Origin of the sequence: Kitasatospora sp. SolWspMP-SS2h, assembly GCF_003259315.1 — a bacterium.
Lineage (GTDB): Bacteria > Actinomycetota > Actinomycetes > Streptomycetales > Streptomycetaceae > Kitasatospora > Kitasatospora fiedleri.
This window is the reverse complement of record NZ_QLLT01000017.1, coordinates 1-55,661: the sequence shown is the minus strand read 5'-3', so window position 1 is coordinate 55,661 and position 55,661 is coordinate 1. Positions and strand designations below refer to the sequence as shown.

Annotated in this window: 54 protein-coding genes, 4 tRNA genes and 6 pseudogenes; 35 read left to right on the top strand and 29 right to left on the bottom strand. The window is 72.9% G+C overall.

Annotation, left to right across the window (positions count from 1 at the left end; translation table 11 throughout):
* Nucleotides 1-77 precede the first annotated feature (77 nt).
* The 3 genes from K353_RS21655 to K353_RS21645 all read left to right on the top strand — a co-directional run bounded on the left by K353_RS21655 (nt 78) and on the right by K353_RS21645 (nt 1,622).
* A complete protein-coding gene (locus K353_RS21655) occupies nt 78-251 on the top strand; it encodes a CsbD family protein (protein WP_111555208.1) in 174 nt (57 codons plus the stop codon).
* 356 nt (nt 252-607) lie between these two features.
* Complete coding sequence (locus K353_RS21650) at nt 608-1,099, top strand: VanZ family protein (protein WP_233533732.1); 492 nt, start codon at nt 608-610, stop codon at nt 1,097-1,099.
* Between the two features lie 100 nt (nt 1,100-1,199).
* Complete coding sequence (locus tag K353_RS21645) at nt 1,200-1,622, top strand: ATP-binding protein (protein WP_111555206.1); 423 nt, start codon at nt 1,200-1,202, stop codon at nt 1,620-1,622.
* A gap of 487 nt (nt 1,623-2,109) precedes the next feature.
* On the opposite strand, the gene K353_RS21640 is transcribed toward K353_RS21645, so the two are convergent.
* From K353_RS21640 to K353_RS21620, 5 genes are all read right to left on the bottom strand, one after another.
* Complete coding sequence (locus K353_RS21640) at nt 2,110-2,553, bottom strand: ATP-binding protein (protein WP_111555205.1); 444 nt, start codon at nt 2,551-2,553, stop codon at nt 2,110-2,112.
* A gap of 119 nt (nt 2,554-2,672) precedes the next feature.
* Nucleotides 2,673-3,068, bottom strand: a complete 396-nt coding sequence (locus tag K353_RS21635) for an STAS domain-containing protein (RefSeq protein WP_111555204.1) — start codon at nt 3,066-3,068, stop codon at nt 2,673-2,675.
* 83 nt (nt 3,069-3,151) lie between these two features.
* Entirely contained in the window at nt 3,152-4,042 is an 891-nt protein-coding gene (locus K353_RS21630) for a SigB/SigF/SigG family RNA polymerase sigma factor (protein ID WP_111555203.1), read from the bottom strand.
* A gap of 322 nt (nt 4,043-4,364) precedes the next feature.
* Nucleotides 4,365-4,718 carry a PRC-barrel domain-containing protein gene (locus tag K353_RS21625; protein ID WP_111555202.1) on the bottom strand — a complete coding sequence of 118 codons (354 nt, stop codon included), beginning with the start codon at nt 4,716-4,718 and terminating at the stop codon, nt 4,365-4,367.
* Nucleotides 4,719-5,071: 353 nt separating this feature from the next.
* Nucleotides 5,072-5,344, bottom strand: coding sequence for a GlsB/YeaQ/YmgE family stress response membrane protein (locus K353_RS21620; protein ID WP_111555201.1), 273 nt, complete (start codon nt 5,342-5,344; stop codon nt 5,072-5,074).
* A 522-nt stretch (nt 5,345-5,866) separates the two neighbouring features.
* Here K353_RS21620 and K353_RS21615 point away from each other — a divergent pair.
* Nucleotides 5,867-7,447 (top strand): aspartate:alanine exchanger family transporter, encoded by a 1,581-nt coding sequence (locus tag K353_RS21615; RefSeq protein ID WP_111555200.1) that lies wholly within the window; start codon nt 5,867-5,869, stop codon nt 7,445-7,447.
* A 150-nt stretch (nt 7,448-7,597) separates the two neighbouring features.
* On the opposite strand, the gene K353_RS21610 is transcribed toward K353_RS21615, so the two are convergent.
* The 4 genes from K353_RS21610 to K353_RS21590 form a co-directional block, all read right to left on the bottom strand.
* A complete protein-coding gene (locus tag K353_RS21610) occupies nt 7,598-8,314 on the bottom strand; it encodes a type II toxin-antitoxin system PemK/MazF family toxin (RefSeq protein WP_111555199.1) in 717 nt (238 codons plus the stop codon).
* A 605-nt stretch (nt 8,315-8,919) separates the two neighbouring features.
* A complete protein-coding gene (locus K353_RS21600) occupies nt 8,920-10,506 on the bottom strand; it encodes an MFS transporter (protein WP_111555197.1) in 1,587 nt (528 codons plus the stop codon).
* Between the two features lie 535 nt (nt 10,507-11,041).
* Nucleotides 11,042-11,884 carry a hypothetical protein gene (locus K353_RS21595; protein WP_111555196.1) on the bottom strand — a complete coding sequence of 281 codons (843 nt, stop codon included), beginning with the start codon at nt 11,882-11,884 and terminating at the stop codon, nt 11,042-11,044.
* A gap of 42 nt (nt 11,885-11,926) precedes the next feature.
* Nucleotides 11,927-12,439 carry a SigE family RNA polymerase sigma factor gene (locus tag K353_RS21590; RefSeq protein ID WP_111555195.1) on the bottom strand — a complete coding sequence of 171 codons (513 nt, stop codon included), beginning with the start codon at nt 12,437-12,439 and terminating at the stop codon, nt 11,927-11,929.
* 370 nt (nt 12,440-12,809) lie between these two features.
* Here K353_RS21590 and K353_RS21585 point away from each other — a divergent pair.
* Nucleotides 12,810-13,681, top strand: a pseudogene (locus tag K353_RS21585) (IS5/IS1182 family transposase).
* A gap of 117 nt (nt 13,682-13,798) precedes the next feature.
* Here K353_RS21585 and K353_RS21580 read toward each other — a convergent pair.
* Nucleotides 13,799-14,059, bottom strand: a pseudogene (locus K353_RS21580) (winged helix-turn-helix domain-containing protein); the annotation flags it as partial.
* 104 nt (nt 14,060-14,163) lie between these two features.
* Nucleotides 14,164-14,745, bottom strand: coding sequence for an Imm21 family immunity protein (locus tag K353_RS21575; protein ID WP_233533731.1), 582 nt, complete (start codon nt 14,743-14,745; stop codon nt 14,164-14,166).
* Nucleotides 14,746-14,772: 27 nt separating this feature from the next.
* Between K353_RS21575 and K353_RS34460 the strand changes: the two genes are divergently transcribed.
* The 8 genes and pseudogenes from K353_RS34460 (at nt 14,773) to K353_RS21530 (ending at nt 19,879) form a co-directional block, all read left to right on the top strand.
* A complete protein-coding gene (locus K353_RS34460) occupies nt 14,773-14,937 on the top strand; it encodes a hypothetical protein (protein ID WP_158585456.1) in 165 nt (54 codons plus the stop codon).
* Nucleotides 14,938-15,029: 92 nt separating this feature from the next.
* Nucleotides 15,030-16,502 (top strand): AlkA N-terminal domain-containing protein, encoded by a 1,473-nt coding sequence (locus tag K353_RS21565; protein WP_111555193.1) that lies wholly within the window; start codon nt 15,030-15,032, stop codon nt 16,500-16,502.
* Nucleotides 16,503-16,582: 80 nt separating this feature from the next.
* Nucleotides 16,583-17,086 (top strand): methylated-DNA--[protein]-cysteine S-methyltransferase, encoded by a 504-nt coding sequence (locus K353_RS21560; protein ID WP_111555192.1) that lies wholly within the window; start codon nt 16,583-16,585, stop codon nt 17,084-17,086.
* Nucleotides 17,087-17,254: 168 nt separating this feature from the next.
* Nucleotides 17,255-17,538, top strand: a pseudogene (locus K353_RS21555) (MGMT family protein).
* 73 nt (nt 17,539-17,611) lie between these two features.
* Entirely contained in the window at nt 17,612-18,343 is a 732-nt protein-coding gene (locus tag K353_RS21545) for a 2OG-Fe(II) oxygenase (RefSeq protein WP_111555189.1), read from the top strand.
* The gene (locus K353_RS21540; RefSeq protein ID WP_111555188.1) at nt 18,340-18,648 is read left to right on the top strand and encodes a metal-binding protein; all 309 of its coding nucleotides are present in this window, start codon (nt 18,340-18,342) and stop codon (nt 18,646-18,648) included. Before K353_RS21545 ends, K353_RS21540 begins: the two co-directional genes overlap by 4 nt.
* Nucleotides 18,645-19,208: an ABC transporter substrate-binding protein gene (locus K353_RS21535; protein WP_111555187.1), complete on the top strand. Its 564-nt coding sequence runs from the start codon at nt 18,645-18,647 to the stop codon at nt 19,206-19,208. The genes K353_RS21540 and K353_RS21535 overlap by 4 nt, the downstream gene beginning before the upstream one ends.
* Nucleotides 19,205-19,879 carry an alpha-ketoglutarate-dependent dioxygenase AlkB gene (locus K353_RS21530; RefSeq protein WP_111555186.1) on the top strand — a complete coding sequence of 225 codons (675 nt, stop codon included), beginning with the start codon at nt 19,205-19,207 and terminating at the stop codon, nt 19,877-19,879. The genes K353_RS21535 and K353_RS21530 overlap by 4 nt, the downstream gene beginning before the upstream one ends.
* A 202-nt stretch (nt 19,880-20,081) precedes the next feature.
* Here K353_RS21530 and K353_RS21525 read toward each other — a convergent pair whose 3' ends face one another.
* The 4 genes from K353_RS21525 to K353_RS21510 all read right to left on the bottom strand — a co-directional run bounded on the left by K353_RS21525 (nt 20,082) and on the right by K353_RS21510 (nt 25,219).
* Nucleotides 20,082-21,296 (bottom strand): glycosyltransferase family 2 protein, encoded by a 1,215-nt coding sequence (locus tag K353_RS21525; RefSeq protein WP_111555185.1) that lies wholly within the window; start codon nt 21,294-21,296, stop codon nt 20,082-20,084.
* A 136-nt stretch (nt 21,297-21,432) separates the two neighbouring features.
* Complete coding sequence (locus K353_RS21520) at nt 21,433-22,080, bottom strand: HAD family phosphatase (protein ID WP_233533730.1); 648 nt, start codon at nt 22,078-22,080, stop codon at nt 21,433-21,435.
* A gap of 29 nt (nt 22,081-22,109) precedes the next feature.
* Nucleotides 22,110-23,621 (bottom strand): MFS transporter, encoded by a 1,512-nt coding sequence (locus K353_RS21515; protein WP_111555183.1) that lies wholly within the window; start codon nt 23,619-23,621, stop codon nt 22,110-22,112.
* A gap of 122 nt (nt 23,622-23,743) precedes the next feature.
* On the bottom strand, nt 23,744-25,219 hold the full coding sequence (locus K353_RS21510) for an amidase (protein WP_111555182.1): 1,476 nt from the start codon (nt 25,217-25,219) through the stop codon (nt 23,744-23,746).
* 290 nt (nt 25,220-25,509) lie between these two features.
* On the opposite strand from K353_RS21510, the gene K353_RS21505 reads away from it, so the two are divergent.
* From K353_RS21505 to K353_RS21480, 6 genes are all read left to right on the top strand, one after another.
* On the top strand, nt 25,510-26,631 hold the full coding sequence (locus tag K353_RS21505) for a transposase (RefSeq protein ID WP_111555181.1): 1,122 nt from the start codon (nt 25,510-25,512) through the stop codon (nt 26,629-26,631).
* Between the two features lie 387 nt (nt 26,632-27,018).
* Complete coding sequence (locus K353_RS21500; RefSeq protein WP_111555180.1) at nt 27,019-28,056, top strand: 50S ribosomal protein L11 methyltransferase; 1,038 nt, start codon at nt 27,019-27,021, stop codon at nt 28,054-28,056.
* Nucleotides 28,057-28,118: 62 nt separating this feature from the next.
* Nucleotides 28,119-29,540 (top strand): iron-containing redox enzyme family protein, encoded by a 1,422-nt coding sequence (locus K353_RS21495; RefSeq protein WP_111555179.1) that lies wholly within the window; start codon nt 28,119-28,121, stop codon nt 29,538-29,540.
* On the top strand, nt 29,528-29,863 hold the full coding sequence (locus tag K353_RS21490) for a Rieske 2Fe-2S domain-containing protein (protein WP_146616534.1): 336 nt from the start codon (nt 29,528-29,530) through the stop codon (nt 29,861-29,863). Before K353_RS21495 ends, K353_RS21490 begins: the two co-directional genes overlap by 13 nt.
* A gap of 54 nt (nt 29,864-29,917) precedes the next feature.
* Nucleotides 29,918-31,195, top strand: coding sequence for an ATP-grasp domain-containing protein (locus K353_RS21485; protein ID WP_111555177.1), 1,278 nt, complete (start codon nt 29,918-29,920; stop codon nt 31,193-31,195).
* The gene (locus K353_RS21480; protein WP_111555176.1) at nt 31,192-31,860 is read left to right on the top strand and encodes a LysE family translocator; all 669 of its coding nucleotides are present in this window, start codon (nt 31,192-31,194) and stop codon (nt 31,858-31,860) included. The genes K353_RS21485 and K353_RS21480 overlap by 4 nt, the downstream gene beginning before the upstream one ends.
* A gap of 23 nt (nt 31,861-31,883) precedes the next feature.
* Here the strand turns inward: K353_RS21480 and K353_RS21475 are convergent, their stop codons facing one another.
* The 4 genes and pseudogenes from K353_RS21475 to K353_RS21460 all read right to left on the bottom strand — a co-directional run bounded on the left by K353_RS21475 (nt 31,884) and on the right by K353_RS21460 (nt 35,068).
* Complete coding sequence (locus K353_RS21475; protein WP_233533729.1) at nt 31,884-32,456, bottom strand: methylated-DNA--[protein]-cysteine S-methyltransferase; 573 nt, start codon at nt 32,454-32,456, stop codon at nt 31,884-31,886.
* Nucleotides 32,453-33,328 (bottom strand): Ada metal-binding domain-containing protein, encoded by an 876-nt coding sequence (locus K353_RS21470; protein WP_233533728.1) that lies wholly within the window; start codon nt 33,326-33,328, stop codon nt 32,453-32,455. The genes K353_RS21475 and K353_RS21470 overlap by 4 nt, the downstream gene beginning before the upstream one ends.
* Entirely contained in the window at nt 33,325-33,900 is a 576-nt protein-coding gene (locus K353_RS21465; protein WP_111555175.1) for an RNA polymerase sigma factor, read from the bottom strand. The genes K353_RS21470 and K353_RS21465 overlap by 4 nt, the downstream gene beginning before the upstream one ends.
* A 271-nt stretch (nt 33,901-34,171) precedes the next feature.
* Nucleotides 34,172-35,068: pseudogene (locus tag K353_RS21460) on the bottom strand (IS982 family transposase).
* 196 nt (nt 35,069-35,264) lie between these two features.
* Between K353_RS21460 and K353_RS21455 the strand changes: the two are divergent.
* The 7 genes and pseudogenes from K353_RS21455 to K353_RS21430 all read left to right on the top strand — a co-directional run.
* Nucleotides 35,265-35,510, top strand: a pseudogene (locus tag K353_RS21455) (leucine zipper domain-containing protein); the annotation flags it as partial.
* Between the two features lie 597 nt (nt 35,511-36,107).
* Nucleotides 36,108-36,180, top strand: a tRNA-Gln gene (locus K353_RS21450).
* Between the two features lie 10 nt (nt 36,181-36,190).
* A tRNA-Ser gene (locus tag K353_RS21445) sits at nt 36,191-36,275 on the top strand.
* 19 nt (nt 36,276-36,294) lie between these two features.
* Nucleotides 36,295-36,389: transfer RNA gene (locus K353_RS34455), tRNA-Ser, on the top strand.
* A gap of 1 nt (nt 36,390) precedes the next feature.
* A tRNA-Tyr gene (locus K353_RS21440) sits at nt 36,391-36,470 on the top strand.
* Nucleotides 36,471-36,940: 470 nt separating this feature from the next.
* Nucleotides 36,941-37,165: a hypothetical protein gene (locus tag K353_RS21435; protein WP_111555174.1), complete on the top strand. Its 225-nt coding sequence runs from the start codon at nt 36,941-36,943 to the stop codon at nt 37,163-37,165.
* 79 nt (nt 37,166-37,244) lie between these two features.
* Nucleotides 37,245-37,904 (top strand): site-specific integrase, encoded by a 660-nt coding sequence (locus K353_RS21430; RefSeq protein ID WP_111555173.1) that lies wholly within the window; start codon nt 37,245-37,247, stop codon nt 37,902-37,904.
* Between the two features lie 33 nt (nt 37,905-37,937).
* Here K353_RS21430 and K353_RS21425 read toward each other — a convergent pair whose 3' ends face one another.
* The 4 genes from K353_RS21425 to K353_RS21410 form a co-directional block, all read right to left on the bottom strand.
* On the bottom strand, nt 37,938-38,585 hold the full coding sequence (locus tag K353_RS21425) for a nucleotidyl transferase AbiEii/AbiGii toxin family protein (RefSeq protein WP_111555172.1): 648 nt from the start codon (nt 38,583-38,585) through the stop codon (nt 37,938-37,940).
* Nucleotides 38,585-38,905 carry a hypothetical protein gene (locus K353_RS21420; protein ID WP_111555171.1) on the bottom strand — a complete coding sequence of 107 codons (321 nt, stop codon included), beginning with the start codon at nt 38,903-38,905 and terminating at the stop codon, nt 38,585-38,587. Before K353_RS21420 ends, K353_RS21425 begins: the two co-directional genes overlap by 1 nt.
* 4 nt (nt 38,906-38,909) lie before the next feature.
* Nucleotides 38,910-39,665 (bottom strand): hypothetical protein, encoded by a 756-nt coding sequence (locus tag K353_RS21415; protein ID WP_146616533.1) that lies wholly within the window; start codon nt 39,663-39,665, stop codon nt 38,910-38,912.
* Nucleotides 39,666-39,842: 177 nt separating this feature from the next.
* A complete protein-coding gene (locus tag K353_RS21410; RefSeq protein WP_111555169.1) occupies nt 39,843-42,152 on the bottom strand; it encodes a PQQ-binding-like beta-propeller repeat protein in 2,310 nt (769 codons plus the stop codon).
* A 272-nt stretch (nt 42,153-42,424) separates the two neighbouring features.
* Between K353_RS21410 and K353_RS21405 the strand changes: the two genes are divergently transcribed.
* Complete coding sequence (locus K353_RS21405; protein WP_111555168.1) at nt 42,425-43,420, top strand: helix-turn-helix domain-containing protein; 996 nt, start codon at nt 42,425-42,427, stop codon at nt 43,418-43,420.
* A 96-nt stretch (nt 43,421-43,516) separates the two neighbouring features.
* Here K353_RS21405 and K353_RS21400 read toward each other — a convergent pair whose 3' ends face one another.
* A complete protein-coding gene (locus tag K353_RS21400) occupies nt 43,517-45,352 on the bottom strand; it encodes a hypothetical protein (protein WP_111555167.1) in 1,836 nt (611 codons plus the stop codon).
* Nucleotides 45,353-46,030: 678 nt separating this feature from the next.
* Between K353_RS21400 and K353_RS21390 the strand changes: the two genes are divergently transcribed.
* The 3 genes from K353_RS21390 (at nt 46,031) to K353_RS21380 (ending at nt 47,020) form a co-directional block, all read left to right on the top strand.
* Complete coding sequence (locus tag K353_RS21390; protein ID WP_111555165.1) at nt 46,031-46,258, top strand: integrase core domain-containing protein; 228 nt, start codon at nt 46,031-46,033, stop codon at nt 46,256-46,258.
* A 139-nt stretch (nt 46,259-46,397) separates the two neighbouring features.
* Nucleotides 46,398-46,784 carry a class I SAM-dependent methyltransferase gene (locus tag K353_RS21385; RefSeq protein WP_158585454.1) on the top strand — a complete coding sequence of 129 codons (387 nt, stop codon included), beginning with the start codon at nt 46,398-46,400 and terminating at the stop codon, nt 46,782-46,784.
* Nucleotides 46,781-47,020, top strand: coding sequence for a hypothetical protein (locus K353_RS21380; RefSeq protein ID WP_111555163.1), 240 nt, complete (start codon nt 46,781-46,783; stop codon nt 47,018-47,020). The genes K353_RS21385 and K353_RS21380 overlap by 4 nt, the downstream gene beginning before the upstream one ends.
* Nucleotides 47,021-47,191: 171 nt before the next feature.
* Here K353_RS21380 and K353_RS35890 read toward each other — a convergent pair whose 3' ends face one another.
* The 4 genes from K353_RS35890 to cas6 form a co-directional block, all read right to left on the bottom strand.
* A complete protein-coding gene (locus tag K353_RS35890) occupies nt 47,192-47,353 on the bottom strand; it encodes a hypothetical protein (protein ID WP_233533727.1) in 162 nt (53 codons plus the stop codon).
* A 528-nt stretch (nt 47,354-47,881) separates the two neighbouring features.
* Nucleotides 47,882-48,424 carry a GNAT family N-acetyltransferase gene (locus K353_RS21375; RefSeq protein ID WP_111555162.1) on the bottom strand — a complete coding sequence of 181 codons (543 nt, stop codon included), beginning with the start codon at nt 48,422-48,424 and terminating at the stop codon, nt 47,882-47,884.
* Between the two features lie 159 nt (nt 48,425-48,583).
* Nucleotides 48,584-50,158, bottom strand: a complete 1,575-nt coding sequence (locus K353_RS21370; RefSeq protein ID WP_199528193.1) for a hypothetical protein — start codon at nt 50,156-50,158, stop codon at nt 48,584-48,586.
* The gene (gene cas6 / locus K353_RS21365; RefSeq protein ID WP_233533743.1) at nt 50,146-50,679 is read right to left on the bottom strand and encodes a CRISPR-associated endoribonuclease Cas6; all 534 of its coding nucleotides are present in this window, start codon (nt 50,677-50,679) and stop codon (nt 50,146-50,148) included. Before cas6 ends, K353_RS21370 begins: the two co-directional genes overlap by 13 nt.
* A gap of 921 nt (nt 50,680-51,600) precedes the next feature.
* Between cas6 and K353_RS21360 the strand changes: the two genes are divergently transcribed.
* Nucleotides 51,601-52,851 carry an IS256 family transposase gene (locus K353_RS21360; protein ID WP_111555161.1) on the top strand — a complete coding sequence of 417 codons (1,251 nt, stop codon included), beginning with the start codon at nt 51,601-51,603 and terminating at the stop codon, nt 52,849-52,851.
* On the top strand, nt 52,848-53,180 hold the full coding sequence (locus tag K353_RS21355; protein WP_111555160.1) for a hypothetical protein: 333 nt from the start codon (nt 52,848-52,850) through the stop codon (nt 53,178-53,180). The genes K353_RS21360 and K353_RS21355 overlap by 4 nt, the downstream gene beginning before the upstream one ends.
* Before the next feature lie 31 nt (nt 53,181-53,211).
* On the opposite strand, the gene K353_RS34450 is transcribed toward K353_RS21355, so the two are convergent.
* Complete coding sequence (locus tag K353_RS34450) at nt 53,212-53,466, bottom strand: hypothetical protein (protein ID WP_158585453.1); 255 nt, start codon at nt 53,464-53,466, stop codon at nt 53,212-53,214.
* Here K353_RS34450 and K353_RS21345 point away from each other — a divergent pair.
* The 3 genes and pseudogenes from K353_RS21345 to K353_RS21335 form a co-directional block, all read left to right on the top strand.
* Nucleotides 53,465-54,457 carry a hypothetical protein gene (locus K353_RS21345; RefSeq protein ID WP_111555308.1) on the top strand — a complete coding sequence of 331 codons (993 nt, stop codon included), beginning with the start codon at nt 53,465-53,467 and terminating at the stop codon, nt 54,455-54,457. The genes K353_RS34450 and K353_RS21345 overlap by 2 nt on opposite strands.
* A gap of 26 nt (nt 54,458-54,483) precedes the next feature.
* Nucleotides 54,484-54,960, top strand: a pseudogene (locus K353_RS21340) (transposase family protein); the annotation flags it as partial.
* A gap of 325 nt (nt 54,961-55,285) precedes the next feature.
* On the top strand, nt 55,286-55,661 hold a 376-nt coding region (locus K353_RS21335; protein WP_146616532.1), incomplete at its 3' end, for a hypothetical protein.

Sequence of the window (55,661 nt, the reverse complement as noted above, 5' to 3'; positions counted from 1 at the left end):
CCGTCCGGGCGGGCATGCGCTGGGTCCGACACCACGGTGGGGGCACCGTGCAAGCCAATAGCGACGAGGAGAATCCGATGAGCGCGGGCGACAAGATCGGCAACATGGCGGACAAGGCCAAGGGCAAGGCCAAGGAGGCCGCCGGCAAGGTGACCGGCAACGAGCGCCTGGAGTCCGAGGGCAAGGTCGACCAGGCCAGGGGCGACCTCAAGCAGGCCGGCGAGCACGTCAAGGACGCGTTCAAGGACTGACCACCCAGCAGGAGGTCGGTGGGGCCCGCCCGGCCACCGGGCGGGCCCCACCGACGCACCCGGAAAGAGCCGCGCACCACTGCGCGGGCAGGTGAGCAAGAGGGGAAGGCGTGGCAGCGAGGATCGTCGGTGCGGACGGGAGGCGACCGCAGGGCGGGTACGTGGGGACGGGCGAGCAGGTGACCGGCCGGAAACGTGACGCGGCGCCGCCGGACAGGGCGCGGCCCCGTACGGGGGGCCGGGCCGTCGGGGACGGTGAGGTCGCGCCTGCGGTCGGCCGCGAGCCGGCCGGGAGGCGGCGGTGGCTCGCGGTCGCGGCCCGGTGGCTCGTCCTGGTCGCCGCCCTCCTGGCGTCGGTGGCCTTCGCGGCCGCGCTGGCCCGGATCACCCTGGTGCCCGAGCCCGGCGCGGTCGGCCACGTCCACGACAACCTGCGGCCCGGCAACTCGCTGCGCCACTACCTGCGGCACGCCACCGTGCCGGACGCCGTCCGGCAGGTGGGCGGGAACGTCCTGCTCGGCGCGCCGTTCGGACTGCTGCTGCCGGTGCTCTGGCCCAAGGCCCGCGGGCTGTTCCGGGTGCTGCTGGCCACCGCGGCGCTGATGCTGCTGGTCGAGCTGGTCCAGGGCGCGCTCCTCACCGGCCGGGCCTTCGACGTCGACGACATCATCCTCAACACCGGCGGCGCCGTCCTCGGCTACCTCCTCCTGGGGCGCCGGCTCGTCCGGGTGGTGCGACGGGGTCGAACACCGGACGCCGCCGTCCCGCAGCAACCGCGACACCCCGCCGACCCCCACGGGCAGCAGGTCCCGCCGGGCGCCGAACCCGTCCTGGCACGGACCGACTGACCCCGTGTCCCGGCCCGGCGCGCCGGGCCGGGAACGGTCAACTCCGCAGCAGGGCCGCGCAGTCGGTCGCGGCTCTCCACCCCTCGAAGGGACGCAGGCCGTGGAAGAACCCGAAGCAGCCGTCAGAGCGGTGGGCTGGGCCCGGACGCTGCCCCTCTCCAGCAGCATCGCGGCCGGCCGCGCCTGGACCCGCCGCCACCTCGGCGAACTCGGCTGGACCGAGCACGCCGCCGAGACCGCCGACGACGTCCTCGTCACCGTCTCCGAACTCCTCACCAACGCCCACCGCCACGCGCACAGCGCCGCGAACCTCGTCCTCACCTGGGACGGTTCCTGCCTGTACGTCAGCGTCCACGACGACTCCCCGCGCCTGCCCCGCCCGCGCGAAGCCGGCCCCGACGCCACCTCCGGCCGCGGTATGGCCCTGGTCGACGCCCTCGCCGACGACTGGAACGCCCGCGCCGACGGGCACGGCAAGACCGTCACCGCCTGCTTCCACCGCCCGGGCCGCCCTCCCCACTGAGATCCGCCCCGGCGGCCGGAGAACACCGGCGCGACAGCGCCGCACGCCCGCAGAGGCGATGCGGTCGACGGCCGGTCGAGCACCGCAGCGGCCCTCGCCCGCACCCGCGCGCCCCGCACCGAGGCATCACCGGGCGGGCCGTAGCGGGGCAGGACGGTGCCCGGTTCGTGCAGGGTGGCCGGGCGGGCGGGTGCCGGGGCCCGGCGGCCGGGCCGGGTGCTGCCTGGTCCTGCTCGGTCGTGGTGGCGGGGCCGCGCCCGGGGCGATGTGCGGCGGGCGAGGCCGGGTCCATCCGATCCGGGCCGGCGCGGCCCGCGCTGCCGCCGATCCCCGGCCCGCGATCAGGCCGGGTGGATGGGCCGGCCGCAGCGGGCACCGAGGTGGGAGCCGTGGACGATCTCGCCGGGGTGGCCCGGCGGGGCGTGGCGGCGGTGGGCGCGCGGCCCGGGGCGGCGCGGCCCCGCCACGGGGTCGGCCGGGTGGCCGGTCAGGAGCGGGGGGCGTCGATCTCGGCCCAGACGACCTTGCCGGAGGGCAGGGGCGCGGTGCCCCACCGGTCGGAGACCGCACGCACGATGCGGAGGCCGTGGCCGCCGGGCGTGCCGGGCCGGTGCGGTTCGCGCGGTGCGGGTGCGGTCCGGGAGGCGTCGGTGACCTCGACGCGCAGACGGGTGTCGGTGGCGTGCAGGACGAGGTCCTGGGGGCCGCCGGCGTGCAGCACGGCGTTGGCGACGAGTTCGGCGACCAGCAGGACGGTGTCGTCGGCGCCGGGCCACGACCAGTCGGCCAGGGCGCCGCGCGCGAACTCCCGCGCGCGGGCGACCGGCTTGCGCTGCCCGTCCATGGCCAGGCGCCGCCGCTGGCCGCCCGGCGGCAGCGTCAGCGCGGTGGCGGACGGGCTGTCGTCGAGGGTCTGCCGGGCAGTGATCATTCGGTCGGCCCTTCGAGTTGGCGGTCCTTGTCGCTTCGCCTGCCCGCTGCACTGCGGCTGATGCGGCCGGGCCGTGTGCTGCACCCGGGCCAGGTGGGACGCGGAAGTCACGGTCACGGTCACGGCAGTTCGGCGATCGCGGCCTGGACGGTGGGGCGGACGTCGAAAGCAGCTGCGGCTCCGGTGATCTCCAGCAGCCGCTTCACGGGGCGCGACACCGCCGCCAGCCGCAGCACGGCACCGGCGGCGAGGGCGTCCGCGCGGGCCGTGAGCAGCAGGTTCAGCCCCGAGGAGTCGCAGAACGCCACTTGGGCCAGGTCGAGGACGACGAGCCGGTTGCCGCGGACCACCTCGGCGAGGGCCTCCTTGACGGGTGCCAGCGATTCGATGTCCAGGTCTCCGGCGATCCGGCAGACGGCGATGCCGTCACCGCCGGACCACAGGTCGACGCCGACACCGTCCTCGAGTTCGACGGCGCCCGCCCGGGCGGACGTGACGTGGTCGTGCGACTGCATTCTCCTACCTTCTCACCGTGCGGAGCGGCGTCCTGCGGGCGGGCGTCGGCTGCCGATCGTCCCGCTCCGTGGGCCGATCTGTCTCAAGCCGCCTCGAGGCCCTGGCGCAGCTTCGCGAGCGCGCGGGAGAGGAGGCGGGAGACGTGCATCTGGGACAGGCCGAGGCGTTCGCCGATCTGGGACTGCGTCAGGTCCTCGGTGAAGCGCATCGACAGGATCAGGCGGTCGCGCTCCGGCAGGGCGGCGATCAGGGGCTGGAGCGAGACCAGGTCCTCGACCATGTCCAGGCGCTCGTCGGTGCTGCCGATCTTGGCGGCGAACGCGCCCGGGCCGTCGCCGTCCGACCCGGCCGGCACGTCGAGGGAGTCGGTGCTGTGCGCGTTCGCGGCCTGGAGCCCCTCGATGACCTCGTCCTGCGCCATCCCCAGGTACTCGGACAGCTCGGCCACCGTCGGCGCCCGGTCGAGGGTCTGCGACAGGGCGTCCTGGGCCCTGGCCAGGGTCAGGCGCAGCTCCTGGAGGCGTCGGGGCACGTGGACGGCCCAGGTGGTGTCACGGAAGTGCCGGCGCAGCTCCCCGAGGATGGTGGGGATGGCGAAGGTGGTGAACTCCAGGCCGCGCTCGGTCTCGAAGCGGTCGATGGCCTTGATCAGTCCGACCGCGCCGACCTGCATCAGGTCCTCGGTGCTCTCCCGGTGCGAGCCGAAGCGACGGAGGGCGAAGCGGACCAGGGAGAGGTTGAGCTCCACCAGGGAGGCCCGCACGTAGGAGTACTCCCGGGTGCCCTCCTCCAGACCGGCCAGGCGCACCAGCAGCACCCGGGTCAGGTCCCGGGCGTCGGCCGGCGCGACCCCCGTCAGGTCGCCGATCTCCGCCAGCTCCGGCGCGACCTCCCGGGGGCTTCGCGGCGGCGCGGTGTGCGCACGCTCGTTCACCGGGCGGGGCGCTGCTATCAGGAGCTGGTCGCTCGTCACGGTCGGTTCCTTCCTACGGCGGCGCGGTCCGCCCCCTTATGCCCCGTCCCCTGGTGTCCATGCCTTCTGATGGTGCGAAGGAATCGGGCGGCCCTGGTGTGCGGGACGGCGGCGTGCCCGCCCCGGCCCTCACGACCCCGCGGGCCGGGCGGTACCGCCCGGCCCCGGCTCCCGCCACGGTGCAGGAGCGGACGCCCGATCGCGGAACGGGAGCCGCGGGCGCGGAGGTCCTCGGCGCGGCCCGCCGACGGCGGTGCGGAACGCGCGGGGGCCCCGCGTCCGGTGCGGACGCGGGGCCCCGAGCGGCCTGGTCAGGGTCGGGTCAGACGGCGGTGCCGTTGCCGTAGTAGCCGCCGACCTGCTGGCGGTAGGCCGGGTCGTCGGCGTGCTTGTCCTTGTCGTACTCGGGCGAGTTCTTGACCTCGTCCTGGGTGCGGTTGACCCACACCGTCTTCTCCTGGTCGTCGACCCGGGTGACGGTGCCCGCCGGGAGCAGCACCTCGCGGCCGAAGATCCACGGGCCGGTGTCGACCACGATGTAGCCGGCGCCGACGTCCACGGTGTGCTTGTCGACCTTGCCGATGTGGCCGTCCGTCGCCTCGACCCGGTAACCGGTCAGGTCCGCACCCGCCGCGTAGCCCTCGGCACCCTCGTAACCCCACATAGCCTCGGTCATCCGTTGCCTCCTCGCGTCGAGCTTTCCCGTTCTCCGTACGGGAAGCCGCCTGCCCCGGTACCGCCAGGCCATGCCACCGTTCACGGAAAACGGGAGTTCTTCCGCAGAATCCGGCGTCGCGGTCGGGAACGCGCTCGAACTCCACCCGGCCTGGCCGAACGGGCGGCCGGGAACGGGAGCGCGGGTTCTCCGCTTTCGCACGGATTCCGCCTGGAGCGGGAAGCCCTGGACGGCGCGTCCCGCCTTGGCGGTCGACCTGATCGCGCGCGTCCGCGGCCGGCGGACCCGGCCGGACGCACGACGTGAGGCCGGCCCCCGGTGTCGGGGCCGGCCTCACGGGTGCGCGGGATCGTTCAGGCGCGGCTGTGCCGGTTGCCGGTGACGAGGCGGTAGATGACCAGGAGGATGATCGAGCCGACGATGGCGGCGACCCAGGTGGAGATGTCGAAGAAGCCGTCGATCGAGTCGACGCCGAAGATGACCTTGCCGAGCCAACCGCCGAGCAGGCCGCCCGCGATGCCGATGAGCATCGTGATGATGATGCCGCCCGGGTCCTTGCCCGGCATCAGGGCCTTCGCGATGGCACCGGCGATCAGACCGATCAGTATCCAGGCGATGATGCCCATCATTTTCTCCTACTTCTGCGAGCGTGGTCGGTGTCGACATCCGTCTTCACTGATATGGAAAAACTAAACACCCGAGATTCTGTCTCGCCGTCAGGAACCCCGTCCGTCCCGGGACATCGCCGCCGCACGTCCGGTACCCGCAGGTGGGGCGCGGGGTCGGTGGACGTGCACGGGGCGCGCGGCACGGCCGTCGGCAGCGGGCCGCCGCAGGCCACCGCCCGCCGGACGGAGCAGGGGTACGCACGCACCTCGGGTTGCCGCCACGACGGAGGACGGCGGTCCGCGGCGGCCCGGCACTGGACGTGGACGGGTGGCGCCGGCACCGTCCGGGCGGCAGCCGGGAGCCGGCGGCGGCCCCGGAGCCCCGGGGTGCGCGGGGCGGGCACGCGCCGCCGGTCGGCGTCCGCCCGACCCCGTCCGTCCCGCTCCGGCCGACCTGATGCCCCGTCAGGGTGGGGGGAATTGCGCCGAATGCCCCAAAGGGCTTGGAGCGGAGCGCACCGGCATGGCTGAGTGGGTGCCATGTGGCAGTTCTTCGCCGATCACCCCTGGGTGACGGTCTTCTCGGTGATCGCGGCGGGTTCCCTGCTCGGCCTGGCCCGGCTCGGTCCGATCCGGCTGGGCGCCGCCGGTGTGCTGTTCGTCGGCCTGCTGGTCGGAGCGCTGGACCCGGACATCGGTCCCGCCGTGCCCGCCGGGGTGTCCGTCCTCGGCCTCGCCCTGTACGTCTACACCGTGGGGCTGGAGTCCGGCCCCGCGTTCTTCCGCGAGCTGAAACCCGAACTGGCCGTCATGGCCGGGGCGGTGGTCGCCCTGGTGATCACCGCCGTGGTGGTCGGCCTGCTGGGGAACCGGGTCCTCGGGATCAGCGGACCGTACCTGGCGGGCGGCTTCGCCGGGATCGGCACCACCACCCCGGGGCTGGCGGCGGCGCAGGCGGCCTCCGACGACCCCGCGCAGCCGGCCGTCGGGTACGCCATCGGCTACCCGCTGGCGGTGGTGATCACCATCCTGTTCGTCGCCGGGGTCGCCGCCGTCCGCTCCTGGCCGGGGCGGCACGATCCGGGCGAGGACCTGCCGCACCGCCTGGAGACCGTGACGGTGGCCGTCCGCACCACCGTCGACTGGGCCCGGGTGCCCGGCGTGGCACGGGGCCGGGTGCTGGCCAGCGTCGTCCAACGGGCGGGCGGGCAGCCGGAGGTCGCGCACGGCGCGGGCCGGCTGGCACCCGGCGACCGGGTGGTCGTGGTGGGCGGCCCCGAGCAGGTGCGGGCCGCCGTCGCCGCCCTCGGCGACCCGGCCGACGAGCACCTGCTGGACCGCCGCGACCACATCGACTACCGCCGGGTGCTGCTCACCAACCCCGACCTGGCCGGACGCACGGTGGCCGACCTCGCCCTGGCCGACCGCTTCGGCGCGCTGGTCTCACGGGTCCGGCGCGGCGACCGGGAACTGCTGGCCCAGGACGACCTGCGCCTCCAACTCGACGACCGCCTGCGGGTGGTGATGCCGCGCGAACGCTCCGACGAGGTCAGCCGGTACCTGGGCGACACCGAGGCCAAGGTCAGCGAGGTCAGCGCCATCAGCCTCGGCATCGGCCTCGCCCTGGGCTTCCTCATCGGCATCCCCAGCCTGACCCTCGGCTCGACCACCCTCTCCCTCGGCACCGCGGCCGGCCCCCTGCTGATGGCGATGCTCCTGGGCTGGCTGCGCCGCACCGGCCCCCTGGTGTGGACGCTGCCCACCCGGGCGAACCTGACCCTGCGCCAGATCGGCCTGCTGCTCTTCCTGGCGTGCGTCGGCCTGACCTCGGGCTACGCCTTCCGGCAGAACGCGTTCTCGCTGTTCGGCCTGAAACTGCTGGTGGTCCTGCTGATCAGCGCGCTGCTGAGCTACGCGCTGATGGCCCTGGCGGCCCGCCTGCTGGGCCAGAGCCGCCCCCGGACGATGGGCCTGCTGGCCGGCTACGTGGGCAATCCGGCGATCACCGCGTACGCCAACACCCGCTCCTCGGACGCCCGGGTGAACACCGGCTACTCGACGCTGTTCGCCCTGGCGATCCTGGTGAAGATCGTCTGCATCCAGCTGATCGTGGGCCTGTGACGAGGGCGGTCGAACCCGCGCTCGCCCCGCGACGACGCCCGCGGACGGCACCGGTCCCCCGCCGGAGCGCGCAGCGCCGGTCCCGGATCCCCTTTCGTGTTCCGGCGGTCCGGGCGGCCCGACCGGCGGGCCGCCCGGACCGGGCCCGGGTCAGCGGGCCGCCGACAGGTCGAGGCGGTCGGTGACCTCACGCCACAGGTCGGCCGGGCAGAGCCCCAGCGGACGGCGGAACCCGTCGTAGGGCACGCGCAGCGGCGTGTGGTTCTGGAGCCAACTGCTCTCGTGCCCCGAACGGTTCCACCCCGTGTTGTCGATCGGCCAGTAGTGCTCGGGGAAGTCGCCCTTGTCCTGGCTGGTGATCTTCAGGACGGTCGCCCCCGTCGGTCCCGCGCCGACGACCAGGCAGGGCCGGTCCTTGCCCCCGTCCCCCTCTTCGTAGGGGACGTACGCGTACCAGACCTGGCCGGGCTGCGGACGCTGCCCCGCCCGGGGCCGCGGCGGGAGCGGCGGGCGCCGCGAGCCCGGCCCCGTCCGGCCGCCGCGGGGACCGCGCGGACCTCCGGCGGGAGGCGACCAGCCGCCCTCGCGACGGCGTGCCCGCCGCCACCACGAGGGGACGAACCACAGGGCCACCGCGCCGGCCAGCGCGCCGACCGCGACCAGGGCGCTCCAGATCCCGTGACCGAGGAGCAGCCGGGAGCCCAGCACCCAGAACGCGCCGTAGCCGAGGTACAGGGCCAGACGGACCAGCCCGTCCGGCAGGTGCGCGGGGGAACCTCCCCGTCCCGGGCGGGCACTCCCCCCGCCGGAACCCCTGCCGGGGGCGGCGGGGGCCTGGCGGCGCCGCTTCTTCCGCTCTTCTTCCAACGTCGCTTCCTCCTGCTTCCCGGACCCGTCCCGCCGTGCCCGTGAGGCAGCGCATGCCCGGTCCGGCCGTCCGGACTCCTGCCGGTACCGCCCGGCCCGGGAGGAGGCCAGCCGGACGACACCGGCGGCGCCGGCCCGGGCAACCGGTAGTGCTCCGCCAGGTCGGGGTTGGACCTGCTACGGGGGCGGGGCGGTGGCGGGTCGGGCACGGCCCGTTCCAGGTCGCCAGGAGCTGTCGAAGTGTCCTGACGGCCTGGTGGAAGGTCATGCCCGAGCAGGGACTTCGGGGCGGCTCCGGGTCAACGTCACGAAGAAGTGGGCCGCGGTGACGCGCGTGACGTGCCGGTGCCACCCCCTCCGGGAACGGCCCCCGAAGCGGTCCGGGCCGAGAACGGTCTTCAGCTCGCGGTAGTCGTGCTCGATCCGCCGGCGGATCTTGGCGCGCCGCACGAGTTCCTCGACCGGGGTGTCCTCGGGCGGGTTCGAGACCCGGTGACGGGACGGCTCCGACGCGTCCGGCGGCCACTGCGCGAGCGGCCGGCGAGGCGGCCGGGTGCCGTGAGGGCGTTCCGGGACTGCCGGGCCGTGTTCCGTCCGGAGCCCGTTCAGGCCGCCGCGGTGTCCTTGCGGCCGGCCGCCTCGTCCGGTGCGGGCCGCTCGCGCCACACCAGGGGCAGGGTGAGGCCCATGACGATGGCGAGCAGCCCGGCCAGGGCGATGGTCCGGCCGGTGGCGATCGCCTGGATCTCGTGGAAGGCGGCGGTGATGGCGTCCTGGGTGGGCCGGTCCACGGAGGCGAGGATCCGGGAGGCGAGTCTGGAGTCGGTGACGGCGTTGCCGAGCTGCTGCACGTCCCGGTCGGAGAGCCCGGCGGCCTTCGCCCGGTCGGTCGCCTGGTTGGTCTCGATCCCCTGCTGGACGGCCACCAGGGCGGCGACGCCGAACGCGCCGCCCAGCATGCTGGTCACCTTGAACATGCCGGAGGCGGTGCCCGCGAGTTCCTCGGGCGGCCCGGCCACGGCGGTGTTGGAGAGCGGGATCGACATGAGGCCCAGGCCGGTGCCGAGCACCAGCAGCCCGGCGGCCAGGACGGCGTACGTGTAGTGCTGTCCGATGGTCGAGACCACCAGTGCGCCGGTGCCCAGCAGCAGCGCGCCGATCACGACCGGCAGCCGGGGGCCGCGTCGGACGGAGAACCGGCCGCCGTAGGAGTTGAGCAGCAGGATGGTCGCGGTGGAGGGCAGCAGCAGGAGTCCGGCGGCGATCGGGCCGTAGCCGCGGACCTCCTGCAGGTAGAGGGTGAGCAGGAAGCTGATGCCCGAGAAGACGATGTTCATGACCGAGTTGGCGACCAGCGCGCCGCAGAACGGCCGGGACGAGAAGAGCCGCAGGTCGATCAGCGGCTCGCGGACCCGCTTCTGCAGCAGGACGAAGAGCGCGGCCAGCACCGCGGAGCCGACGAGCAGCGCGATGATCACCGGATCGCCGAAGCCCTTCTCCTGCCCGGCCGTGCACCCGTAGAGCAGGCAGAACGCGGCCAGGGCGCTGACGAGGACCCCCGGCAGGTCGATGTGCCGGGAGGCGTTCGGGTCCGTGGACTCGACCGCCGCGCGGCGCACGAGCCACAGGGCGGCCAGAGCCAGCGGGGCGTCGATCCAGAAGGTCGACCGCCAGCCGAACAGGCCCGTCAGGATGCCGCCGACCGCCGGTCCGGCGGCCTGGCCGACCCAGGCGACCGCCATCCAGGCGCCGAACGCCCGCGGTTGTTCGTCCGGTGGGAACATCGGCGGGATCAGCGCCAGCGTGGCCGGCAGGATCAGCGCCGCACCCACTCCCATCGCCGCCCGGCCCACGATCAGGCCGGTGGCGCCGGGGGCGAACGCGAAGACCAGCGAGAGCGCCCCGATGATCGCCAGGCCGATCTCCAGGGTCCGTTTGCGCCCGTACACGTCGCCGAGGCGCCCGGCCGCCAGCACCAGGGCGCCGGCCGAGAGGCTGAACGCGTTGTTGGCCCACTGGAGGTCGGGCAGCGACACCGCCAGCTCGTCGGAGATCGTCGGTACGGCCACGGCGAAGTCGGCGAACGTCAGCCACACCAGGCCGGCGGCGACGCACATGCCGGTGAGCGCCTTCCACCGGTGCTCCGAGTAGCTTCCGGCCCCGTCGCGCCGTGCCCCGGTCGTGCGTGTCATGAGCCGGCTCCCGGAATCGGCCGGCCTCGCGCCGGAGCGGACCACCCCACTATCCGGGCCCGGCCCGGCGGCGGTCGCACGACACCCGGACCCCGGCCGCAGGATCCGCCGTCCGGCCCTGCCGCACGGACGGGACGGACCCCGCCCGGAGCGGTGGGGAGGGGACGCGCCACCCGCTCGCCGACCGCCCGGTCCCGTGCTCCCCGACGGCGGCGGCTGCGGATCACGGGCTCCGTCCGCACCTGCGCCGTCCGCGCCCGGGACGTGATCCGCGCGCTCCCGCGGTGGCCGGGCGACCCGGAGACCTCGCTCACCGACGGGTCTCGAACGGGCGCGACGTTCGTGCTCCGACCAGGGTGCCGATCGCGGATCGCGGCCGTCGCGACTGCGCGCCGCACGCCAGGAGTTCGGCGGACACGGCCGCAGCGGGGCCCCGGAGCCGGGACGCGCAGCCCCGGACATCACCCGGTGATGCTGCCCGCGAGCCGCGGAGTCTCCTGACCGCGCACCTTCTGAAGGGGGGACCGACGCGTGGTCAGCGCAACGTGGCGGCCAGGGCTGCGCCGGCTTCGGCGGTGGTGGCGGGGACTTCGGTCCGCCAGGCAGGATCACGGACGATGGCCTGCCAGGCGGCCGTGGTGAGCGGAGGGGTAGGACGGCTGGCCAGGCCGAACGGGTGCTCCGGCGACGGGGCCGGGCCGTTGCCCACGACGAGGTCGACGGACGTCCCGTCGACCCGCTCCAGGCGGACCTTCCGGAAGTAGTAGCCCCCGTCGGAGCCCACACCGGTGACGGCGCTGAACACGGTTCCCACGGCATCGGTGGTGCTGGTGCAGCCGGCCGGTTCGGCCCCCCCGGGGCGGGCGCCGCGGTCGGTCAGGTCCACCTGATCGCAGTTCCACGACGCGCCCTTCGGATCGGGAGGGCTCAGCACGACGTAGACGTGGGCGGCGCCCCGGCCGTCGTCGTACTCCACCGTGAAGTCGGTCGCGGCGGCCCGGGTCCACTCGAAGGGGCCCGGCCGGAACTTGCCGAGCTTCCCGCCGGGGGGCAGCAGGTCGGCCAGGACCTTGAGCATCGCCTCGGCGGTGACCGGCACCGTCACCGCCGCCGTCACCGGACTGGGCGCCGCGACGGTGGTGGTGGCGGCAGGCGGCGTGCCGGTGACCGCCGGGCCGCCGACCGGACGGGGCACTGCGACCGCGCCCGCGATGGCCAGAGCGGCCACCACCGCGGTGGCACCGGCGATCCGCAGGCGACGGCGGCGGCGGAGCCTGCGGCCCTGTACTCCCGCCTCGGCGACGATGGCGTCGACCGGTGAGGCGAGGCCGTCGACGCTCTCGCCGAGCAGGCGGCTCAGATCGTGCTCAAGGTCCATGGCCTGGTTCCTCGTTGTCGGCTGGGAAGGTCGGTGGGTCGGTCAGGAGTGGAAGAGGGCCTCGTGGTCCTCGCCCAGGATCTCTCGCAGCTTGGCCAGCGAACGGAAGTTGAGGCTCTTCACGGCACCGGGGGAAGTGCCGAGCATGTCGGCCACGGCCTCGATGCTGTGGTCCTCCAGATAGCGCAGCACCACCACCGCCCGGTTGCGGGGCGGAAGTTTGTTGAGCGCGGCCACCATGACCAGTCGCAGTTCGCCGCCGTCACTCGGGGCGGACGCCTGCTCCGGCAGATCGGCGGTGACGATCTCGGACGACTTCCGCAGCCGCTTCTGCGAGAGGTAGGTGCGCAGCAGCACCTTTCGGGCGTAGGCGTCGATCGTGGGCCCGTCGTCGGCACCGCGCCGCAGCCGGCCCCAGACCGAGAACATCTTCGCCAGCGTGGTCTGCACCAGGTCCTGGGCCTGGTGCCAGTCCCCGCACATCAGGTAGGCGACCTGGAAGAGTCGGTGGGCCCGGCTGCTCGCGAACCGCTCGAACTCGAGCCCCTGCTCCATGCCGCCGCCCCCGTGCCCCCGTGCCGTAACGATGTCGCCAGTACCACGCGCTGACGGCCCACCGGGTTACGCGGGAGAAGCAACTCTCGGATCACGGCGCATCGGTGCTCGCGCACGCATGGCCATTCCGGCCACCGGATTCTCGGGGGCCGGCTCCAGCCGCCGCTGCCGTGCGAACGCCCCGTACCCCGGCCACCCCTCCTGCTCCCGGCCGGGCGCGGTACCTGCCCGGCCGAAGCGACCCGGCCGGACACCGGGCACGGCAGCCGCGTGCCCGGGTGACGGGCACCGGTCGTCCCAGGGCGTCCGCCGGTAGGTGCCGGCAGCAGGGCAGGCACGGTTCGCCCGACCATGGAGCTCTCTACGCTTCATGATCATCGGAGGATCCGCGCCTGCCGTCCCCTCATGCATTCCCGACCCGATCCGCGACCAGTTCCTCGCACTCCTGCCCGTGCGCGAGGACCGGCACCCGCCGGGCTGCCACAACCCGCGGATCAGCGACGCCGTCGTCTTCGACCGGCTGGTGCGGGTCCCGGTCTTCGGCTGCGGACACGAACGCGCCGCCGACGAGCACTGCTCGGCCACCAGCTTGCGCCGACGCCGCGACGAGCGGATCGCAGCCGGCGTGATGGAGAGCCTGCGGCTGCTCGTACTCGCCGCCCACGACCGCATGATCGGCCTCGAACTCGGCCGCCTGAACGCCGGCGGCTGCATCACCAAGGCGCCCTCCGGCGGTGAACGCGCCGGCAGGATCCCGGTCGACCGCGCCAAACTCGTTCTGAAACGCTCGCAGTTGACCGACGGCTCCGGTATCCCCCTGGTCACCGAGCCGACACCGGCCAATGCCCGCGACCACACTCTGCCGTCCGCCACCCTCGACCGCACCACCGCCCTCGAACAGGCCCTCGGGCCGTTGCCCGAGCATCCGCGCCTCGCCCTGGACGCCGGCTACGACTACCGGATCGTCCACGACGACCCGGCCGGCCGGCGGATCGACGCCCGCATCGCCCCGCGCGGTGCGAAGACCCCGATCCAGACCGGCGGCCGACGGGTCGTCGAGCGCACGAACTCCCGGATGAACGACTTCGGCAAACTCCGACGCTGCACCGGACGCCGGAAAGCGGCCGTCGACTTCCTCCTCGCCTTGTGGCCGCCACCGTCGTCACGGTCCGCTGCCTGATCCGCCGAGCCTGGATCCTCCACCGCTGGGGCACCCGCCCGCGAAGCCCACGCATCCGATGACCTACTGGCGGACGCCCTACGTCGAGTCTGATCGGCGAACAGCACCTCGGCGCCTTCGGCTCGGGCCGTCTCGCGGATCGCCGGCCACCTCACCTCACACCGGTCGCGGACCGCCTCCGGGTTCCGCTCGACCGCGCGCTTGTCCGGGCGCTGGAACGACAGCCCCCAGCGCTCGAGGTACTTGCCCACGCCCTGCTCGGTCAGCCGCACCCGGTACAGCAGGGCGATGAGGTCGCCGACGATCGCGCGGGTCCACAACTGCCCACCCAAGCCTAGGTCTTCGGGACGGTGGCCGGTCAGGGCCTGCCGCCCGCACTGCTGCCGGTCCTGATCCAGCGCCTGGTGTTCGCCCGCCCGCCGGCCACGGGTCCTGGACACCAGCGCTTCCCGGCCTCCGGCGACAGCCGCCGCGCATCCCCGACCAGATCCGTCACGCCCGGACCAACGAGCGCCGGACCCTACCGTTTCGGGTCGGTAGGGCGTCAAGCCGGGAGGAGCTGGACGACGCCGACCCAGGTGGATTCGCGGGACCAGTCGTGGAACACGCGCACCCTCCAGTGCCCAGCAGGCACATGCACGGGGGCCTGCTCCGGCTGGCCCCGGCCGTCGGGGTAGGGCACGCCGAGGCTGCTGCCGGCCTCGCCCGAGTCCATCAGCACGGCCGGACCGTCGGTCCGCCACACCCCGCAGTCCTCCCACGGCGTCGCCGGGTCGTTCAGCACCGCCTGGGCGGCGGCGATCAACTCGGCGTCGGAGTCTGCGGCGAGCCAGCGGACGAAGGCCCGCTGCTCGGCGAGATAGTAGGTGCTGGAGGGTTCGTCGCCCAGCACGAGCGCGGCAGCAGTGCTGTGGCCGCTCAAGCTGATCACCTCGGCCAGGCCCTCGACCTCGCAGGCACGGTCGTAGTCGTCCGGTTGATCACCGCCACCGGCGACCATGCCGTTCTCGGTGCAGCCGCCCCACTGGTGGAGCGCCGACACCGGGACGACGACCAGCGGACCGCCCATGGACTCGACCCAGGCCAGGCCGAGGGTCTCGTGTACGGCATGTTGATCAGAACCCATGCGCGCAGTGTGCCGCTAGGCTGTGACATGCGGCTGGACCGGGCCTGCCTTCGATGGCTGGGCCGCCGCTGCGGCCAGTCCGTGCGGGACGGTGAAGGCGGTCTGTCCGTCGAACGGCCGGCGGCCTCGGAGGCAGTGGTGGAGCTGGCCGAGGAGCCGGTCGAGGAGGTTGCGCTGGGCCTGCGCACCTGACCGGCGCGTACGGTACCGAACGCAGTGTCCGTTTTCCGCCAGCACCGTGGCAGGGGACCGCGCACAGTGCAAGGGTGACGACCGAAGACGGCATGTACGAGGCGGTGTGCAGCAGCGATGCCCGGTTCGACGGCGAATTCTTCTTCGCCGTCTCCACGACCGGGATCTACTGCCGCCCCAGCTGCCCGGCCACCACACCCAAGCGGCAGAACGTGTGCTTCTTTCCCACCGCGGCCGCCGCTCAGGGCTCCGGGTTCCGGGCGTGCCGGCGCTGCCGCCCGGACGCCGTGCCCGGCTCGGCCGCGTGGAACGGCCGCGCCGATGCGGTCGGCCGCGCGATGCGGCTGATCGGCGACGGCGTGGTCGACCGCGAGGGCGTCGCCGGCCTTGCGGCGCGGCTGGGCTACAGCGCCCGCCAGGTGCAGCGGCAGCTGAACGCCGAGGTCGGCGCCGGTCCCATCGCTCTGGCCCGGGCCCAGCGGGCGCACACCGCGCGGATACTGCTGCAGACCACGACGATGCAGGCCGCCGAGATCGCGTTCGCGGCCGGGTTCGCCAGTGTGCGGCAGTTCAACGACACCATCCGCGAGATCTACGCCGTCACCCCGCTCGAGCTGCGGGCCGCCAAGCCGGGACGCTCCTCGCGCTTCGGGTCGGTGGGCGTCGTGAACGGGGCGGCCGGGGTGCCGCTGCGGCTGGCCTACCGCGGCCCGTACGCCGCGACCGAGGTGTTCGATCACCTCGCCGCCCGCGCCATCACCGGCATCGAGGAGATCGACGGCGAGCGCGGCCGTCGCACCTACCGGCGCACTCTGTCCCTGCCGCACGGCACGGGGATCGCCGAGGTGGGCGAGAAGCCGGGGGCGGGCGGCTGGCTGGAGTGCCGTCTGCACCTGTCCGACCTGCGTGACCTGACCACCGCCACACAGCGCATGCGCCGCCTGTTCGACCTGGACGCCGACCCCCACGCGGTCGCCGAGCGGCTGGGCTCCGATCCGGCGCTCGCCGCGCTGGTCGCCCTGCGGCCCGGGCTGCGCGCCCCGGGCGCCGCCGATCCGCACGAGCTCGCCGTACGAGCCGTGCTGGGTCAGCAGGTGTCGGTCGCCGCCGCGCGGAAGCTGGGCAGCGCGCTGGTCGGCGCCTACGGCCGGCCGCTCGCCGTACCGAGCGGCACGCTGACACGTGTCTTCCCCGACGCTGGCGTCCTCGCGGAGGCGGCACTCGGCGAGCTCGGCATGCCGGACTCGCGCCGCACGACCCTGCGCACCGTGACCGGAGCGCTCGCCGACGGCACGGTCCGCCTGGACCCGGGTGCCGACCGGGACGAGGCCGAGAGGGCACTGCTCGGCCTGCGCGGCATCGGCCCGTGGACGGCCGGCTACATCCGGATGCGGGCGCTGGGCGATCCGGATGTGCTGCTCACCGGCGATGTGGCCATCCTGGCCGGGATGCGGCACGCGGGCGCGGAAGCGGTCGCCGCGGAAGCCTGGCGACCGTGGCGGACCTACGCCATGCACCACTTCTGGAACGCCGCCGCCGAGCGGCGCCGCACCCCCGCAGCGTGACGTCCGAATCCCGCCAGAAATTCGGCCCGCAACACCCCATCGTTGAAGGTGGAACGGAAACTGACGACGAGGAGGCCACGATGACCGCCTACACCACGATCGACAGCCCGCTGGGCGAACTGCTGCTGGTGGGCGAGGAGGGGCGTGAGGGTGTCACCCTGACGTCCCTGTCAATGCCCGGCCAGAAGAACGCTCCGGCCGTTCGGCCGGACTGGCTGCACGACCCGGACTGCTTCGCCGACGTCATCCGCCAGCTTCAGGCGTACTTCGCCGGTGAACTCACCGAGTTCGACATCGCGTTCACCGAAGGCGGCACCGACTTCCAGCGACTCGTCTGGCACGCCCTGGAGGCGATTCCGTACGGCACCTCGACGACCTACGGCAGGCTCGCCGAGCAGCTCGGCATGCCACGGGAGCGGGTCCAGGCGCTGGGTGCGGCGATCGGCGCCAACCCCCTCCTGCTGGTGCGGCCCTGCCACCGGGTGATCGGCGCGGACGGCACCATGCGCGGCTACGCCGGCGGCGTCGAGCGGAAGGTGCAGCTCCTCACCCACGAGGGGGCGCTGCAGCCCACTCTCGTCTGAACCAGCCGCGCGACACCCACGGCCCGGGGCCCGGGAGACGGCGTCTGCGCCCGACCAGCCTGTGCCCCACCCGTAGAGCGATGTCCGAATACCGCCAGACAGGGCGGCGCGCAGGCCGCAGACTCGGTGGTGGAGGAACGACTTGAGGGTGCGAAAGGAACGAGACCGATGACGGTCTGTACGACGACGGGCAGCCCGTTGGGCGAACTGCTGCTGGGAGATGGGAAGTCGGACACCGCCAAGGGCGCCACCGCACCCGCCTCCCTGTCGGTGCCGGGCCAGAAGGACGGCGCCGTCGTTCAGGACGACTGGACGAGGGACGCGACCCGCTGCTCGTCGTGCGCCCGTGGCACCGCGTGATCGGCGCCGGCGGCGCCCTCGCCGGCTACGCGGGCGGCCTGGAACGAAAGCAGCGGCTCCCGGACCTGGAAAACGCCCACCGGGCCGCCTGACCCGTCGCCCCACCCCCGGGCCCCCCGCGCGGAGGCGGGGCGACCCCCCTCACCTCTCCAAGGAACCCCCATCATGATCGACACCACGCACCTGGCAGGCCGCGTCGCGGACCGCGTCGCCGAGGGGGACTGGGACGCCCTGGCCGACGAGCTCAACGAGCACGGCAGCGCCCTCACCGGCCCGCTCCTCACCCCCGACGAGTGCCGCGAGATCACCGCCCTGTATGACGAGCCCGACCGCTTCCGCACCACCGTCGACATGGCCCGACACCGCTTCGGATCCGGCCAGTACCGCTACTTCACCCACGAACTCCCGGATATCGTCCGGGAGTTGCGGGAGGCGTTCTATCCCTGCCTGCTGCCCGTCGCCCGCGACTGGGCCGAAAAGCTCGGCCGGGCGGCGCCCTGGCCCGACAGCCTGGACGAGTGGGTGGCCCAGTGCCACGCGGCCGGCCAGGCCAAGTCCGCGCAGATCCTGCTGCGTTACGGGCCCGGCGACTGGAACGCCCTGCACCGCGACGTGTTCGGCGAGATGCTCTTCCCGCTCCAGGTCGTCATCGGCCTCGATGCCCCGGGAGCCGACTTCACCGGTGGCGAGTTCATCATGACCGAGCAGCGCCCCCGCGCCCAGTCCCGCGGCTCGGCCACGACCTTGCCGCAGGGGCACGGGCTGGTCTTCACCACCCGCGACCGGCCCGTCGCCTCCAAGCGCGGCTGGTCGACCGGCCCGATGCGGCACGGCGTCAGCACCGTCCGCTCCGGGCAGCGGCACACGCTCGGCCTCGTCTTCCACGACGCCACATGACTCGCGACACGGACTCCGCCGGCCCGGACCCCCGCACGTACACCCTGCTCGGCCCGGACGGGAACCCGTACCGGAGCAGCACGCCGGGCACGCTGGGCGGTCACCGGCGCGAACGGCTCTACGGCCGCCTGGACTGCCGCTCCGCGCTGCGGGCCATCGCCGCCGGCCACTACGTCCGGCAGCGGGTGTTCTTCCCGGACGAGGCCACCGCGATCGCCGCCGGTCACCGGCCCTGCGCGGTCTGCATGCCCGCCGAGTACGCCCGTTGGAAAGCACACCCGGGGAGCCACGGCACACCGTCATGAGCATCTTCACCGAGCGGGGTCAGTCCCGCTCTCCCCTGATCGGTGCCGCCGAACTCGCCGAGTTCGGCGACCTGCCCGAGCCCGCCCCGCACACCGAAGCCGAACTCGGCTCCCTCATGGCCCTGTTGACGCGGCCGAAGTCACGCATCGAGACGATCTCCGTCGGTCACAGCCGTGATGCGCACTCCCGTACCGCCGCCGGCGCCTTCTCGGCGGCGTGGAAGGCCCGTGGCGGCACGGTCCTCACGGTCGTGGACTGGCCGGAGAGCGCCGCGTCCTGGCTGCGCCCGGCGAACCGGCTGACCGCCGAACGCCCCGACGCCTGGGTGATGGCCGCCGCTCCGGTCGGCTTCGCCCAGCTCGCCCGCCGACTGCGCCGTTCCACCGACTGGGACCCGGCCCACACCCTCGCCTTCGCCTCCCTGCGGGACTCCCGCCTCCCCGCGCTCGCCGGCCCGGACACCCTGCACGGCCTGCGCGGTGCCACCGCCGAGGGCGGCACCTGGGACGTCCACCACCGCCGGGTCACCTCCTACCCGCCCGCCGGAGTGACAGCATGACCGCCCTCATTCCACGGCCCACCACGGAGATCGCGCCCGGCGCGGTTCACGTACCCGGCTGGCTCACCATCGAGCAGCAGCGCGACCTCGTCACCGCGTGCCGCGGCTGGGCCACCGGCCCGGTCCCGATTCGCCACACCAAGCTGCCACGCGGCGGCGTCATGTCGGTGCAGACGGTGTGCATCGGCTGGCACTGGCAGCCGTACGCGTACACGCGCACCGCCGGCGACGTGAACGGCGCACGAGTCTCCGAGTTCCCGGAATGGATGGTCCGGTTGGGCCGGCGCGCTCTGCTCGGGGCGTACGGCGACGAACAGGCCGCAGCCGAGTACACCCCGGACACCGCCCTGATCAACTTCTACGACGGCCAGGCCAAGCTGGGCATGCACCAGGACAAGGACGAGAAGTCCTCCGCCCCGGTCGTCTCCCTCTCCATCGGGGACACCTGCGTCTTCCGCGTCGGCAACACCGAGACCCGCACCAAGCCCTACACCGACATCGAACTCGCCTCCGGCGACCTGTTCGTCTTCGGCGGCCCCTCCCGCTACGTCTACCACGGCGTGCCCAAGGTCCACGAAGGCACCGCGGACCCCGCCACCGGCCTGGCATCGGGACGGCTGAACATCACCATGCGCGTCACCGGACTGACGGACCGGGAGGCCGCACGGTGACCGCAGTGGCCGGCGCCGACGGCCCGGCCGTCGCCGTCGGCCAGCAGCCCGCGCAGCGCCGCCGACCCCGCCCGACGCCACCACCCACCGGCAGCAGGAGCGGGGCCTCGCCCCGGGCGGCAAGGGTGACCGGGCCCGGGGCGGTGTCGGTGAAGGTGCGCCGGTGTCCACGTCCTTTCCCCGGGGCGGGAGCGGCGACGGGTCAGGACGCCGGGTTGCGGTCGAGGCGTCCGAAGTCAGAGTCGCAGGGCCAGCTGCAGAACCCGGCCCGCTCGACCTCCTCGTAGAACGGTACGCCGTCGTCGCCGCGGTGCGCCGAGCGGTCGTGGTGGAGGTGGAAGGCCGGGTCGCGGTGACGGTCCATCGGGCCGTAGCGCTCGACCCGCCAGACGAAGTCCTGGTCCTCGCCGCCCCAGCCGCAGAACCGCTCGTCCATGCCGCCGATCCGGGTGAACAGGTCTTCGCGCAGCCACACGCAGCCGCCGGGGGGCCGGCGCAGGTAGACCCCGCGCAGCCGGTCCTGATCGGGGTCGGGGGCGTGGTCGAGGCAGCGGGCGCGGACCGCTTCGGCGCTGGACCCGGGGTCGAGGAAGAGCATGTCCTCGAACGGCCAGTGCGCCTGGGTTCCGGGCTGCCGGAAGCGTTCGACGGCGCGGGCGACGAAGTCGCGGTCCACCAGGATGTCGCCGTCCAGCACGCAGACCAGTTCGGCGGGCCGCGCCCCGTGCACCACGCCGACGTTGACGGTCCAGGACTTGTTGAACCGGCCGTCGTCGGGGGCGAACACGTAGCTGTCGCAGGCGTCCGCGAACAGCCGCCGCCAGCGCGGCCGCCTGTCGGTCTCGACGACCACGACGCGGTAGCGCTCGCGCGGGTGCGACTGGTCGGCGAGCGCGCCGAGCACGGCCGCCAGATTGCGGGTGCGGCCGGTGGCGCCGTCCGGGGCGCGGAACGGGATGACCACCGCCGCGTCGACCGGGTGCCGGCCGCCGTGCGGGGGCCGGGCGAGTGCGGCGAGCAGCTCGGCGGTGCCGGGGGGCGTGCCCGGAGCGCTTCGGTCGGGCGCGCCGGGGCGGACCAGCAGCCGGGAGACCGTCTCGGTGTGGGCGGCGGCGGCGCGCAGGGCCTCGACGGCCTGGTCCGGGTCGCCGGGGCGGGAGAGCAGGTCGGTGAGGCGGGCCGTGAGCCGGGCGGCGGCCCCGTCGTCGTCGGGGTGCGCGGTGATCCGGTCGGTCTCCGCCCGGACCTGCTCGTCCCCGAGCGCGGTCAGCGCTTTCGCGGTGCTCTGGTGGGCGTCGGCGGACCAGTCCCAGTAGTCGGGCGCGACCGCCCGCGAGACCGGGTCGTGGGCCAGCACGAGGCTGCTGGTGACCGCGGCGGCCAGCGCGGCGGGATCGGACGGGCGGGCGGCGGACATGGTGTCGTCTCCCCAGCGGTGTCGAACGGGCGTGGTGGTCCGGTCCGGTGGTCCGGTCCGGTGGTCAGGTCCGGTGGTCAGGTCCGGTGGTCGGGGTGCAGGCGGGAGCGGGGCGCGGGCGGGCGGCCCGGGTCGCTCAGGCCCAGCGGAGCGGGGTCAGGTCGGCGAGCACGAGGTCGGCGTGGGCGAGGTCCTGCGCACCGTGGGTGGTGGTGAACGCGACGCAGCGCAGTCCGGCGGTCTTGGCGGCCCGGATGCCGGCGGGGGCGTCCTCGAAGGCGACGCCGTCCGCGGGGTCGATGCCCAGGGCGGTGCACGCGGCGAGGTAGCCCTGCGGGTCGGGCTTGCCCGCGGTGACGTCCTCGGCGGTGATCAGGACCTGGAACCGGTCGGCGCCGCCGACGTGTTCGAGCAGCTCCCGGGCGTGGGCGCGCAGGCCCGAGGTGACCAGGGCGAGCGGGACGCCGCGGTGGGCGAGGTCGGCGAGCAGCTCCGCGGCGCCGGGGACGGCGTACGGGGGCGGGCTGTCGGGTCCCATCAGGTAGCCGCAGGCTTCCTCGAACAGCTCGTCCACGGTGTGGCCGGGGAAGCGGTGCACGTGGTCGGCGAGTGCCTCCTGGCCGCGCCGGCCGACGAAGGTGGCGAGCAGGGCGTCGTCGCAGGGCAGGCCGTGGGTGGTGAACAGGCGGGTCCAGGCGGCCCGGCTGCGGTGCTCGGTGGCGACCAGGGTGCCGTCGAGGTCGAACAGTGCGGCCTTGGCCTGGAGGTGGTGGAGTTCGGTCATGGTCATTCGTCCTTAGCTGCGGGTCGGGCTCAGGGCGTGGCGGACGGCCCGGGGTGTTCCTCGGTGGTGAACACCGGGACGGCCGCACCGGTTGCGATGGCCGCGTCGACCATCTCGGGTGCGGGTTCCGCCTCGGCCGGGCCGGAGGCGGCGACGGCCCGCAGCGCGGCGAGGCCGCAGACAGCCGCCACCAGGGCGAGGCCGGTGCAGCTGAGCGCCCAGGCAGTGGCGGCCCCGGCCCAGTGGGCGTCGACGAGCCACGGATACACGGCGCCGAACAGGGCGACCCCGATGACGCCGACCACCGTGGAGAGGGTGTTGACGGTTCCGCTGAGGGTCGCGGCGAAGCGCGAGGGGACCGCGGTGGTGAGCAGGTTGAGCAGCGCGGTGTGGGTGAGGCCGAGGCCGAATCCGCCGATGCAGAGCACCGCGGTGAGCGGCCAGATCGCGCCGCCCCCGCCGGCCGGCACCACCGGGGCGAGGGCGTAGGCGGCGGTGAGCATGGCGCAGCCGGCGAACGGCAGGAGCCGGGCCACCCGCTGCGGGGCGCGGCCGATGACGGGGCCGGCCGCGCCGAACGCGAGCACCCAGCCGAGCGGGACCAGCCCGGCCTGCCAGGCGGGCAGGTGCAGGTGGTCCTGGAGGTACAGGGACAGCAGGTACAGCATGGCCAGGTAGGTGAGCGTGGTGCCTGCGAAGGAGGCCAGTGCCCAGCGCACCGCGGGGGCGGACAGCGGCCGCAGGTCGAGCGCGGGGGTGCCGCCGCCGGCGATCACCCGCCGTTCCGTGCGGGCCAGTTGGACGGCGAGCGGGACGGCGGCGATCAGCAGCACCCAGATCCAGTCGGGCTTCTCCACGCTGAGCGGGACCAGCACGGCGAGGGTGGCGGCGGCGAGCAGCACGGTGCCGGGCACGTCGTTGTCGCCGCGCCGGATGTCGGCGGCGGCGGGCCGGTCGTGCGGGAGGAGGGCCGCGCCGAGCGCCAGGACCACCGCGCCGATGGGCACGTTGAGCAGGAACACCGCGCGCCAGCCGGTGCCGAGCAGGTCGGCGGAGACGATGGTGCCGCCGAGGACCTGGCCGAGGGCGGCACCGCCGGAGAGGGTGACGGCGTTCCAGCCGAGCGCCCGGGCCCGGGTCGGGCCGGTGAACCAGCGGTGGATGCCGACCAGCACCTGGGAGGTCATCAGCGCGGTGGCGGCGCCCTGGAGGCAGCGGCCGACGATCAGCATGGCGGTGTCCTGGGCGAGGCCGCAGCCGAGCGAGGCGAGCGTGAACAGCGCGAGGCCCAGCAGGTAGACCCGGCGCACGCCCTGGCGTTCGCCGAGCCGGGCGGCGGGGGCGAGCAGCACGGCGGAGCACAGCGCGTACGCGGTGACCATCAGGGTGAGCTCGGAGCTGCTGACGTGCAGGTCGGCGCTGACGGCGGGGGCGGCGAGGTTGACGATCGCCAGGTCGATGTTGGCCATCGCCTGGCCGATCAGCAGGACCAGCAGCGCGGTGCCGCTGGGTGCGGTCCGCTGGCCGGTGGTGGCGTGCACGGTGGTCTCCCCTCGTCGCTCCCGCCGGCGACGGATCCGGTGTCGGCGGGTGGTTCGCCTGCTGGAACACCGGCCGGCCCGGTCGGGTTGCACCCGGGCCGGCCGGCGCTCCGGCGGGCGGGTCAGGCGCCGGTGGCGTCCAGGTCGAGGTCCCGGTAGCCGGCCGCCCAGGGCAGGCGGGACTCCAGGGCGGCGGCGGCGCGGATGACCAGGCCGTCGCGGCGGCGGCGGGCGGCGAGCTGGAGGCCGACCGGGACGCCGTTGGCGGCGCGGCCGACCGGCACCGAGGCGGCCGGGCTGGCGATCAGGTTGAACGGGCTGGTGAGCGACCAGCCGACGAACGGGTCGACGGCCTGGCCCTCGACGGTGTCGGGGCCGACGGTGTCCCGGCCGACCGAGTTGGGGATGCCGGTGACCGTGTTGACCGGGCTGACGATCAGGTCGAACCGGTCGAAGACCTCCTCGAAGGCGTAGAGCACCTGGGTGCGGCCGAGGTCCTCCAGGCGGAAGTCGACCGCGCTCAGCCCCTCGCCGACCCGGACCGAGTCCAGGTAGCCGGGGTCGATGGAGCCCGCGTAGGCACCCATCAGGTCGATGCCGCTGTCGCGCGAGATGGCCGCGGACTCGGCGTGCGCGACGGACAGGTAGCGGCGCCACATCGCGGTCAACCGGGCGTGCGGCAGCGGCAGTCGGAAGTCGATCTCCTCGACGGTGGCACCGGCCTCGCGCAGCGCGGGCAGGGCGGCGCGGACGATCGCCTCGACCTCCGGCTCGACGGGGTAGCCGCCCAGGTCGGGGCTGTAGGCGATGCGCAGTCCGGTCAGGTCGCCGTGGAGCTCGTCGACGAGCCGGTCCGGCGACGCGAAGGAGTACGGGTCGTACGCGTGCTCGCCGGACATCAGGTCGACGGCGAGGGCGGCGTCCTCGACGGTGCGGGCCAGGCCGGAGTAGCAGACCATCGGGTTGAACCGGCGGAAGGCGTTGGGCTTGGCGGGGACGGGGACCCGGCCGAAGGTCGGCATCAGGGTGAAGACGCCGCAGAACGCGGCGGGGACCCGCAGCGAGCCGCCCGCGTCGGAGCCCTGCGCGAACGGGACCATCCCGGCGGCGACGGCTGCGGCGCTGCCGCCGGAGGAGCCGCCGGCGTTCATCGCCCGGTTGAACGGCGTCGAGGCGGGGCCGAAGAGCGCGCTGTCGGTGGTGGCCTTGAAGCCGAACTCGGGAGTGTTGGTCTTGCCGACCACGATGGCGCCGGCCTCCTCGAGGCGGGCGACGCAGGAGATGGTCTCCTGCGGGACGTCCTCGGCGAAGACGAGCGAACCGCGGGCCATCCGGACCCCGGCCACCGGGTCCAGGTCCTTCACCCCGATCGGGACCCCGTGCAGCGGGCCGAGTTCGGCGCCGGAACCGATGGCCCGCTCGGCGGCGGCGGCCCGCTCCAGGGCCCGCTCGCCGCAGACGGTGACGAAGGCGTTGACGGCGGGGTTGGTCTTCTCGATCCGGTCCAAGGCCGCCTGGACGGCTTCGACCGGGGATATCTCGCGGCGGCGGATCGCCTCGGCGAGGGCGGTGGCGCTGAGTTCGGTGCTGGCGGTCATCTCGGGCCTCGCACGGGTTCGTCGGGGTGGCTGCTGGAGCCGGACGGGAGGGGTAACACCGGGACCGCCGTCCGGGTTGCAGCACGCGGCCGGCACGGTCGGCGCAGCCGGTGCGGGACACGGCCGGCGCGTGACGGGTGGGGCGCGGGGAGTGCGCAGTCGACTCGCCTGTCCACTTGTGTCCCGCGCGTGTAGCCCATTGACGGACTACGGACAAGGCTTACCGGAGGGACCTCGGTGGGCTAATCTCGCCCCGACTCGGCAGGTCTAGACCTATCGGAGAACCCGACATGGCCGTCGCACCGCGCCCCACTCTCACCCGCCCCGGCGACCTGCCCGGCAGCCCGGACCTGCTGCGGGCGCTGGAACGGCACTTCACCCGCGCCGAGCCCCGCGACAGCGCGCTCGCCTACGTCCGCGCCCTGCTCGCCGACCCGGCCGCCGGCAACGCCGCCGGGGTCGCCGCGCAGGCGGGCGCCGGGAGCGCCTGGAGCACCCAGCGCCTCCTCACCCGCACCGTGTGGGACGCCGACCTGCTGCGCGACAGCGTCCGGGCGTACGCGGTGGCACTGCTGGGCGCCTCCGGTGCGGTCGCGGTGCTCGGCCGGCACGAGACCGCCCGGCTGGGCACCGGCGCGGTGGCAACCGCGCCCGCCGCGGCCCGCGGCCCCGGCCGGGGCCGCAGCACCCAGGTCGCGGCGCTGCTGTGCTACGTCTCGCACGGTACGGGCGCCCTGATCGACCGCGAGTTGCACCTGCCGCCCCACTGGACCGCCGATCCGGCGCGCTGCGCCCGGGCCGGGGTGCCGCCGGAGCGGGTCCGCCCGCGCGGCATGGCCGACCTCGGCCAGGAGATGCTGGACCGCGCCCTCGCCGCGGGGGTTCCGATCGGAGGCGTCCTCGGCGGTCCGGACTTCGCCCACCCGCACCTGCGCGAGTGGCTCTGCCGCCGGCGCCTGCCGTTCTGCGTCGAGCTCCCCCAACTCCCCCAGCCCCCGGGCAGGTCCGACGCCGCGGCCGGGCGGGCCGACTCCGGCCGGGAGGAGGTCTGGCAACTGCTGGGCCGGGGCCTCGGCTCGGTGTACGGCCACCCGGCGCCCGGCTTCCGGTTGTCCATGCTGGCCCGCAGACTGCCCTCCGGCCGCACCGCCCGGTACCTGCTGCACATGCCCGCCGCCGCCCCCGACGTGCCCGCCGCGCAGGCCCTGGCGGCGGCCGGGTCGACCGCCGCCCGCGCCGTCCACGAGGCGGCCTCCCGGGCCGGGCTGAGCAGCCACCAGGTGCGTAGCTGGGTGGCCTGGTACCGGCACACCACGCTCGCCATGACCGCGGCCGCGCTGCTGTGGGAGCCGGGCCCCGGCGTCCGGGCCGCCGACCGCGGACCCGCCCGGCCGGCCGGACCCGCCGACTAGGCCCGGTCCGGCCGGTCCGGCCGGGCGCGCGACGCCGCGCGCCGATCCGACAAGATCGACCGGACCGGGCCCGGCCCGCGACCTGCGCCACCGGCCGGAAGTACCGCTCATTTCGAACATGCTTGCCGGTGCGACGCGGCCGATGTTCTAATCGGTCGGGACGGAAGATATTCGTGCACACAAAATGCGTCGACCACCCCACCCCTCGTCACGCACCGACCAATATTTCCGATACCGGGATTCGACTCCCCGCCCGCCTGGACCACCGTGGTGAATTCCCGGTGGATTCGTCCGCGAGCCGGGGCGGATTCGGCCTGCCCCGAAGGGTCCCGGCCTCTGAACAGCGCGCCTCGAAGATCCATTCCTACCAGGAGTCTGCGAAGCGACATGCCCCCATTGACACGTGCCACCGGCCCGACCGTCGAGGCCGAGACCAGACTGGCCCTGGCGGGCCTGCGCGCCCGGGCCCAGGAGCTGAGCCGGGTCGCCGACGCGACGGCCCGGGTGCTGGCGGCGCCGGACGGCCTGTCCGTCGCGACGCCGGCGTTCCGGGAGTTCGCCCACGCGGCGGTGCCGCGCTGGCACTTCGCCATGCTGAACGACCACGAGCGCAACGACGCCCTGGCCACGGCCCTGGAGCGGATCGTCCCGCAGGGCGGCACGGTGCTGGACATCGGCGCCGGTACCGGCCTGCTGGCGATGATGGCGGTGCGGGCCGGTGCCGCCCACGTCTACAGCTGCGAGGCGAACCCGCTGATGGCGGAGGTCGCCCGGCAGGTGGTGGCCCAGGAGGGCTTCGCCGAGCAGATCACCGTGCTGGCCTGCCGCTCGGACGAGCTGGCCGTCGGCCGGGAGCTGCCCCGCCGGATGGACGCGGTGATCTCGGAAATCGTCGACTGCGGCCTGATCGGCGAGGGCATCCTGCCCTCGATCCGGCACGCCCGCCGTGAACTGCTCGTCGCGGACGGGGTGATGCTCCCCCGACGGGCGCGCCTGCTGGGCATGCTGGTGCAGAGCGAGAACGCGGTGAACCTGAACCGGGTCACCCGGGCCGGCGGGTTCGACGTGTCCCGGCTGAACGCGTTCGCCACCGCCGGACACTTCCCGATCCGGCTGCACACCTGGCCGCACCGCGTGCTGTCGGACCAGGTGGAGCTGGCCTCCTTCGACTTCGCCGAGGACCCGCTGGGCCCGGACGGGCGCAAGCTCGCCCTGCCGGTGCACAGCTCCGGGACGGTGCACGCCCTGGTCGCCTGGTTCGAGATGGAACTCGGCGGCGGCGTGACGCTGCGCAACTCGCCGGAGAACGTGGGCTCGCACTGGATGCAGGCCCTGCTGCCGCTGCCCGAGCCGGTGGAGGCGGAGGCCGGCTCCACCCTGGTGCTCGACCTCGCGTGGAGCGACACCCTGCTCTCCCTCTCCTGACCCGCACCGGCCGTGCCGCGCGGCCCGCTCCCCCACCCGAACAGCGAAAGGCAGATCCGAACATGTCGCACGCACCTGCTCCGTTCCAGCCCTTCGAATTGCACGGCGACGCGCTGCGCGAAGCGGTCGTGGCCTACGCCTCCAACCCGATCTACCTCGACAACGAGGAGTGGGAGAACTCCGACAGCCCCTACCGGCGGCAGCTGCGCCCGCAGGTGCTGCCGCACCTGGACTTCGACCGGGTGCCGGGCCGGGACCGGGTCCTGGAGTACAGCAGCCTCGCCGCGCAGCGCCTGCTGACCAGCATCTACGAGGCCGACCTGGTGTTCTTCCCGAAGGCCGGCCTGGGCAAGCAGGACGAGGACTTCCGCCGCTACTACAGCCCCGGCAACCGGGCCCGCGGCGAGCTGATCCGCCCGGCGCTGGAGCGCTTCGCGTTCGGCTTCCTCGACGACGAGGTGGAGGTCAGCGGCGACTGGACGCTGGACGGCCTGCTCACCTACCTGGACGGCCTGGGCGTCCGCACCGAGGGCGTCGCCTCCCCCGCCGAGCAGGCGGTCCGGAACTCCTCCGACCCGCAGCGCGCCGCCCGGATGTGGCTGATCCAGTTCGCCCCGGACTTCCTCTCCGAAGCCTCGCCGATGGCGCGGAACGTGCTCGGATACTACGGGCCCGAGCAGTCGGAATGGTTCAAGATCCTGATCGACGAGTACGGCTACGGCGTGCACGGGACGAAGCACAGCACGCTTTTCGAGGCCACCTTGGAATCGGTCGGCCTGGAATCCGACGTGCACCGCTACTGGCAGTATTACTTGGTGTCCAGCCTGGCCCTGAACAACTATTTCCACTACCTCGGGAAGAACCACGAGCACTTCTTCCGCTACGTCGGCGCGCTGTTCTACACCGAAAGCACCCTGGTGGACTTCTGCCGCCGCGCGGAGAGCCTGCTCGCGGACGTCTTCGAGGGCGAAGCGGACGCCCGCTACTTCTCCGAGCACGTCCACATCGACCAGCACCACGGCCGGATGGCCCTGGAGAAGCTGGTCAAGCCGCTGGTCGCGCGCCACGGCGAGCAGATCATCCCGGAGATCGTGCGCGGCATCGAGGAGTTCCGCCTGCTGAGCACCATCGCCGACGACGACTTCGCCACCCAGATCGCCTGGATGGACGACGCGGACCGCTACAAGGAGCTGCACGATCCGGTGTACGCGGCGATCACCGAGGGCCGGGTGACCGCCCCGGTGGCGGACATCGTCGAGCCCTACGGCGAGCTGTCCAACACCCACAGTCACGAGGGCGACGAGCTCTGCCACATCGTCAGCGGCACCATGCGCTTCGTCAGCGGCTTCAACTCGTACCGGATCCTGGAGGCCGGCGAGGGCACCGTGATCCAGCGCAACCGCCTGCACGGCGCGATCATCGAGTCCGAGGAGTGCGTGTACCAGATCCACTCGGTGGGGGATTACCGCGCATGCCTCTCGTGACCTTCAAGGCCAGCGGCGCGGACAACTGCGTGCGCGCCGACGGCCTCCCGTACGTCTACGTCCGCACCGAGGCGGGAGGGTCGGTGCTGCCGGCCTCCTGCCCGCACCGGGGCGGGCCCCTCAACCTGGCCACGCCGGACGCCGCGGGGCGGCGCCTGGTGTGCCCCTGGCACGAGCGGGGATCCTCACTGGCCCGGCTGCGCCGCCAGGTCCCGGCCGTCCGCTCCGGCGACACCGTGACCGCGGTGCTGCCGGGGCCGGCCGATGCCGACGTGGAGCTCTGCCACCTTCCGCTGTCTCCGGCGCTGGCCGCTGGAGCCTGAACCTCCCCGGGGCGGCCGCCGTCCGGCGGCCGCCCCGGAGACAGGACCCTCCCCGTGACCTCCTCACCCACTTCGCGGGTCGCCGTCATCGTCGATCCGTTCTCCTCCGGCGCCCAGTACGCGCCGGAGTTCGCCGCGTTCGGCATCGACTCGGTCGCGGTCAGCTCGCTGCCCGAGGTGCCCGCCGCGTACGCGGACTCCTGGGACGCCACCCGCTACCGCGAACTGCTCGCCTTCGACGGCGACCTCGAACCACTGGTGGGCCGGCTGCGCGCGCTGGATCCGCTGTGCGTCCTGGCGGGCGCCGAGAGCGGCGTCGAACTCGCCGACCGGCTCGCCGAGCGGCTGCTGCCCGAGCAGGCCAACCCGCCCGCGCTGTCCTCGGCCCGGCGCGACAAGGGCGCCATGGCCCGGGCGCTGAACGCGGCCGGCGTCCCGACGATCCGGCAGATCTGCACCGACGACCGGGCCGCCGTCCAGGCCTGGATCGACCGGGAGGGACTGGCCGACAGCGACCTGGTGGTCAAGCCGCCCAAGAGCGGCAGCACCGACGGGGTGACCCGGGTCCCGGCCGGCGCCGACTGGCGGGTGCCCTTCGACGCCCAGCTCGGCCGGATCAACCAGTGGCACAACCTCAACGACCGGATGATGGTCCAGGAGTACGCCCGCGGCACCGAGTACGTGGTCGACACCTTCAGCCACGAGGGCCGCCACGGCGTCGCCGACATCTGCCGCTACGGCAAGATCGACAACGGCGAGCAGATGGCCGTCTACGAGAGCCTCACCTGGGTCTCCCCCACGGAGCCGGACGTACCCGCGCTGTCGGACTACGCCGCGGCGGTGCTGGACGCGGTGGGCCTGCGCAACGGCGCCGCGCACATAGAGATCATGCTGACCGACGGGGGCCCGCGCCTGATCGAGATCAACTGCCGGCCGCACGGCGGCGGCCACCCGGCCTTCAACCTGACCGCCACCGGCGACAGCCAACTGCACCGCGCGGTGCGCTGGTTCGCCCGCGCCGAGGCCCCGCCCGCGGACTACCGGCTGGAGCGGCACATGACGGTGGTGTTCCTGATCGCCCGCCGCTCCGGCACCGTCTCGGGCACCGCCGTCCTGGACGGCATCGAGGAACTGGAGTCCTACCACCGCTCCGCCGTCAAGCTGAGCGACGGCGACCGGATCGAGGTCACCGTCGACCTGCTCGGCACGCTCACCCTGGGGTTCGTGGTGCTCGCCCACGAGGACCGCGCCCAGGTCGACCGGGACGCGGCCGCCGTCCGCGCCATGGAGGCCGCCCTGGTCATCACCCCGGACCCGGTCCCCGCCCGATGACCTCGAGCGCGTTCGCCGTCGCCGCCAGCCCGGCCTTCCTGGCCAGCTGCGCGGCGGTGGTGTGCAGCCCCGGGCCGGACAGCCTGCTGGTGCTGCGCCTGGTCAGCCGCGCGCGGCACCGCCGGCCGGTGCTCGCCGCCGCAGGCGGCATGCTGCTGGCGGGCGCCGGGTACGCCGCCCTCGCCGTCACCGGCAGCATGGCGGTGACGGCCCTGGACCCCCGGCTGTTCCTGCTCTGGCGCGCGGTCGGCGCGCTGGTCCTCGCGGTGACCGGCGCCCGGGCGCTGTGGGAGGCCGTGCGTCCCGGCCCGCCCGGGCCCGGGGCACCGGAACCGGGACCGGCCCGGGACCGGGTCGGCCGGCACCTGCTACTGGGCTTCCTCTGCACGGCGGGCAATCCGAAGGTGGGCCTCTTCCTGACGGTCTTCCTCCCTCAGTTCCTGCCCGCCGACGCCGCCTCCGCGAGCGCGCTGCCACTGCTCGCCGCGGTCTACCTGTCGATCGGCGCACTCTGGCTGCTGGTGCTGACCGAGGTGGGCGTCCGGGTGGTGACGGCGCGCGGCGCGGACGGCCGCGCCGCGTTCCCGCCGCTGGCGGGCCGGATCGGCGGCGGGGTGGTGGGCGCGGTCCTGCTGCTGCTCGCCGCCAGTCTGCTGTTCCGGTGACCGGCCCGGCGACCGGCACTCCGTCAGGAGGCCGCTCCGGCCCGCCGCGCCTCCAGCTCCAGCAGGTACCGCTTGGCCTCGATCCCGCCGGCGTACCCGGTCAGCGCGCCGGTCGAGCCGATCACCCGGTGACAGGGCAGCACCACGCACACCGGGTTGGCACCGAGCGCCGCGCCCACCGCCCGCGCGGCCGTCGGCCGGCCCGCGGCCCGGGCCAGCTCTCCGTAGCGCGCCGTGTGCCCGTAACCGACACCGGCCAGCGCGGCCAGCACCCGGCGTCCGAAGTCGGTGCCCAGGCGCAGGTCCACCGGCACGGTGAACTCCCGGGTCCGGCCGTCGAGGTAGCGATCGAGCTGGTCAGCGGCGGCGTGCAGCACCGGGTGCCCGGCGGGCCGGGCCGGCCCGGCCGGGCGCAGCCCTGCCCTGCGCAGCCGCTCCTCCGGGACGGGGGCCCAGCGGCAGGCGAGCAGGGCGTCGTCGGTCGCGAGCAGGACGAGTCGGCCGACGGGGGTGTCGAGTTCGGCCTGGTGGCAGTCGGTCATGGCGGTCATGTCGGTCATGGCGGTCGGGTCCTCCGGGGAGCGGCGGGTGGTCATGCCGCCACTGGGCGGCAGCTCAGGCAGGCCCGGTATCCGGCGGCGTGCGCGGCGTCGGCCGTGCCGAACGGCACCCGGTGCCGGTCGGTGATCCGGCGGGCGTGCGCGCAGGTCGGGTAGCAGAAGATCCGGGTGGTGTCGCTGCCCAGGAAGTGGGTGCCGGCGGCGAGGAACCGGTCGAGGCGCTCCTCGTCGATGCCCTCATGGGTGCGCAGCCGCTCGGCCAGTTCGGCGGGCAGCCCGCAGTCCAGCGGGGTGCCGTCCTCGTCGGCGAGGCGGTGCACCGGGATCAGCACCGGAACGGGGTTGGCGCGGACGGCCGCCAGCAGCTCGCCCTGGTCCGCGCCGGGCAGGCCGGCCTCGCGGGCCACCCACCCGGTGGGGCGCAGCTGGCCGCGCGGAATGGCCCGGACCGCTTCAAGCACGCGCCACTGCGCCTCGGTCAGGGTGCCGTGGTCGTAGCGCAGCATCCGGTCGCGACCGGTGCGCAGCGCCCCCACGACCCCGGGCAGCGGCTTGCCGGTGCGCAGCACGCTGCGGCCGGTGCGGCGCAGGTACGCCTCCTCGAACGCCGCGGGATCCGGGTACCAGTCGACGGGTGCGGCGCCGGTGACCGCGCCCCGGCCGTAGGCGACGAACAGCCCGGTCACCGGGCCCTCGACCAGCGCGTACCGGTCGTACTCCCGCTCGGGGACGCCGGCCCGCTCCAGGATCCGCAGCGCCAGGTCCGCCGGCATCGGTACCCGCAGGGCATCGAGGCCGAGGGCCGTGCGGGCGTCGGCGATCGGCGTACCGCCCGCCCCGGGACGCGCCGCGCCGTTCGCCGCGCGTCCGGGTGCCCCGTCCGGGACCGCCGCTCCGTGGCCGGTCATCCGCTCACCTCCTTCTCCGCCAGCTGGGGCTTCTCCCGTAGCGCGGCCAGACCCCGGGAGACCTGGGCCTTCACCGTACCCACGGGGCACTCCAGCAGTTCCGCGATCTCCGCGTAGCCGAGCTCCCCGACGTGCCGCAGGACCACCGGCAGCCGGTGGTGCTCGGGCAGCTCGGCGAGCGCGGCCACCAGCCTGTTCCGCTCGTAGGCGTGCTCCGCCCTCTGTTCGGGGCCGGGCCTCCCGTCAGCCAACGGCAGCTCCCGGACGTCGACGCCGTCGTCGGCGAGCGGCCTGCGGGTCAGCGTGCGGATGTGGTTGCGCCACACGTTGGTGCCGATCGCGAGCAGCCAGGCCCGCGGCTGCAGGGTGCGCCGCCGCTGCGGCGGATAGTCGCGCAGCGCGGTGTACGCCCGCAGGAAGGTGTCCTGCACCAGGTCTTCCACGTCGCGCGACGCCCCGTTGAGGCGGAGCAGCACCGAGTACACGGCACCGCCGTGAGTCCGCACGAGTTCGGCGAAGCCACGGTCGAGGTCTGCCGCGAGCAGCTCGGTGAGCGGAGGCATCTCGTCCATCACTGCTGAGAACACCACCGCGCGGAAAAAGGTTGCACCCACGGTACGCGCCACCGGCCCGTGGTTCCGACCGCCCCGACCGCCCCGGCCGGGGCGGTCGGGGCGGTCGGAACCACGGGAGCGACGGCTCGACCCGAACCCATCCGGACCCCGGCCGCGCCGGATCGAGATCCTGCTGCTCCACCGCCACCACGCATAGGGCCGGCGCGCTCGGCACCTCCACCGGCCGCTCCCGGCCTGCCGGGCCCTAGACGAGTGGTTCCGAAGTGGGTCAGTGGTCGCAGGCGGTCAGTGAGCGGGTGACGAGCTGGCCAGTGGTGCGGTTGTGCCAGATCGCGCAGGTCGTCGCCGGTAGCCGCCGGCCGATGCGGGCGCCGAGGCCCTCGATGGTGCGGCCGCCGTGCTGCTCGAGTCCGAGCTGTCCCTTCAAGGTGTCGTTCACGGACCCGATCAGCCGGCGGACGGATTTCAGCAGTCCCTCGCCGGGGCGCGGGGTCCGGTTGCGGCAGGACGGCCGCAGCAGAGTGATGCCGTGCCGGTCGAGGAAGCGGCCGAGTTCGGCGGAGACGTGGCCCTTGTCGGCGAGGACCAGCAGACCTGGCCGCTCGCGGGCCAGTTCCGGTTCGGTCTCGACGAGCGCGGCCGGCACCTGGCGCCCGTCGACCTTGGGGTTGGCCAGGGCCCGGGTGACGGGCAGTCCGGCCGGGGTGCACACCGGGTGCGGCTTCAGGCCCCGGAACCAGCGCGAGTGCGAGCGGCTGTAGCCGTAGCCGGCCCACCCGGCCAGGGCCGAGCGGCGGATGGTGTCACGCGAGCGCCCGCACTCCACGGGTGTGAAGTCGGTGATCCATACCGGGTCGCCCCACAGGTCGGTGGCCCGGGCCAGGTCGCGGACGGCCTACTGGAGCAACGGACGCGCGACGCGCAGGCGCTTGTTGTAGCCGGGGCGTTCGGGCAGGTCCGGGAACACGCCGCGCAGGTGGGCTCGGGCGAAGCGGATCCAGCGGGCCTCGGAGTGGAAGCCCGGCAGCACCTGGGCCACGGCCAGGCACACCAGCTCGGAGTCCGTCAGCCGCGGCGGGCGGCCCGACCAACGCGTTCGAGGCAGATGATCATCGATCCGTACGCAGAGTGCCGTCGGGAGGGGGTCCCGCTCTTCGGTCGTCACAACCCGAATGCTGGACACCCTCCCTTCACGTCCGAAGCAGAACCAGCAGACCCAACCGACTTCGGAACTACTCGTCCAGGTGTTCTGACCACGGAGGTGGGTGACGGGGTTCACGGCTTGGTGATCTTGAAATGAGTGAGGGCCCTCTGGCTCGGTGTGGATTGCGACATCTGCACCGGCTGCCGGAAAGGCCCTCGTGCCACACCGCAACGCACCGCTGACCGAGACCGGACGCCCACGCTTGGCCCGCTGCGTGGTCGAGGACGGAGGGTCACTGCGCCGGGCCGCCGAGCGTTTCCGGGTCTCCCCGACCACCGCCATGCGCTGGGCGGACCGCTACCGCACGTTCGGCGAGGCCGGCACGGGCGACCGTTCCAGCCGGCCGCACCGCAGCCCGAACCGGACCGCGACCCGTACCGAGCGGCGGATCATCGAGGTCCGCCGTCGTACGCCAGCCGTGCCGGGCGTGCTGCCGGGTCCGGCTGGTGCGGCCGGCCCGGCCGGTGACGCCGATCTTGAGGGCGTTCAGCTCATCGGACTCGGCGATGTACAGCACAGCCCCGGCTCCGGCCAGCCCGTGGAAGTTCCGGCCCTGCCCGGCTTCGGTGTGCGGCGTTGTGGTGCTCACGCCGCGATGCTGCCGGACGGCACTGACAGCCGGTCGCCCTCGAGGGCAGGAATCCGAACTCGCCCGCGCGATGGTCTCCGAACTCGAAGCGGTCTTCGGCGACGACCCGGATGAGCCGGTCCCGGGCAGACACCGGTGATCTCGCACATCGCCGTCCCGCCGGACGACCTCCACCCACCGGGAAAACCCGTTGCCCACACCCCTGGCTCTGCCGCAGGGTATGGGCATCAGCCCGGCACCACCCAGCGGAGAGGAACGCGAGATGAGCAGCAACCAGTCGTATCGGCGTTCTTCGAGTTCCCAGCAGAGCCGGGGACTTCCCTCCTCGCGGTAGACGGGTCCGACAGCGCCCGGCCGCCCACGGGGGACTCCCCCGTCCGGGCGGCCTTTCCGCTTGCCGCCCTCCCGCAGTGCCGGATGGTGCAACTGGCAGCACGCCTGACTCTGGATCAGGAGACTCGGGGTTCGAATCCTCGTCCGGCAGCGCAGCACCTGGAGAGTTGGCCGAGTGGCAAGGCAGCGGCTTGCTAAGCCGTCGTCGGGGTCGCCCCCGCGCGCGTTCGATCCGCGCACTCTCCGCGCGACAACCGCAGTTCACGGAGGAGCCAGCCGACAGGTGGCGCCGGCCTCGGTCTCGAAAACCGTTGGGGCACGCGAGTGCCCGTGTGGGTTCGACCCCCACTTCCTCCGCCAAGGGCGAGCTGGGCATGGGAGAGCCCCGGGGCCTGTAAAGCCCCCGCTTCGGCTGCGCCGGTTCGAATCCGGCCTCGCCCACCGACATCACCGGTCAAGGGAGATCCACAGTTCAGGGAGCATTTTCCCGTCCTGGTAGTCGCACGGTGGTCGCAGCACGGGAGCACATTGGGAAGTGCAGACCCTCGCGCACCCGGCCCTTTCCGAGGCGATCACCATGCGTACCCCCGCCCCTGCCCCCGATCGCGGCCGTGTCTACCGGCGCTGCGGCTCCCGCGACGCCCACCGCCGCCAGCTCGGCACCTCCTGTCCGCGTCTGGCCGACCCCGGCCACGGCAGCCGGGCGTTCGCCGTCGACGCCCCTCCCCGGGCGGTCGCCGCCGCACCCTGCGCCGCGCCGGCTTCAATGACGAGGTCGAAGCGCGCTCCGCCCTGAGGCAGTTCAACGAAGGCGTCGCCTTCGGTGTCTTCACCGACCTGCGGCAGACGACCGCCGACTACCTGCGCCAGTGGCTCGACGAGAAGGCCCTGCTCCTCTCAAGCCCACCACCATGGCCCGTTACCGCGACTACGCCGAGAAGGACCTGATCCCCGCCTTCGGCGACATCCCCCTCGACGCAGAATCCGGCACCCCCCCCGCCTGCCGCACCCACCGCCCCGCACACTCCCACCCACGCCCCCACCGGCCCCGACCCACCCACCCCGGCCCGCACACCGACGACCCCACCGAGGACTGGCCCATGCAACCCGGCGACCACCATGCGACCACCACCTGAGGCGGCAACAGAAAGAGCCGGCACCTGGTCTCCCAAGTACCGGCTCTGACAACCGACTTCACAGTCGGGACGACAGGATTTGAACCTGCGACCCCTTGACCCCCAGCACTACGCCGACCAGCTCACCGACCTGTTCGAAGTCATGCTCGGCACCGGCATGCGCCGCGGCGAAGCCCTCGCCCTCCACTGGACCGACGTCCACCTCATGGACCGCACACTCTTCGTCCGCTGGACCCTCGCCGCCATCGACAACGGCCGCCTCACCCTCGGCCGGCCGAAGACACCGGCCAGCCGCGCCTGGATCAGCCTCTCCCCCAGAGTCACCGCCGCCCTCCACCGCCAAGCCGCCCTCCAGATGAACGCCCACCCCGACCACCGGCTCGAAGGACTCGTCTTCGCCCGCCCCAGCGGCGCACCCCTGCGCCCCCAGTGGGTCCTCGACCAACTCCGCAAACGCACCGCCGAACTCGACCTGCCCAGGATCGGCCTGCACGACCTGCGCCACACAGCCGCCAGCATCATGATCGCCGAAGGCATCCCCCTCGCCATCGTCTCCAAGACACTGCGCCACGCCACCCTCGCCACCACCATCAACCTCTACGGCCACCTCTTCAAAGACTCCGCCGACCAAGCCGTCCACGCCCTCGCCCAAGCACTCGACCGCGCCCAAGCAAGCCGAATCCAGCCGCACTTCAGCAAGGACGACGACGACGAGAACCCCATGCCCGTAGCCGCATAACCCTCAACTGGACCGAGCTCTCGGGGTAGGCACCTACTCCTGGTCGAGGTGGCCGCGCCAGTCGGCGAACTCGGCCCTGATCGCAGCAGCGGCAGGCGGATCGATCCCGTACACGGCGAACTGCTTGTCGCTGTAGCGCTCGACGCGGCGCAGCGCGTCGGCGAACATGGCGTGGTCGAAGCCCGCGTCGTTCCGGGCGGCGAGTTCCAGCAGGTGGTCTCGGGAGTAGCCGGCTTTCAGCAGACCGTGGACGTCGATGGCGTCGCGGACCTCGGCGCGGCTGAAGAGTGCGCCGGTCTTGCCGGCCGCGACGTCATCACGGTGTAGGACCGGGCCGAACTCGGAGTCCACGGGCGGGTGGTGGAGGAACTCAGCGACCAGTTCGACTTTGCTCTGTGTGCCGGTCGCGGGGTCGGTGACGTTCATCCGGGCGTAGGTCGGCACCTGTTGCACGACTTCCACCGTGTATCCGGCGGCTTCGTACGCGGCCGCCGCCGCAGCCACCGCTGCTGGCATCTCCTGCGTCGCCCGGTCGATGGGCGCGAAGAGGTCGACGTCGTCGCTCAGTCGGTCGACGATGTGGTGGGCCTGGACCGCGTAGCCGCCGGCGAGGGCGTAGCCGTACTCCGCGGCCAGGGCGTCCAGACCGATCCTGATCAGGCGGAGGTGCTGTTCGTCCACTACGCCGCTGCCGCGCGGGGGCCGAGTTCGGGGAAGCGGGCCTGCCAGAGTGTGCGCAGTTCCCTGGGCAGGAACAGCTCCGGCCAGATGCGCAGCAGCGTGGCCCGGTCCAGGTGGTCGTGGAGGTCGGCGGGCGACTGGGCTTCGCGGATCACCCGCTCGTACATGAGGACGAGGTCGGCTTGGTCGGTGAGGTCGTAGGTGTAGGGCGGGCCCCAGTCCAGGTATCGGGGCAGCACGACCGGGCCGGTCGTCGGACCGGTCAGCCGGTCCAGCGAGGCCGGCAGTGCGTAGGGCTTGGCTACCGCGTACCTGCTCATGGCCCTAGTCTGCCGCACCGGCAGCGGACGGCGCAGGCTCCTGCTGCTCGTCGGAGTCGGAATGGAGGATGTCGAGGAGGTCCTGGGCCGCCCAGTCGGGGAAGGTCATCGCCGGTGGAACCGGCAGCCCGGCAGCGCGCAGCTGGGCTTCTTCCTCGTGGATGGCCCGGGTGATCCACCGGAGTGTGGCGTCGTCGAGGAGGTCCGGGTGGGCGGCTGCGGTGTCGGCGAGCCGGCCGGGGTCGGGGAGGAGTTCGGTCACCTCGGTGGGCAGGGTGCCGTTGTCAGCCGCTCGGGCGACGGCGCGGCGGGCGGCGGTCTCGTACCAGCCGGAGCCCCGCCGCTGGCCGATGGACTCGGTGCGGGGGCCGTGCACGGTGAGCATCCGCAGGACGGCCTCTGAGCCGAGGGTGTCGTCGGCCTGCTGCCAGAGGTCGATCTGCCGGCGGATGGAGACGAGGACCGGTGTCCAGCCTTCCTCGAAGATGTCGGCGAGGGCCCGGCCGTCGGCGAGTCGGCGGGCGGGTTGGGTGAGGGCGAGCCGCACGGCCGGCCAGTCGATGCCTTCGGGGTGGACGTGGGGCAGGACGGCGCGGGTGGCGGCGATGTTGGCCCGGGCCATTCCGAGGTCGCCTATCTTGAAGTGCCACTGCTCGACGTCGCTCTCGCGGCGCCAGCACCACTCCGCGATGCCCCGGGCCGCGGCCGACGGGACCGGGTCCGCGACGATCAGCGGGTAGGTGCGCATTCCGGAACCCATCCGCCAGGAGAACTCCTCTCCCAAGTCCTTGATCGCCGCGTCCCCGTTGTCGCTCCGGTAGCGGCTGATCGCCTCGTTGACGGTGTCCGCCCACAGCAGCAGGACCAGGTCGCGGTGCAGCGCCTTGGCGTTCTCCGGGAGGTGGACGCGGGTGGCGTCCAGGAGGCCGGCGCTCGGCTACCGGGCTAGTGTCGGGGTGAACGCCCTGAGCTGGTTGTCCTGCGCGGTGAGGACGATGAGTCGGTCACCGGCCAAGGCGGTGCGGCGGACGTCGGTCATGGCATCGGGCCGGCCGTCGTCCAGGCGGCCGCCGCGTACGGCCGCGCCACCGTCGAGGGGGAAGGCGTAGAGCTGCGGGCCCGTGTCGTAGGCGGAGACCACCGCGCGCACCGCACCGTCGACGGCGCCTGGGAACAGGGTGACCTGGCTGCTGTCGCGGTGCAGGGGGTACTGCCAGGCGATGTTTCCGGTGGTGAGGTCGAAGCCGGCGACGACGGTGTCGAAGCCGACCGGCAGGTCCTGGTCGTCCACGGTGAACGCCTTGACGAACACGCCGCCCGACACCACCCCGTCCTGGCCCGCCTGTTGGCGGGCGGAGCGCCCCGCGACCTCGCCGGTGCGCAGCGGGAGCCAGGTGCGGTCGTCGCCCGCGAGGACGTAGTAGTGGTTCTCGGACGGCCAGTCGGCATCGGGGAGTCGGACCAGTGCGGGGGAGGCGGCCAGGACGCGCACGTCGGGGTCGCGCTGGTCGGTGTGGGGGCCGGGGAGGGTGGTGGTGACGTGGCCGTCGCCGAGGTCGTGGGTGAGCAGCAGGTGGTCGGTGTTCTGGTCGAAGTCGCCGGCGTAGGAGGCGAGGACTTGGCGGTCGTGGACGGTGAGGCTGTCGAGCTGCCGTTCGGTGCCATCGGGCAGGCGTTGGACGGGCCCGGTCCACAGCACGCGCCCGCTGCGGGCGTCGAACGCCCGGGGCGCGGTGGGGGTGCCGGCGACCGCGATGCCCTGGCTGATCGCGACCGACGGCTCCAGCGGCCCGTACGGCGCGCCGTCGGGCAGGAGGGCTACGGTCCACAGCTGCCGTCCGGTGGCGAGGTCGACGGCCAGGGCGGTGTCGCACGGGGCGTCGGGGGCCGGGCCGCGCAGGAGCACCACGGCGATGCCGCCGTCCTGTGCGGGGTCGGTAGGGCAGGGGACGCGGCCTCCGTCGAAGGGCAGGTTCCACCGAGGGGTGCCGTCGGCCAGGGCGACGGCTTCGATGCCGGGGCCGAAGACGCGGGCGGCGATCTCGTCGCCGATCAGGAGGGACGGGTCGAGGTGGTCGTAGTGGGAGGCCAGGGTGGCGGACCACTGCGGGGTCCTGGTGCCCGCGATCCCGTAGCGGCCGGCCTGCGGGCTCTCGCGGGTATCGGTCACCGGTCCGCGGGGGTGGCGGTGTTGCCAGAGCACGACGCCCGTCGCGGCGGCGCCGAGCAGGAGCACGCCGACCAGCCCGAGGACTGCGAGGACTGCACCGGATCGACGCCGGGGCGGCGCGGCGGGGGGCTGCCACTGGGGAACGGCCGGAGCCCCGGGCCACGGTGGCGGCGTGGACGGCCACGGCGGGGCGGCAGGTGCGGCGGGCGGTCGGAGCGCGGGGGCGGAGTGCGGCCGGGCCGACGGCGCGGACGCGACGGGCGGAGGCGGCCACGCCCCGTGCGGCGGTGTGGACGGGGCATGCGAGGTCGTGGGCGGTACCGGTGCTGTGGCGGGCCCGTTCCCGTCCCGCTCCCCGGCGGCGCGCATGCGCCGGGCGGCGGAGTGCAGCACGACTACGGCCAGTGCGCACGCCGCCACCACGGCCGCGCCGGTGATCCGTGCGTCCAGGCCGTTGTGACGGCGGGTCAGCAGGAGGAGGCCGACCAGTGCGAGGACCGTGTACAGCACTTGGCCCTGCACGGCGCCGGTCGGTGCCCCGCGCAGTGCGTGCCGGGTGGCCGACGCGGCGGCGAGGGCCGTCATCGCCGGGACTGTGGCACCGAAGACCAGGGCCGCGAAGCCGAAGGAGTTGCCGTACGCTCCCCAGCCGAGCCCGGCGACGGCCAGGAGCACCACCGCCGCCGTGAACGCCGCCACCAGCAGCCCGCACAGGGCGGCGGCGAGCCCGGCGGCCCGGCGGGGACCGGGCAAATGGGCGACCGCGGAGCGCCGGGTGTCGGGCAGCAGCTCCGCCAGCCGGCGGCGCAGCGGCAGACCGGAAGCCAGCAGGAAACCGGCCGTCCCCAGGAGGGCGAGGCCGACGAGCAGGGCGGCGAGTCCGGCGGGGCCGCGGGTGAGGGCGTAGTGGCCGCCGCCGGCCGAGAGCGGGAGGCCGAGCATCAGGCAGAGCGCCCAGGTCCGGGCGCGTCCGCGCAGGCGTGCGATCAGTGCCGCGGCCTCGGCCGGGCCCGGGACGGGCGCCCACGGGCCCCGTCCGGGACCGGGGACGGCGGGCGGGTACGGGTCGGGGTGCACGGAGCGGGTCTCCTCGTGGGGCAGGGCGGATGCCGGGTGGGCTCTTCACCACCGGCCAGGCACAGGGCGGCCGTCCTCGTCCCCTCGGAGGCAGCGGGCGCGGCGCGAGTCGATGCTGACAGCTGCGGGGCGACGGGTGTTTCCCCCGCCCGCCATCGCCTTGGCCCAGCGTGCCGCCCCGTCCGCGCCCGGTTCCGCACGGCCGCTTTACCGAATCCTGACGGTCGGTGTACGTTCCCCGGTGGCGCGTACGGGTCAAAGGGGGGGCGTGCGTGAGGACTGTTCTGGACACCACACTGCTGCCGGAGGCCGAACGGGCACAGGCGTGGGCGCAGACCGCCGCCCTGGCGGAGGTGACCACGCGGTTCCGGTTCACCGAGCCGGGACGGTCCGGCGTGCGGATCGGCGCGACGGCCCTGGGGCCGGTCCAGTTGTCCTCGATCTCCTACGCGCCGTTGTCGTCGTACCGGTCGGCGAGGCTGATCCGCCGGTCCGACCCGGAGAGCTACCAGCTCGCCTTCGTGGCATCGGGTCGGCAGCGCATCGAGCAGGGCGGCAACGGCGGGTGCGCCGGGCCGGGGGAGATCCTGCTGTACGACAGTTCCCGGCCGTTCGAGGCCTCGGTCGACAACGCGCTCGCCAGTTCGAGCTGCCTGCTGCTGCAGTTCCCGCGCGATCTGATGCCGTTGCGGGACAACACCGTTGCGGCGCAGTGCGGGAAAACCCTCAGGACCCCCGGCCTCGGGCAGGTGCTCGGCAGCATGCTCCTGGCCACAGCCGACAGCGACGAGCACCTCGACGAGGCGGACCGCGTCCGGCTGGGTGAGACCCTCATCGACCTGGCAGCCGCCGTCGTGGCCCGGCACGCCGGACAGGACGGCGTCCCGTCGCACTCCCGCGCGGCGGTCCTGCACCAGGAGGCACTCGTCCACATCCGGCGTCACCTCGCCGACCCGGAACTGGCGCCGCACGACATCGCCGCGGCCCTGTCCGTGTCGACGCGCACCCTGCACCGGGCGTTCGAGTCCCGCGGCGAGAGCGTGACGGGAGTCCTGCGCCGAGAGCGGATCGCCCGCTGCCGGGCGGACCTCGCCGACCCGCGCCTGGCCGCACTCCCCGTCGCCGCCATCGGCGCACGCTGGGGCCTGCCCCGCCCGGCGGGCTTCAGCCGCGTGTTCCGCGCCGAAACCGCCACCACCCCCACCGACTTCCGCCGCCAGAGCACCATCGGGCGGCGGAGCCCGGACGGCGGTCCCCGCCAGGACTGACGGGAACCGCGCTGACGTCCAACGAACGGTTTCGGCTGGAGGCTGCACGCCTTTCCCCCGGCCCCGGCCGCTCAGAGCGGCCGGGGCCGGTCGCGGTCAGGCCCCGCCGCCGCGCAGCGAGACCTTGCCGGAGGGCCAGCAGTCGATGCGGATGTAGAACGAGCGCGTCATGTACTTGGTCAGCTTGACGGTGCCGTTGAGGCCGATGTCCATGTAGCCGGGGTAGCTTCCGCGGGCGGCGCCGTTGTTCCAGGTGCCCGCCCACGTGATGGCGACGTCCGCGCCGTAGGTGTCTCCCTTGCTAGAGCTGACCCAGAGTGCGTAGACACGCGAACCGTTGTACTTGAACTCTCCGTTGACCGTGGCCTTGGCTATCTTGCACTTCCAGCCCGATCCGCTGCCCCACTTGGGTTTGCCGGTGGAGTAGCAGGCCGTCGCGGAGACGTAGCGGTACTTCCAGGCCGCCGTCGCGGACGCGGCGGAGGTGCCCGCTGCTGCCGGGCGCGGCGGGACGGCTGCGGCGGCCGCAGTGGGAGGAGCGGGAGGTTCGGTGTCCTGGGCGGGGCCGACGGTGACCTCGGTGCCCAAGGCGCACGTCGCGCCGAGGTCGGTGCCGAAGTCCGCGGACGCCTGCGCGCACTCGTCGGCGCTCGGCTGGGTCACGTTGGTGAGGTAGCTGCCGCCCTCGTCGCCCATGTCGGGCTCGGTCTGGGGAAGCTGGCGGGTGTAGGAGTAGACGTCCACGGAGACGGTCACCGGCGCGGAGCCGGCGTTGTGCAGGACGACGTTGCCGTCGCTGCCGAGCTTGGCGAAGGTGAAGCCGCTGACGGGGTTGCCAGCCTGGTAGTTGACCGTCCGTGAACTCGGGTTGGCGGCGAGGGACGGGTAGACCTGAACGGCACCGGCGCCGGCGGTGCTCTTCGCGTCGAGCGCGATGCCCACGCCGCTCACGTCCGTGGTGCCCGGAACGCCGCCCAGGCCCCGGGGGGCGAGGAGGGTGTCGCCGCCAGCGGGGACGGACACGGCAGTGGCGATGCGGGCCGGTACGAGGGGTTCGAGGGCCAGGTGCTCGGGTTCGACCCCCGCGTGCGAGAAGTACCCGGTGACCTCCACCCACACGGCGGTGGCGCCAAGGCTGAGGTTGTGGATGTCGATCTTCCCGTTGGCGCCGACCTTGGCGATGACGGAGTTCTGCAGCATCCGGTTGGGCACGTAGTCGATGGTGGCGTCGACCGGCAGCCCCTCCCCGTCGGGGAAGACGCGCAGGGTCCCGCTGTCGCGGGGGCTGAGGGTGGCGATGTTCAGGGCCACCGCGTCCACCCCCTGCTGCGGTACGCCGCCTTGGCCCAGGGCCTGGAGCTGGAAGGTGCCGTTGAGAGGCACGGACTGGTTGTCCACCACGGTCACGGGGGCGAGCGGGACGTAGGAGGCGCCTCCCGTCACCGCCGGGTCCTCCAGGGTCAGGGTGTATCCCTGGACGTCCAGGTAGACCTTCACGGCCTGGTCGCTGCGGTTGACGACCTTGACCCTGCCGTCGGTGCCGACCTTCGCCGTCACCAGGTTGGCCAGGTAGAAGTTGGGGTTGTACTCCAGCGCCGTCGTCTGCGGCTCCATTCCGCCGGACGGGTAGAGGGCGAGCGAACCGCTGTTGAACCAGTCGCCCTTGGCGCTGATGTTCAGGGCGACCGAGTCCAGGCCCGAGAGCGGAAGTCCGCCGACCCCGGCGACGTCCACCGTCAACGTCGAGTTGGCGGAGACCTTGACGTCGTTGGCCAGCCGGGCACGGGCCGTGTGGTACTGACCGGTCTTCACGAGGTTGATCGGCGCCGGGTCGCCGGCATCCGCATTCGCCACCAACGCGGTGGTCTGGCCGCTCACCACGGCGGCCTGGGCAGTGGTACTGAGACCGAGGGCGAGCAGTGCCGTGAACACTGCCGAGATCCGAAGGCTTCGCCTCGTTGGCCGTAACTGCACGGGAAGACCTCTCTCCTGCTCCTGGAACGATGGGTCCAAGCACTGACCTGCTGGACGTCGTCCCATGCTGCACGCCTCTGCACCTGCGCCGTATCCGCCACCGACCTCTTGACGTGTACGGGAAAAGATTCGTCGGCGGATGGAAAGGTTCGGGCCACACGGCCGACCGGCGCAGCGGGCAAGGTACTGGGCAGCGGTTCGCTCGCGCGTGGGTGCCTGCTTGCGGCAGGAACGCGCCGACCGGGCTTGATCCGGTTTGACGGGCACTTCTGATCAGGGGTGCCAGCCCCGGAAGGACGATGTCCGTCATGGAGAGCATGGGGAAGGAGAGACCGCGTCCTCGCCGCTCGTTCGCGCCGGAGTCCAAGGCCGAGATCGTCGAGCTGTTCCGGCGCGGTGACCGCTCGGCCGGTCAGGTCGCCAAGGACTTCGACCTGACCGAGACCGCGGTACGGCTGTGGGTGAACAGGCCGAGGTCGACCTGGGGAGGGCCGGCTTCACCCGGCCACCGTCATCGACATCGCCTCCCGCCGCGTCGTCCGATCCCGCCGCCCGGCCGGTCCGGTGGTGTTGCACCCGGATCGTGGCTGTTAGTGCACGAGTCGTGAATTCGCCGGTCTTGCAAGGGATTCCGGCATCCGGCTCTCGATCGGTCGCACCGGCCGGTGTGGGGACAGTGCGCTCGCGGAGTCGTTCTTCGCCACGCCGGGAAGGGAGTTGACCGGCGACCGGCCGTGGCCGAGCCGGGCGGCGGCGCACCCGGCGATCTTCGAGTGGATCGAGGGCTGGTACAGCGTTCTCAGGCTGCACAGCAGCCTCGGCTACCGCAGTCCCGCCGAGTACGAGAGCGTCCTCGCAGCCTGACCACCACACCAACGGTGTCCGTCGAAGCGGAGCAAGCTCAACCTCTGCGCCGTCCTTTGGTTGCGCTGCCCACCTCTACGACTCGATCCGGCCCACCTACCCGGTGCGGGCGTTCGCTCGGGCCATCGGCACCGAGTCGGTGCACGTCCTGGACCTGGGCGCGGGCACCGGGCTACTGGCCGGCGTGTTGCGCGCCGCCGGCCACGAGGTGATCGCGGTCGAACCCGACGAGCAGATGCGCGCCGTGGCCGCCGAACGCCGCCCGGACGCGCAGGTGCTCGCCGGCAGCGCCGAGGACATCCCGTTGCCGGACGACTCCGTCGACGCCGTCGTGGCCGGGCCGGCGTACCACTGGTTCACCCCGCAGGTCTCACTGCCGCAGATTCACCGGGTACTGCGCAAGGACGTTGTCTTCGCTGCGATGTGGAACATCCGTGACGACCGGACCCCGTGGGTGGCCGCGCTTTCCGACATCGTCGGCGCGAGGGACACGGTCTGGAAAGTGCCTGGCAGTACGGGCCGGTGACGCCGTGGTTCACCGAGCCCGAACGTGGCCTGATCGAGCACAATGTGACCGTCCCGGCGGACCGGCTGATCGACCTGGTGCGGTCCCGCTCCTCCTCCCTGACCGCCGACGCCGCCGAGCAGGCCCGTTTGGACCGGGAAATCGGCGAGTTGGCCGCCACCGACCCGGCCCTGGCCGGCCGCGACAGCGCCGAGATGCCCTACCGGACCTGCGTCTACCGAATGCGGCGGGTCTGATTCCCGGCCGGAGCCTCTGGCGAAGCTCATGGCAGTCGCGTTTCGTGATCATATGAGGCCGAGGAACGCGAGGGGGCGGTAGGGACTGCGGGCGTCGCGCCGCAGTCCGGCGGCGATTGTTGGTGGTAGCGGCGGGGCGGAGGGCGTCGATGGCGAGGTTGCGCCAGCTGGTCATGGCGCGACGGGCGGGTAGCCCTCCCGAACGGAGCCCGGGTAGGCGCGACGCCACCAGTGCGTCATCCGCCCGGCCGCCGACGCCTCGGTCAGCGCCGGGTCGTTGTCCCGCGTCTTGGCGCGGAACAGCTCACGGTATGCGGCGAACTTCGCGGCCACCTTGGCCGGGGCATCGTCGAGCGATCAGCCTCGGACAACCGGTCACCCGTCGTCACCAGAACCGGAGCGTTCGGGACCCCCCGACCACCCGAACGACACCCGTCCACACCCGCACCGGTCCACCAAAAACCGAGAACAGCCCGAGAAACACCGTCAGGTCACACACCGAGAACAGGCGCCCAACCGGGACGTCAGGCTCACAGCAGCCCCCAGGCGCAAGCCCGATCGGACCTCGGCGGGACGGCGTCAGTGTGGGGACTGGCTGCCACCCGGCCCGTTCCTTGCAGGGCTGCCGCTGTGGCGGGTCCGCCCTACTCGTCGGCGGCCGTCGCGACCGCCGGCACCGCCGGGGCGCCCGGCCAGGACGAGCCAGGACGAGACGGGACGGTGGTGGGGCGGGGCGGGGACAGCGGCCGCGACGGGACGGGCCCGGACAGGGCCGGGACGAACTCGCCGTCCCGGCCGGACATCAGACATCTCGGCTGGGAGCCGGCCCGCCCGCACAGGCCTTTCGGGACCGCTCGGGCTTCAGCCCAGGGGATTCGGCTTCCAGTCCTGGACGAGGAGCCCGAGAACTACCTCGTCCAGGAACTCGCCCAGCACCCACGCCGAGGAGCGCAGCACGCCCTCGCGGACGAAACCGTTGCGCTCGGCGGAGCGAAGCATGGCGTGGTTGTCCGCCAGTGTCTCGATCTGCAGCCGCTGCAGGCCGCGGACCACGAAACCGTAGTAGCAGAGCGTCGCGACGACGTCTGTGCCGTAGCCCTTGCCGCGCACCGCCGGCAGCAGTCCGAGTCCGATGTGCGCGGAGCGGTGGTGGTTGTCGATTCCCCACAGCGTCGCGGTACCGGCCAGGGCGCCTCCCTCCAGCTCCACCACGGAGAACGCGACGCTGCCTTGCGCCGTGTCGTCCACCACGAGCCGCGGGTCCTTCGAACCGGGTGAGATCGGCCGCCACGGCCCGGCCTCGGCCCGCGCGGAGTTGACCACGTCGTCATAGAGCTCGGCCCGCAGAGTGGGGATGTCGTCCTCGTGCCGGGCCCTCAGCCCGATCTTGCCGCCCTTTAGCATGCGGACTTCTTATCCGACACGGCTCGCTCATGACAAACGAATACATGGACAGTCCGAGTTGACGCGGTGGCAGCACCCACCTCATGAACGTGCCACAACCTTGCTTGCGCTCGCCGGTCCCTCGCCAGGCCCGGGCCGGGCGGGCCGGGGCGGGTTCCGTCACAAGCAGTCCGTCACGCAACCCCCAGCAACCCGATGAACAGATACCCGGACAGGACCCCCCGGATCGGAACAGGAAGCCGTCCGGGCCACAGACCGACGGACAGGTCGAGGCCGGACGCGGCCCGGACGGGGCAGGGCAGGGCAAGGAAGAGCAGCGGGGTCGAGGCGGGCAGGGACGGACAGCCCAGGCCGAGCCGAAACCGGGCCGTCCTCCACCTCGTCCTCCGCCTCGTCCTTGCTGGCCGGGTCGGCGCCGACGGCGACGCCGCGCTCCTGCAGCAGCTCGCACACCCGCGCGAACAGCAGCATCCGCAGCTCCCAGGCCCGCGATCGGCGCCCGATCAGGGGCTTCCACGCCTCCGGCCCAGCCGCCTGCACCTGCGCGCCGTCGAGCTGGAGGCGGAAGTGCGCCTGCACCAGCAGCATCCCGAGCCGGTAGTCGTTCAGCGCGGCACTGCGGTACTCCGCCAGGCGGCCGCGCGGGCTGGTGCCCCGGGCGATCCACTCGGCCAGGACCCGCGCCACGGGCTCCACGTCCACGTCCATTCCGAAGACCTCCTTCGCGTATGCGGTGGCGAGTGCGCCGAGCGCCCGGCGGTCGCCCGGCGGCAACGCCGCGTCCGTGTCCGACAGGAGCCGGTGCACCTGCCCCAGCAGCGGCCGGCTCCGGCCGTCCTCCGCCTCGAACACAAGTCGCGCCGCCGCTCCCCGGCCGCCGGTGATGCGGCCGGTGTCGGGGTTGTACCGGTCCAGCGAGCGGCACAGAAGCCGCCAGCCGCGCCGCAGCGGCGCGTTGCCGTCCACCCTCTCCAGGAACACCGGCACGGCCCGGCGGGTGCGGGTCACCCGCAGCCACGGCTCCTGGTTGTCGTTCTTGAAACTCCACAGCGTGCTCGCGCACAGCCCGCCGCCCGCATCGCGCAGCGCGGCCAGCACCACCTGCTCGGGCTTGGCCCCGGCCTGCAGAGCGTTGAAACCGGTCTGCATCAGCTTCCGGGCCCTGCCGACATTGCGCCGGGCGAACTCCCGCTCCGCATCCGGCGATTCGCACGACAGGACACTCGCCGACCCCGCCGTCACCCACGCCCCGTACGGCAGCGCCCACATCGCGACCCGGCACCCCCGGCACACCGGCCATCCCGCCAGCCTCGGCGGCAGGTTGTTCAGCGCCTTGGCCGTGTCGAACAGCGGCAGGTTCGCCTTCGACCACACCACCGCCGACGCCGCGCCGCAGAACGTGCACGGCCACACCGCCCCCGCCCCCGGGGCGTCCGGGGCGAACATTTCCTCGATCGCGGGCCTGAGCACCCGCGCATCGGAGGGACGCTTGCTGTGCGTGGCCTTCGAGTTGGGGTAGAGCGCGAACAGCACCTTCCACCAGTCGTAGCGGCTCGCGTCCTTCGACGCCGTCGCCGCGGCGACCACGTCCGCCACCAGCCCCGCCACGACAGCGTCCAGACCGTCCGGACCCACCGCCTCGGGAGTCGGGCAGCCGGCCAGGACCGCCACCGCCCACGCACCCGCCCGCTGCAGGGGATGCCCCGAAGCGGCCAGCACACTCACCTGATCCACCCGAACCCCTGGATCGTGTCCAGCCCCATCCCCCACGACCTGAGCGCCGCCACGAACCGCGCGTCCGCGTCCAGCTCGACCCTCACCTTCGCGCCGATCCGCGGCGCCCCCCGCACCGCGAACCTCCGCCGCGGCCCCGCCTCCAGCACCCGCAACCCACGCGGCGCCGGCAGACCCAGCAGCTCCGCCTTGTGCGCGAGATTGTGCGCGAGCCGCTCCACGAAGTACTCGTCACCCGGCAGCAGGTTCCGGCTCTCGTGCTTGACCACCACCGGGGTCAGCGTCTCCAACTCCACCAGGCCGTCCGCTGCCGGTGCCGGGCCCCCGCCTTCCAGAGCGATCCCGCGCACCGCCAACCGCGTCCTGCCCCATTCCAGTTCACCGCACGAGGCCAGCGACCTCACCAGCACGGAGGCGATCTCCGGCACCGGCGAACCGAACCACACCGACCCCTCCCCCGACGTCGTGAACACCCCCTTGCGCGGCGGCGCCCCCACGAACACCGGCCCCGCCACCCCCACCGGCTTCAACGACTTCCCACGCCATCCATTGTCGTGCAACTCCCTTGCCAGAGAAGCATCCTGAGCCTAAATCAGCCGGTACACCATGCCCCGCGCCGCACCGTGCACGTCCTCCCACCACACCGTCGGCGAATCCGGCACCACATCAACTCTCACTCTCACAACACCCTCCGGAGGCACACGCGAACAACAACAACTCGCCTGCAGGGGAACATAGATCACCCAACGGAACCGCTCCCGCAATTCCCCGCAGCCCACACCGGTGCCCAACTCCACGTGCTATGGCCGGCCGCCTCGAACGGCCGACCCTCACACGCCCGAGGCCCGAGCAGCAACACGAACAGCATCCCGCCGACCCCCTGGCCACCCCAAACACCTCTGAACAGGCACAACGCACTACCGACCAGTTACTGCAGCCCACCTCACACGCCGGATCACCGATCTACCGACTGCATGACTGCCGAATTACCAACTCTTCAGGGCTGATGACGATCGGTCGGGGTCCGCTGCATCCGCGCAGCGAGTTGGTGTTCCCAACCCTCCAGAGTTGATGACGACAGTGCGTCTGGCGTACGCGACCGGCCTGCGCTGGGGGTTCCCAACCCTCCAGAGTTGATGACGACGACCTCCCCGTCGGGTTCGCCGCGCAGCAGGTCGCGTTCCAAACCCTCCAGGGCTAATGACAATGGGGAGCAGTGCTGGACCGAACACCCGGGACTGATGTTCCTAACCCTCCAGGGCTGATGACGACACGGTTCAGGCTGTGCCTACCTCGGCATCCCGTTCGCGTTCCCAACGAGCAATGCTCAAGACCTGTGGATCGCTTCCGGGAGGGCGCGCAGAGGGCGTACCTTCCCGAATGATCCTTTGATGGTCACCGAGTAGGCCCGCGTTCGCAGCGCGGGTCGGGAAGGCACGCCTGTGCTCAGCGTAGTCACCGACGACGGCTCCACCCTGTCCGGCTCCCTGATCGACGAGATCGTCCGTGAGGGCGCCCGGCGGATGCTGGCCGCTGCACTGGAGGCGGAAGTCAACCAGTACATAGCGGAGTTGGAGGCCGAGACGGACGAGCGCGGGCACCGCCCGGTGGTCCGCAACGGCCATCACCGGCCCCGGACCGTGACCACCGCCGCCGGCCCGGTCGAGGTCACCGCGCCGCGGGTGAACGACCGCCGCGTCGACGAGGCCACCGGCGAACGGAAGCGGTTCTCCTCAAAGATCCTTGCGCCGTGGTGCCGCAAGTCGCCTAAGGTCAGCGAGGTGCTGCCACTGCTCTACCTGCACGGCCTGTCGTCGGGGGACTTCGTGCCCGCGCTGGAGCAGTTCCTCGGCTCGGCTGCCGGGCTGTCGCCGGCCGCGGTCACCCGGCTGACCAGGCAGTGGGGTGACGACCACGCCGCCTTCCAGGCCCGGGACCTGTCGGACCGGGACTTCGTCTACGTGTGGGCCGACGGCGTGCACCCCAAGATCCGGTTGGGGCAGGCGCACTCCTGTGTGCTGGTCCTGCTCGGGGTTCGACTGGACGGCACAAAGGAGCTGATCGCACTGGCAGAGGGCCTGCGCGAGTCCACCGAGTCCTGGGCCGACCTGCTGCGCGACTGCCGCCACCGGGGCATGCGCGACCCCGAACTCGTCGTCGGCGACGGCGCAATGGGACTGTGGCGGGCCCTGAGCGAGGTGTTCCCCGCAGCCAGGCATCAGAGGTGCTGGGTTCACAAATCTCGCAATGTCACGAACGCACTGCCGAAGTCCGCGCAGCCCGGCGCAACCAAGGCGATGCAGGAGATCTACAACGCCGAGGACCGCTCCCACGCGGAGAAGGCGATCAAGGCGTTCGTGCGCACCTACGGCGCCAAGTGGCCCAAGGCCGTCGCGAAGATCACCGACGACGCCGAGGAGCTGCTGGCGTTCTACGACTTCCCGGCCGAGCACTGGATCCATCTGCGGACCACGAACCCGATCGAGTCGACGTTCTCCACGATCAAGCTGCGGACCAAGGTCACCCGCGGGGCCGGCAGCCCCGCCGCGGCCCTCGCCATGGTGTTCAAGCTCGTCGAGTCCGCCCAGGAACGCTGGCGCGCGATCACCGGAGCCCACCTCGTCGCCCTGGTCCGCTCCAGCACCCGCTTCGAGAACGGGATCCTGGTCGAGCGCATCGAGGTGGTGGCATGATCGAGCCCCTCAACCCCGGCAGTCACGCGGTCGAGGTGGAACTGGAGATCGATCAGGTCACCCTCGTGAATCCGGCCGAGGCCACCGCCACAGTGCGCTGCACGGTCGGGCCGGTTCGCCGCGGCGCCCGATTCGGCCACATCCGCAACTCGGCAGAAGCCATCGACCTGGAACTGACGCAGATCCTCGCCTATCACCGTTCCGTCGAGGAACTCGACCCCGTCCACACCGCGCTCGTGACCCTCCGAGGCACAGGAGTCCAACTACTGGCATCAGCTACCCTGTGCTCCCACTGGCAGGCCATCCGGGGAACCAACCCACTGCCGTGACCAAACCATCCACAGGTATTGACTATTGCTCTCAAGACCTGTGGATCGGCTCTGGGAGGAACGCGGAAGGCATGCCTTTGGCCTGGCGATGGTGTTCGAGCTCGTCAAGTCGGCTCAGGTCCGTTGGCGAGCCGTCAATGGCGCCCACCTCGTCCCACTCGTCCGCGCCGGGGCCCGCTTCGAGCGCGGAGCCCTGATGGAGCCTGACCGAACGGCGGCCTAATTTCCACGATGCGCGGAAATCGATGGTCTCCCCGATACCGGCCAGGCGATACTGGCCCGCCATGACAAGCGATGAATACGCGGTCAGTCCGGCGTTGCGCCGAGTTCTGGCCAATGCAGGCGGATCGGAACTGCTGGACCTGCTGGCCAAGGAGCTGACCGGGACGGATCTGACTACCCTGCTCCTGGAAGTCTTCCGACGCCGCGCCGATCGGCTCACCCCGGCCGAGGTGATGCGGCGCTATCGCACCGACCGGTTCGTGACCCCGGCCCCGACAGGGTTCGCGCAAATACGACGAGCCGAAGACTTCCTGCTCTCGGCGATGCCGGATGACTTCCAGATGCTCACCTTGGCTCCCCTCGTCCCCCTGGCAGCGCATACGGCGGTCGCGACCGTCGACCCGCGCAAGGTCGTCGCCACCATTCGTGGCAGCGAGGTCGCGGCCGACCCGACCAATGCCCTGGCCCTGGAGGCAGCCCAGCGCAGATCCCAGGCCCTGGCCGCCGATCCCCGCTCGGCCGTGCCGGTCCGGATGGCCGCAAGCCAACGAGTCGTGCGTGCCCAGCACTTCGACGCGCCCGGTATGCTCGCCCACTTCCAACTATTCGCCCTGGTGACCGCTGGCCGGGACACAGGCAGCCGGACCTTCGAGCAACAGCACCTGGTCGAGCACCTACATTTCGCCGTCCGGGCGATGGCACAGGCTGGAGTGCGTCAGACCGAGATCCGCATCACCTGCCTCGACGAGTCCGCCGCTCCGATCCTGGCCCGCGCACGTACAGAGCTGGCCGGAACACCAGGCGTTGACATCATCGACGATCCCAACCGGGTGACCGGACGCGGCTACTACACCGACCTGTGCTACAAGATCTACGCCACCATCCACGGCCAGCAACTGGAGATCGCGGACGGCGGGTTTGTCGACTGGACCCGGCACCTCACCGGAAGCCACAAAGAACGCCTCTTGATCAGCGGATTCGGCGTCGACCGACTTGCCACAATGCTGACGCCACCCACCGACACCGAAGCATCATCTCCGCGCCAGAGCAGCTAGCAGATCCAAAGGTATTGACAATTGCTCGCCGGCCCGTGGCCGGCCGCAGCAGACGACGTGCCTTCGCCTCGGGCAAGAAGAACACGATGAAGGCCACCGTGATCGCCGACCACAAGGGCCGCACACTGTGGACCGGTGCCCTGCGGCCAGGGCGGATGCACGACGCCACCGCCGCCCGCAACGACGGCATCGCCGACTGCTTCCGGTACTTCCCCGGCGTGGAGGTCCTCCTCGACGACGGCTGCCTCGGCCTGCGGCGCGATCACCCCGGCCAGGCGATCACGCCGCCAAGGAAATCGAACGAGAGCGCCCTGGCCGACGTCCACTCCCGCCGGGAACAGGCCCGACACCAGCACTCCTCCGACCGCATCACCGTCGAACACGCCCTGGCCGGCCACAAACGCTGGAAACAACTCCTGTACTGGACCCACCGCCGGGACAACCTGCCCGACACCTACCGCGCCATCGCCGGCCTCGTCTCCAACTGCACCATCGGCGCGTGAACCACCGCCCCCAACCAGGCGACCGCGGCCTCACCTACTATCACGCACCAACTCACAAGCGGAGTTGACCGGTCGTCACCCGCTGAGATGACGTGTCCCGCACCCCCACTGTGCCGCCACCGCCCAGCCCCCGGCTGCCGGCTGCTGAAGGACGGCCACCACAAGACAGGGTGAGTCGATACAGGAGGGCACCACGGTGCCGACCTCGCGTGCACAATCGCGCTCCAAGCCAGTTATTGACACCTCTCCGGCAGAACACGCACAGGAACCGTCCACCGGACGGAACCGATTCACCCCTCCCGCTCCCGGAGCTAGGGTGACGTTCATGGCGGACGTCCCAACGGCAGCGGCACCCTCCCTGGCGGCTCTGGACGCGGTGGTGGACCTCGCCTGTCGACCGCCCACCGGCGTCTCCCGCGCGAAGCAACTGCGCTGGGTCGCCGGGGAGTTGCGCACCGCACTGGAACGGGGCGCGATCCCGCCGACGGCCGCCCGCTCGCTCGGCGCGCTCCTCGCCCCGGACACCCTCGCCGCCTACCTCACGGCCGCCGAACGGGGCCTGCTGCGACGCAAACCCGCCGCACGACCCGACCACGCCTCACCCGCGTCCGTGCGCGTACGTGAGGACTGCCTGCGCATCCTCGGCGTCCAGGCCGGCATCCCCCTCACCCTCCCCGAGCGCGACCGGCCCAAGGTCACGC

Bases quoted from the DNA above. Each gene is read 5' to 3' on its own strand.
- K353_RS21655 (WP_111555208.1), top strand. From the start codon at position 78: ATGAGCGCGGGCGACAAGATCGGCAACATGGCGGACAAGGCCAAGGGC.
- K353_RS21640 (WP_111555205.1), bottom strand. From the start codon at position 2,553: ATGATCACTGCCCGGCAGACCCTCGACGACAGCCCGTCCGCCACCGCG.
- K353_RS21635 (WP_111555204.1), bottom strand. From the start codon at position 3,068: ATGCAGTCGCACGACCACGTCACGTCCGCCCGGGCGGGCGCCGTCGAA.
- K353_RS21625 (WP_111555202.1), bottom strand. From the start codon at position 4,718: ATGACCGAGGCTATGTGGGGTTACGAGGGTGCCGAGGGCTACGCGGCG.
- K353_RS21620 (WP_111555201.1), bottom strand. From the start codon at position 5,344: ATGGGCATCATCGCCTGGATACTGATCGGTCTGATCGCCGGTGCCATC.
- K353_RS21615 (WP_111555200.1), top strand. From the start codon at position 5,867: ATGTGGCAGTTCTTCGCCGATCACCCCTGGGTGACGGTCTTCTCGGTG.
- K353_RS21600 (WP_111555197.1), bottom strand. From the start codon at position 10,506: ATGACACGCACGACCGGGGCACGGCGCGACGGGGCCGGAAGCTACTCG.
- K353_RS21595 (WP_111555196.1), bottom strand. From the start codon at position 11,884: ATGGACCTTGAGCACGATCTGAGCCGCCTGCTCGGCGAGAGCGTCGAC.
- K353_RS21590 (WP_111555195.1), bottom strand. From the start codon at position 12,439: ATGGAGCAGGGGCTCGAGTTCGAGCGGTTCGCGAGCAGCCGGGCCCAC.
- K353_RS21575 (WP_233533731.1), bottom strand. From the start codon at position 14,745: ATGGGTTCTGATCAACATGCCGTACACGAGACCCTCGGCCTGGCCTGG.
- K353_RS34460 (WP_158585456.1), top strand. From the start codon at position 14,773: ATGCGGCTGGACCGGGCCTGCCTTCGATGGCTGGGCCGCCGCTGCGGC.
- K353_RS21565 (WP_111555193.1), top strand. From the start codon at position 15,030: ATGTACGAGGCGGTGTGCAGCAGCGATGCCCGGTTCGACGGCGAATTC.
- K353_RS21560 (WP_111555192.1), top strand. From the start codon at position 16,583: ATGACCGCCTACACCACGATCGACAGCCCGCTGGGCGAACTGCTGCTG.
- K353_RS21545 (WP_111555189.1), top strand. From the start codon at position 17,612: ATGATCGACACCACGCACCTGGCAGGCCGCGTCGCGGACCGCGTCGCC.
- K353_RS21540 (WP_111555188.1), top strand. From the start codon at position 18,340: ATGACTCGCGACACGGACTCCGCCGGCCCGGACCCCCGCACGTACACC.
- K353_RS21535 (WP_111555187.1), top strand. From the start codon at position 18,645: ATGAGCATCTTCACCGAGCGGGGTCAGTCCCGCTCTCCCCTGATCGGT.
- K353_RS21530 (WP_111555186.1), top strand. From the start codon at position 19,205: ATGACCGCCCTCATTCCACGGCCCACCACGGAGATCGCGCCCGGCGCG.
- K353_RS21525 (WP_111555185.1), bottom strand. From the start codon at position 21,296: ATGTCCGCCGCCCGCCCGTCCGATCCCGCCGCGCTGGCCGCCGCGGTC.
- K353_RS21520 (WP_233533730.1), bottom strand. From the start codon at position 22,080: ATGACCGAACTCCACCACCTCCAGGCCAAGGCCGCACTGTTCGACCTC.
- K353_RS21510 (WP_111555182.1), bottom strand. From the start codon at position 25,219: ATGACCGCCAGCACCGAACTCAGCGCCACCGCCCTCGCCGAGGCGATC.
- K353_RS21505 (WP_111555181.1), top strand. From the start codon at position 25,510: ATGGCCGTCGCACCGCGCCCCACTCTCACCCGCCCCGGCGACCTGCCC.
- K353_RS21500 (WP_111555180.1), top strand. From the start codon at position 27,019: ATGCCCCCATTGACACGTGCCACCGGCCCGACCGTCGAGGCCGAGACC.
- K353_RS21495 (WP_111555179.1), top strand. From the start codon at position 28,119: ATGTCGCACGCACCTGCTCCGTTCCAGCCCTTCGAATTGCACGGCGAC.
- K353_RS21490 (WP_146616534.1), top strand. From the start codon at position 29,528: ATGCCTCTCGTGACCTTCAAGGCCAGCGGCGCGGACAACTGCGTGCGC.
- K353_RS21480 (WP_111555176.1), top strand. From the start codon at position 31,192: ATGACCTCGAGCGCGTTCGCCGTCGCCGCCAGCCCGGCCTTCCTGGCC.
- K353_RS21475 (WP_233533729.1), bottom strand. From the start codon at position 32,456: ATGACCACCCGCCGCTCCCCGGAGGACCCGACCGCCATGACCGACATG.
- K353_RS21470 (WP_233533728.1), bottom strand. From the start codon at position 33,328: ATGACCGGCCACGGAGCGGCGGTCCCGGACGGGGCACCCGGACGCGCG.
- K353_RS21465 (WP_111555175.1), bottom strand. From the start codon at position 33,900: ATGGACGAGATGCCTCCGCTCACCGAGCTGCTCGCGGCAGACCTCGAC.
- K353_RS21435 (WP_111555174.1), top strand. From the start codon at position 36,941: ATGGCCCGTTACCGCGACTACGCCGAGAAGGACCTGATCCCCGCCTTC.
- K353_RS21420 (WP_111555171.1), bottom strand. From the start codon at position 38,905: ATGAGCAGGTACGCGGTAGCCAAGCCCTACGCACTGCCGGCCTCGCTG.
- K353_RS21415 (WP_146616533.1), bottom strand. From the start codon at position 39,665: ATGGGTTCCGGAATGCGCACCTACCCGCTGATCGTCGCGGACCCGGTC.
- K353_RS21375 (WP_111555162.1), bottom strand. From the start codon at position 48,424: ATGCTAAAGGGCGGCAAGATCGGGCTGAGGGCCCGGCACGAGGACGAC.
- K353_RS21355 (WP_111555160.1), top strand. From the start codon at position 52,848: ATGATCGAGCCCCTCAACCCCGGCAGTCACGCGGTCGAGGTGGAACTG.
- K353_RS21345 (WP_111555308.1), top strand. From the start codon at position 53,465: ATGACAAGCGATGAATACGCGGTCAGTCCGGCGTTGCGCCGAGTTCTG.
- K353_RS34450 (WP_158585453.1), bottom strand. From the start codon at position 53,466: ATGGCGGGCCAGTATCGCCTGGCCGGTATCGGGGAGACCATCGATTTC.